Source organism: Haloarcula sp. CGMCC 1.6347 (assembly GCF_037078395.1).
Classification (GTDB): Archaea; Halobacteriota; Halobacteria; order Halobacteriales; family Haloarculaceae; genus Haloarcula; species Haloarcula amylolytica.
This window is the reverse complement of sequence record NZ_JAYMGX010000005.1, coordinates 1-42,090: the sequence shown is the minus strand read 5'-3', so window position 1 is coordinate 42,090 and position 42,090 is coordinate 1. Positions and strand designations below refer to the sequence as shown.

63 protein-coding genes and 2 pseudogenes are annotated in these 42,090 nt (G+C 63.3%); 49 read left to right on the top strand and 16 right to left on the bottom strand.

The genetic code is table 11. The features are described 5' to 3' along the window. Positions 1-129 precede the first annotated feature (129 nt). From VI340_RS19455 to VI340_RS19405, 11 genes are all read right to left on the bottom strand, one after another. Positions 130-693 (bottom strand): hypothetical protein, encoded by a 564-nt coding sequence (locus tag VI340_RS19455; protein ID WP_336359039.1) that lies wholly within the window; start codon positions 691-693, stop codon positions 130-132. A gap of 68 nt (positions 694-761) precedes the next feature. Next, complete coding sequence (locus VI340_RS19450; RefSeq protein ID WP_336359038.1) at positions 762-1,142, bottom strand: hypothetical protein; 381 nt, start codon at positions 1,140-1,142, stop codon at positions 762-764. Next, complete coding sequence (locus tag VI340_RS19445) at positions 1,139-2,008, bottom strand: ParA family protein (protein WP_336359037.1); 870 nt, start codon at positions 2,006-2,008, stop codon at positions 1,139-1,141. Before VI340_RS19445 ends, VI340_RS19450 begins: the two co-directional genes overlap by 4 nt. 147 nt (positions 2,009-2,155) lie before the next feature. After that, positions 2,156-2,296, bottom strand: a complete 141-nt coding sequence (locus VI340_RS19440; RefSeq protein WP_336359036.1) for a hypothetical protein — start codon at positions 2,294-2,296, stop codon at positions 2,156-2,158. Next, entirely contained in the window at positions 2,293-2,955 is a 663-nt protein-coding gene (locus VI340_RS19435; protein ID WP_336359035.1) for a hypothetical protein, read from the bottom strand. Before VI340_RS19435 ends, VI340_RS19440 begins: the two co-directional genes overlap by 4 nt. After that, positions 2,942-3,277, bottom strand: coding sequence for a hypothetical protein (locus tag VI340_RS19430; protein ID WP_336359034.1), 336 nt, complete (start codon positions 3,275-3,277; stop codon positions 2,942-2,944). Before VI340_RS19430 ends, VI340_RS19435 begins: the two co-directional genes overlap by 14 nt. Then, on the bottom strand, positions 3,274-3,810 hold the full coding sequence (locus VI340_RS19425; RefSeq protein WP_336359033.1) for a hypothetical protein: 537 nt from the start codon (positions 3,808-3,810) through the stop codon (positions 3,274-3,276). The genes VI340_RS19430 and VI340_RS19425 overlap by 4 nt, the downstream gene beginning before the upstream one ends. Further along, on the bottom strand, positions 3,803-4,045 hold the full coding sequence (locus tag VI340_RS19420; protein WP_336359032.1) for a hypothetical protein: 243 nt from the start codon (positions 4,043-4,045) through the stop codon (positions 3,803-3,805). The genes VI340_RS19425 and VI340_RS19420 overlap by 8 nt, the downstream gene beginning before the upstream one ends. Continuing rightward, entirely contained in the window at positions 4,038-4,439 is a 402-nt protein-coding gene (locus VI340_RS19415) for a hypothetical protein (protein ID WP_336359031.1), read from the bottom strand. The genes VI340_RS19420 and VI340_RS19415 overlap by 8 nt, the downstream gene beginning before the upstream one ends. Further along, a complete protein-coding gene (locus VI340_RS19410; RefSeq protein WP_336359030.1) occupies positions 4,432-5,058 on the bottom strand; it encodes a DnaJ domain-containing protein in 627 nt (208 codons plus the stop codon). Before VI340_RS19410 ends, VI340_RS19415 begins: the two co-directional genes overlap by 8 nt. Continuing rightward, positions 5,042-5,284, bottom strand: coding sequence for a hypothetical protein (locus tag VI340_RS19405; RefSeq protein WP_336359029.1), 243 nt, complete (start codon positions 5,282-5,284; stop codon positions 5,042-5,044). The genes VI340_RS19410 and VI340_RS19405 overlap by 17 nt, the downstream gene beginning before the upstream one ends. A gap of 91 nt (positions 5,285-5,375) precedes the next feature. Here VI340_RS19405 and VI340_RS19400 point away from each other — a divergent pair, with 91 nt between their 5' ends. The 9 genes from VI340_RS19400 to VI340_RS19360 all read left to right on the top strand — a co-directional run bounded on the left by VI340_RS19400 (position 5,376) and on the right by VI340_RS19360 (position 9,661). After that, positions 5,376-5,933, top strand: coding sequence for a hypothetical protein (locus tag VI340_RS19400; protein ID WP_336359028.1), 558 nt, complete (start codon positions 5,376-5,378; stop codon positions 5,931-5,933). Next, entirely contained in the window at positions 5,933-6,211 is a 279-nt protein-coding gene (locus VI340_RS19395; protein WP_336359027.1) for a hypothetical protein, read from the top strand. The genes VI340_RS19400 and VI340_RS19395 overlap by 1 nt, the downstream gene beginning before the upstream one ends. Then, positions 6,208-6,678 carry a hypothetical protein gene (locus VI340_RS19390; RefSeq protein ID WP_336359026.1) on the top strand — a complete coding sequence of 157 codons (471 nt, stop codon included), beginning with the start codon at positions 6,208-6,210 and terminating at the stop codon, positions 6,676-6,678. Before VI340_RS19395 ends, VI340_RS19390 begins: the two co-directional genes overlap by 4 nt. Then, complete coding sequence (locus VI340_RS19385; protein WP_336359025.1) at positions 6,678-7,001, top strand: hypothetical protein; 324 nt, start codon at positions 6,678-6,680, stop codon at positions 6,999-7,001. The genes VI340_RS19390 and VI340_RS19385 overlap by 1 nt, the downstream gene beginning before the upstream one ends. Then, positions 6,998-7,189, top strand: a complete 192-nt coding sequence (locus VI340_RS19380) for a hypothetical protein (RefSeq protein ID WP_336359024.1) — start codon at positions 6,998-7,000, stop codon at positions 7,187-7,189. The genes VI340_RS19385 and VI340_RS19380 overlap by 4 nt, the downstream gene beginning before the upstream one ends. Further along, positions 7,189-7,368: a hypothetical protein gene (locus VI340_RS19375; protein ID WP_336359023.1), complete on the top strand. Its 180-nt coding sequence runs from the start codon at positions 7,189-7,191 to the stop codon at positions 7,366-7,368. The genes VI340_RS19380 and VI340_RS19375 overlap by 1 nt, the downstream gene beginning before the upstream one ends. Beyond that, the gene (locus VI340_RS19370) at positions 7,368-7,610 is read left to right on the top strand and encodes a hypothetical protein (protein WP_336359022.1); all 243 of its coding nucleotides are present in this window, start codon (positions 7,368-7,370) and stop codon (positions 7,608-7,610) included. The genes VI340_RS19375 and VI340_RS19370 overlap by 1 nt, the downstream gene beginning before the upstream one ends. A gap of 355 nt (positions 7,611-7,965) precedes the next feature. Next, positions 7,966-8,532, top strand: coding sequence for a hypothetical protein (locus VI340_RS19365; protein WP_336359021.1), 567 nt, complete (start codon positions 7,966-7,968; stop codon positions 8,530-8,532). Positions 8,533-8,653: 121 nt separating this feature from the next. After that, a complete protein-coding gene (locus VI340_RS19360; protein WP_336359020.1) occupies positions 8,654-9,661 on the top strand; it encodes a Cdc6/Cdc18 family protein in 1,008 nt (335 codons plus the stop codon). 123 nt (positions 9,662-9,784) lie between these two features. On the opposite strand, the gene VI340_RS19355 is transcribed toward VI340_RS19360, so the two are convergent. Then, a complete protein-coding gene (locus tag VI340_RS19355) occupies positions 9,785-9,982 on the bottom strand; it encodes a CopG family ribbon-helix-helix protein (protein ID WP_336359019.1) in 198 nt (65 codons plus the stop codon). A 125-nt stretch (positions 9,983-10,107) separates the two neighbouring features. On the opposite strand from VI340_RS19355, the gene VI340_RS19350 reads away from it, so the two are divergent. The 40 genes and pseudogenes from VI340_RS19350 to VI340_RS19155 all read left to right on the top strand — a co-directional run bounded on the left by VI340_RS19350 (position 10,108) and on the right by VI340_RS19155 (position 38,462). Continuing rightward, positions 10,108-10,293, top strand: a complete 186-nt coding sequence (locus tag VI340_RS19350; protein WP_336359018.1) for a ribbon-helix-helix domain-containing protein — start codon at positions 10,108-10,110, stop codon at positions 10,291-10,293. Positions 10,294-11,071: 778 nt separating this feature from the next. Next, positions 11,072-11,413, top strand: a pseudogene (locus VI340_RS19345) (helix-turn-helix transcriptional regulator); the annotation flags it as partial. 230 nt (positions 11,414-11,643) lie between these two features. Beyond that, positions 11,644-11,877 carry a hypothetical protein gene (locus tag VI340_RS19340; protein ID WP_336359017.1) on the top strand — a complete coding sequence of 78 codons (234 nt, stop codon included), beginning with the start codon at positions 11,644-11,646 and terminating at the stop codon, positions 11,875-11,877. After that, complete coding sequence (locus VI340_RS19335) at positions 11,874-12,299, top strand: hypothetical protein (protein WP_336359016.1); 426 nt, start codon at positions 11,874-11,876, stop codon at positions 12,297-12,299. The genes VI340_RS19340 and VI340_RS19335 overlap by 4 nt, the downstream gene beginning before the upstream one ends. A 154-nt stretch (positions 12,300-12,453) precedes the next feature. Next, a complete protein-coding gene (locus tag VI340_RS19330; protein WP_336359015.1) occupies positions 12,454-12,582 on the top strand; it encodes a hypothetical protein in 129 nt (42 codons plus the stop codon). Continuing rightward, the gene (locus tag VI340_RS19325) at positions 12,579-13,334 is read left to right on the top strand and encodes a DNA polymerase sliding clamp (protein ID WP_336359014.1); all 756 of its coding nucleotides are present in this window, start codon (positions 12,579-12,581) and stop codon (positions 13,332-13,334) included. Before VI340_RS19330 ends, VI340_RS19325 begins: the two co-directional genes overlap by 4 nt. Positions 13,335-13,336: 2 nt before the next feature. Next, the gene (locus VI340_RS19320; RefSeq protein WP_336359013.1) at positions 13,337-13,879 is read left to right on the top strand and encodes a hypothetical protein; all 543 of its coding nucleotides are present in this window, start codon (positions 13,337-13,339) and stop codon (positions 13,877-13,879) included. Then, positions 13,869-14,099, top strand: a complete 231-nt coding sequence (locus VI340_RS19315; RefSeq protein WP_311241403.1) for a hypothetical protein — start codon at positions 13,869-13,871, stop codon at positions 14,097-14,099. The genes VI340_RS19320 and VI340_RS19315 overlap by 11 nt, the downstream gene beginning before the upstream one ends. Next, positions 14,096-14,485 carry a hypothetical protein gene (locus VI340_RS19310; RefSeq protein WP_336359012.1) on the top strand — a complete coding sequence of 130 codons (390 nt, stop codon included), beginning with the start codon at positions 14,096-14,098 and terminating at the stop codon, positions 14,483-14,485. Before VI340_RS19315 ends, VI340_RS19310 begins: the two co-directional genes overlap by 4 nt. Beyond that, a complete protein-coding gene (locus VI340_RS19305; RefSeq protein WP_336359011.1) occupies positions 14,478-15,167 on the top strand; it encodes a hypothetical protein in 690 nt (229 codons plus the stop codon). Before VI340_RS19310 ends, VI340_RS19305 begins: the two co-directional genes overlap by 8 nt. Further along, positions 15,167-15,481 (top strand): hypothetical protein, encoded by a 315-nt coding sequence (locus VI340_RS19300; protein WP_336359010.1) that lies wholly within the window; start codon positions 15,167-15,169, stop codon positions 15,479-15,481. Before VI340_RS19305 ends, VI340_RS19300 begins: the two co-directional genes overlap by 1 nt. Before the next feature lie 254 nt (positions 15,482-15,735). Continuing rightward, positions 15,736-15,927, top strand: a complete 192-nt coding sequence (locus tag VI340_RS19295) for a hypothetical protein (protein ID WP_336359009.1) — start codon at positions 15,736-15,738, stop codon at positions 15,925-15,927. Then, entirely contained in the window at positions 15,920-17,029 is a 1,110-nt protein-coding gene (locus VI340_RS19290) for a hypothetical protein (RefSeq protein ID WP_336359008.1), read from the top strand. Before VI340_RS19295 ends, VI340_RS19290 begins: the two co-directional genes overlap by 8 nt. Before the next feature lie 202 nt (positions 17,030-17,231). Further along, positions 17,232-17,570, top strand: a complete 339-nt coding sequence (locus VI340_RS19285) for a hypothetical protein (RefSeq protein ID WP_336359007.1) — start codon at positions 17,232-17,234, stop codon at positions 17,568-17,570. Next, a complete protein-coding gene (locus tag VI340_RS19280) occupies positions 17,567-17,863 on the top strand; it encodes a hypothetical protein (protein ID WP_336359006.1) in 297 nt (98 codons plus the stop codon). The genes VI340_RS19285 and VI340_RS19280 overlap by 4 nt, the downstream gene beginning before the upstream one ends. 318 nt (positions 17,864-18,181) lie before the next feature. After that, positions 18,182-18,604 carry a hypothetical protein gene (locus VI340_RS19275; RefSeq protein WP_336359005.1) on the top strand — a complete coding sequence of 141 codons (423 nt, stop codon included), beginning with the start codon at positions 18,182-18,184 and terminating at the stop codon, positions 18,602-18,604. Next, positions 18,601-18,810 carry a hypothetical protein gene (locus VI340_RS19270; protein WP_336359004.1) on the top strand — a complete coding sequence of 70 codons (210 nt, stop codon included), beginning with the start codon at positions 18,601-18,603 and terminating at the stop codon, positions 18,808-18,810. Before VI340_RS19275 ends, VI340_RS19270 begins: the two co-directional genes overlap by 4 nt. Positions 18,811-19,006: 196 nt before the next feature. Continuing rightward, positions 19,007-19,327, top strand: a complete 321-nt coding sequence (locus VI340_RS19265; RefSeq protein WP_336359003.1) for a hypothetical protein — start codon at positions 19,007-19,009, stop codon at positions 19,325-19,327. A gap of 2 nt (positions 19,328-19,329) precedes the next feature. Next, positions 19,330-19,566: a hypothetical protein gene (locus VI340_RS19260; RefSeq protein ID WP_336359002.1), complete on the top strand. Its 237-nt coding sequence runs from the start codon at positions 19,330-19,332 to the stop codon at positions 19,564-19,566. Positions 19,567-19,621: 55 nt separating this feature from the next. Next, positions 19,622-20,350, top strand: coding sequence for a hypothetical protein (locus VI340_RS19255; RefSeq protein ID WP_336359001.1), 729 nt, complete (start codon positions 19,622-19,624; stop codon positions 20,348-20,350). After that, positions 20,343-21,953, top strand: a complete 1,611-nt coding sequence (locus VI340_RS19250) for a phage terminase large subunit family protein (protein ID WP_336359000.1) — start codon at positions 20,343-20,345, stop codon at positions 21,951-21,953. The genes VI340_RS19255 and VI340_RS19250 overlap by 8 nt, the downstream gene beginning before the upstream one ends. Further along, entirely contained in the window at positions 21,950-23,890 is a 1,941-nt protein-coding gene (locus VI340_RS19245) for a phage portal protein (RefSeq protein WP_336358999.1), read from the top strand. The genes VI340_RS19250 and VI340_RS19245 overlap by 4 nt, the downstream gene beginning before the upstream one ends. 77 nt (positions 23,891-23,967) lie before the next feature. Continuing rightward, the gene (locus VI340_RS19240) at positions 23,968-24,093 is read left to right on the top strand and encodes a hypothetical protein (RefSeq protein WP_336358998.1); all 126 of its coding nucleotides are present in this window, start codon (positions 23,968-23,970) and stop codon (positions 24,091-24,093) included. A gap of 3 nt (positions 24,094-24,096) precedes the next feature. Then, positions 24,097-25,608 carry an XkdF-like putative serine protease domain-containing protein gene (locus tag VI340_RS19235; protein WP_336358997.1) on the top strand — a complete coding sequence of 504 codons (1,512 nt, stop codon included), beginning with the start codon at positions 24,097-24,099 and terminating at the stop codon, positions 25,606-25,608. 11 nt (positions 25,609-25,619) lie between these two features. Next, positions 25,620-26,651 carry a hypothetical protein gene (locus VI340_RS19230; protein WP_336358996.1) on the top strand — a complete coding sequence of 344 codons (1,032 nt, stop codon included), beginning with the start codon at positions 25,620-25,622 and terminating at the stop codon, positions 26,649-26,651. 8 nt (positions 26,652-26,659) lie between these two features. Next, complete coding sequence (locus VI340_RS19225) at positions 26,660-27,010, top strand: hypothetical protein (protein WP_336358995.1); 351 nt, start codon at positions 26,660-26,662, stop codon at positions 27,008-27,010. A 2-nt stretch (positions 27,011-27,012) separates the two neighbouring features. Continuing rightward, on the top strand, positions 27,013-27,420 hold the full coding sequence (locus VI340_RS19220; RefSeq protein ID WP_336358994.1) for a hypothetical protein: 408 nt from the start codon (positions 27,013-27,015) through the stop codon (positions 27,418-27,420). Between the two features lie 3 nt (positions 27,421-27,423). Next, the gene (locus VI340_RS19215) at positions 27,424-27,732 is read left to right on the top strand and encodes a hypothetical protein (protein WP_336358993.1); all 309 of its coding nucleotides are present in this window, start codon (positions 27,424-27,426) and stop codon (positions 27,730-27,732) included. 3 nt (positions 27,733-27,735) lie between these two features. Next, positions 27,736-28,593 (top strand): hypothetical protein, encoded by an 858-nt coding sequence (locus tag VI340_RS19210; RefSeq protein ID WP_336358992.1) that lies wholly within the window; start codon positions 27,736-27,738, stop codon positions 28,591-28,593. Between the two features lies 1 nt (position 28,594). Continuing rightward, positions 28,595-29,134, top strand: a complete 540-nt coding sequence (locus VI340_RS19205; protein WP_336358991.1) for a hypothetical protein — start codon at positions 28,595-28,597, stop codon at positions 29,132-29,134. Continuing rightward, a complete protein-coding gene (locus VI340_RS19200; protein WP_336358990.1) occupies positions 29,131-29,682 on the top strand; it encodes a hypothetical protein in 552 nt (183 codons plus the stop codon). The genes VI340_RS19205 and VI340_RS19200 overlap by 4 nt, the downstream gene beginning before the upstream one ends. An 80-nt stretch (positions 29,683-29,762) precedes the next feature. After that, complete coding sequence (locus VI340_RS19195; protein ID WP_336358989.1) at positions 29,763-30,692, top strand: hypothetical protein; 930 nt, start codon at positions 29,763-29,765, stop codon at positions 30,690-30,692. Next, positions 30,689-31,186, top strand: a complete 498-nt coding sequence (locus VI340_RS19190) for a hypothetical protein (protein ID WP_336358988.1) — start codon at positions 30,689-30,691, stop codon at positions 31,184-31,186. Before VI340_RS19195 ends, VI340_RS19190 begins: the two co-directional genes overlap by 4 nt. Positions 31,187-31,362: 176 nt before the next feature. Further along, positions 31,363-32,442, top strand: coding sequence for a hypothetical protein (locus VI340_RS19185; RefSeq protein WP_336358987.1), 1,080 nt, complete (start codon positions 31,363-31,365; stop codon positions 32,440-32,442). A gap of 3 nt (positions 32,443-32,445) precedes the next feature. Further along, positions 32,446-33,018, top strand: a complete 573-nt coding sequence (locus tag VI340_RS19180; protein WP_336358986.1) for a hypothetical protein — start codon at positions 32,446-32,448, stop codon at positions 33,016-33,018. Between the two features lie 4 nt (positions 33,019-33,022). Continuing rightward, positions 33,023-34,204: a hypothetical protein gene (locus VI340_RS19175; protein ID WP_336358985.1), complete on the top strand. Its 1,182-nt coding sequence runs from the start codon at positions 33,023-33,025 to the stop codon at positions 34,202-34,204. Beyond that, the gene (locus VI340_RS19170) at positions 34,201-36,297 is read left to right on the top strand and encodes a hypothetical protein (RefSeq protein ID WP_336358984.1); all 2,097 of its coding nucleotides are present in this window, start codon (positions 34,201-34,203) and stop codon (positions 36,295-36,297) included. The genes VI340_RS19175 and VI340_RS19170 overlap by 4 nt, the downstream gene beginning before the upstream one ends. Positions 36,298-36,348: 51 nt before the next feature. Next, entirely contained in the window at positions 36,349-36,558 is a 210-nt protein-coding gene (locus VI340_RS19165) for a hypothetical protein (RefSeq protein WP_336358983.1), read from the top strand. 75 nt (positions 36,559-36,633) lie between these two features. Continuing rightward, a complete protein-coding gene (locus tag VI340_RS19160; protein ID WP_336358982.1) occupies positions 36,634-37,626 on the top strand; it encodes a hypothetical protein in 993 nt (330 codons plus the stop codon). A 353-nt stretch (positions 37,627-37,979) separates the two neighbouring features. Then, entirely contained in the window at positions 37,980-38,462 is a 483-nt protein-coding gene (locus VI340_RS19155; RefSeq protein ID WP_336358981.1) for a hypothetical protein, read from the top strand. Positions 38,463-38,550: 88 nt separating this feature from the next. On the opposite strand, the gene VI340_RS19150 is transcribed toward VI340_RS19155, so the two are convergent. The 4 genes and pseudogenes from VI340_RS19150 to VI340_RS19135 all read right to left on the bottom strand — a co-directional run. After that, positions 38,551-39,465, bottom strand: coding sequence for a tyrosine-type recombinase/integrase (locus tag VI340_RS19150; RefSeq protein ID WP_336358980.1), 915 nt, complete (start codon positions 39,463-39,465; stop codon positions 38,551-38,553). After that, positions 39,455-40,180, bottom strand: a complete 726-nt coding sequence (locus tag VI340_RS19145) for a DUF7344 domain-containing protein (protein WP_336358979.1) — start codon at positions 40,178-40,180, stop codon at positions 39,455-39,457. Before VI340_RS19145 ends, VI340_RS19150 begins: the two co-directional genes overlap by 11 nt. Before the next feature lie 107 nt (positions 40,181-40,287). Continuing rightward, positions 40,288-41,292 (bottom strand): site-specific integrase, encoded by a 1,005-nt coding sequence (locus VI340_RS19140; protein ID WP_336358978.1) that lies wholly within the window; start codon positions 41,290-41,292, stop codon positions 40,288-40,290. A 434-nt stretch (positions 41,293-41,726) separates the two neighbouring features. After that, positions 41,727-42,090 (bottom strand): annotated as a pseudogene (locus tag VI340_RS19135) (hypothetical protein); the annotation flags it as partial.

Below are 42,090 nucleotides of genomic sequence, written 5' to 3'. Positions count from 1 at the left end.
TCGACGGCGAGATGTCCATCGCCTCGGCGGCCTCTTTCCGACTCTCGCCATTCTGTCGCCGATACAGCGCTTCAGCCTGCCGCTCGCTGAGTGACGTGCGGCTGGCCTGCTGGATCCATTCTTCGCGGTTCATTGTTCAAGGGAGATCGTCGCCATGCCCTTGCGGCCGTCGGTGTCGGACAGCACTAGCGTAGTGCCGTCCATCGTGACCTCGTCAACGTAGTCGAAGTGGCCTTTCGACATATCGCCCAGCACGACGTCGGCCCAGCCCTCGATGTATTCGGCGTCGTCTTCTGCAGGATCGTCGTTGCTGGACAGCGTCAGTTCGTGAACGGTCTCGACGCTGACCTTCGTGCCGATCTCTCGAACTTTCCAGTCGGCTTCTTTCTGATTCATCGCTGAGTTGCTGTCGTGTCGGGACGCGCGGACCAGGAGGCCGGACTCGCCGTCGACGAGGATTGCTGAGTGGACATCGTCCATCGTATCCAGCACGGATGCGGCCACGAGCTGCGTCTTGGGCGGCTGCTCTTGCTCGGGGTGGGCTGGCTTGATAGACTGCCCGAGTTCGCCAGGGACGCGAGCGACAAGCATCGGGTCGATGCGGTCGCCCTCGATGAGCTCCGTTGCGTCGACATCGTCGGTGAATCGTTTCGTTTCGGCTCGGCCGCCGTCGGCAGACATCATTTGGCTCATTGCATTTCATTCTATGCAAGGTAGCCACTTAATACTTTGCATAGATATTTGTGCAAACTGGGGTTAAGTTACTCTGCGTCGTACCCCCACTCCCGCAGCTGGTCAGCGACGGCGTCCAGATTAGCGAGGCCGACGAGATACGCGGCTTCACGGAGGTCGGCTTTGTTGACCGACTCATCAATATCGACATCTCGCAACGCGGCCTGCTCTTCATCGAGGGTCGACTGCTGCAAATGGAGCTGGACAGTGCGGGCCCGGCCGTCGGTAATGCCGTTCCGGGCGTAGATCCACGGCAGGCTCGACGTCGTCGGCGTCCCACCAACATCCTCACCGCCCTGGGCGGACACCTCCGAATCACTCATCGCCGGCGTGTCGTTGCTGTCTCCGTCGTCCTCAGTGTTACTCCCGAGTGGATCGTCGTCACTTGCACCGCTCTTGAAGCCCGTCATGCTGGCTCCTCCATTGCGCCGGGCTCGGGCGGACTCGGTGCCTCGATACCGGCTTCGGCCTCGAGGAACCGGGCAAGTCGGTCAAACTGAGCGAGCGTCTCGACCTCGTAATCGCGGCGGGGGCTGCGATGCTCTTGGACGTAGCGGAACGCCGAGCACTGTTGCTTCCAGCAGCCCTCCATGAGCGACGTCCGGTCGCCGATGATCTCCGGCGTGGCGAACTCGATGTCCCCGAGCATCTCGCGCTGGTCGCTCGTGTTCTTGACCCCGTTCGGGACGGCGCCGAGGACGCCGACGTCAATGTTGAGCTGGTCAGCAAAGTTCGTCGCGAGCTCCGCGAGGCCCTCGACGCTGGCCTGCCCCTTCCAGCTGGGCTCGACCGGGATGACGAGGTTGCGCGTGGCGTAGATCGCGTTGTACAGGTGGTCCGACTCGGTCGCCGGTGGGTCACAGATGAGCACATCGTAGTCGTCGCCGACACCGGCGTCGCGAAGGACACGCTGTAGCTGCGCGTAGATGTTGTACGCGTCACCGAGGTCCTCGGCTTTTGCTTGCTCGCGAGAGAGGTGGTCCGAGAGGTCCGAGAGCATGTTGTGTTCTGGGACGACGTCGACGCCTTCCGTGGCCCGGACGAGGTCCTCGAACGGGCCCCGAGGGCTGTTGACCATGTGCCGGACGAGGTTGTCTGCGCTGCTGTCAGCGCGGTCGTCGTCGACGCCCAGGAGCCTGGAGAGGTCGCCATCCTGGGGGTCGAGCGGGACGGTCAAGACATCGAGGCCCGCCCGAGCGTGCGCAACGGCGAGGTTCGCCGTCAGCGACGTCTTGCCGACGCCGCCGGCTTCGGAGTACACGGTGTAACTCAGCATGGATGCGTCTGTGTCTTTCTGAGATAAGTAACTACGTCAGACAACTAATCTAAGACACTTGTCTAAGACAGTTGCCTAAGACACTAATCTAAGATTCTTAGATAAGATGCTAACCAACAGTGGGCGGAGAAAGGCGCGGCGTGTTGGTTAGCAGAAATCTTCGAGAGTTGTGTTCGGCGAGTTATCGCAGTAGGGCCGCGGGCAGTCGCCTTCATCATACATCGCCGCGTCGAACTGCTCGAAGCACTCGTCACACATCCAGTATTCGTCCGCATCAGCGACGTTCATGCCGACCCTCCTGCGAACTCCGCGAGGTCGGCCTGGTGGTCGGCCTCACCGACGACCTCGAACACCGGCGGGCCCAGGAACTCTTCACCGTAGCGGCAGAACACTTCGCCATCGCGAGCGACGAGTTCGTTCTGGAACTTCGACTGCCAGTCGTCCCGCGTGAGGTCCGTCCCTGGATCGGCGTAGGCCACCGACCAGGTTGCGATCCCACAGGACCGCGTCTCTGTCACTCTCGCGACCTTGCCCTCGCGGTCGCCCGGCAGTTTGATTCGGTCGCCACGCTGGACGAGCTCGTCGACGGCGTCGGTCGAGCGTGGATACCACGGCCGCCAGGACTCGCTGTCAAACGAGAGTGGTTCCTGGGGACCGACGCTGCCCATGTAGACGTGATGGGTTGACCGCTGGTCGCGGGCCCGATCGGCCCTGAGTTCCGTGCAGTGTGCGCCACAGGATCCGACATGGTAGGTGTCCTGCTCGCGACGCCGGCGATGCAGGTGTGTGTTGGCGGCGTCTTCGGCGACCCGCAGCGTCGGGAACAGGCCAGCCCACTCGCAGCGACTCGAGTTACAGCTGACGTGGTGGGCCCAGTCGGTGTCGCGGAGCGTCCCGCGCGGGAGTGGATCGTCGACGATGATGTCGGAGTGGTCAGTGATCTCCACGGTTGCCCTCCTGGCCAGTGGCCGTGTGTACTGAGCAGTTGTCAGCAAGCGAATCGGGGTCAAAGTAATCAAACTCAACCCCATCGAAAACGCCGTCGTCATCGCGGACCAGACTGCACGGAATATTCTCGGAATGGACCAGTTCTTGAGCCATTGATTCCGCAAGCTGACGGGGGTTATCGTTGAAGAACGCCACCTCCACAGTACCGCCTTCAACGACGTAGCACTCGTCAGGCCAGTGGTAGGTGAGAAACCCAGCGACTGACTGGCTTAGATGGGACCGCGGGTCAAGCACCGAGCTACCTCGGTCAGTTCCGCTCATTGCTCCGACTTACCTCCCGTTTCGGCGGTGGCGTTTTCGTGTTGCCAGCTCCCGTCGACGTACTCGATGGGATTACATTCCGGACAGAACTGGGGCCGCTCGTTCGGCGGGCAGTAGACCGAATGGCCGCAGTTGAACTGGTGGTTGTGACAGACCTTGTTTGACCCGTCGTCTTCCCATTCCCAAGCGTAGCCCTCCGGCGGCTCGCCTTCCTCGTGGCAAATCCGGTGTCGGAAGGTCTCGTCGTCGTTGCTCTTGAAGTAGCCGGCATCGAACGTGTCGATGACACAGCCACAAATGTCGCACTCCTCGTACTGGTCACTCGTTTCGGCATCACTCACCGGCAGGTAGCGGTTGACCCAGTCCCGGAGATCTTCGGCGAGGGCGTCGTTGTCCGTTTCGGCAGCGTAGGTGCGGAGCGCCTCACGAGCAGCTGGGTCGTCGGCGGGCTCGAGCACGAACGCGCCGAGAACTGGTTCGCCGTCCTCGTCCTGGACGTCGTACTTCTCGTAGAGGCCTTTGCTGTCACCCATCGGCGAACCTCCCGAGACCGTGCTGCCCGAGGTCACGACTCTCCTGTTGCTCTCGGCGCTGGTTCTGACAGGACTTGCACAGCCACTCGCCGGCCAGCGTCAGCTCCGATGTGTCGGCCCCGCAGCGGGAGCAGTCACCCGGCGCGGCGCAGTCGACACACAGCGTTTCACCGTCGAACTCGCGGACGACGGCGCCGCGGGACGTGACGCCGCACTGCTCGCACTCACTAGGCATCGTTGTCCTCCAGGTGTTCTTCGAGTCGCTTTTTCGCGGGGATCACCGGCGCAATCATGTCGCCGGGGACGACCGTGATGTCGACACCGTAGACAGCTTCGACCGGGTCTCCAAACGCACAGCGTGTGTAGATACCGGCCTTGAGGTGGGTCTCGACACCGACCACGATCTCGTCGATCACCCAGTACTGCGAGCGCTCGTCGATAGCAGCGCGAATATCCTGGTACGCCTGCTGCGCCGCGTCACGTTCGACTTCGATTTCATGTGCGTCGATGGGCTTGTAGTCGCGCAGTTCGTGCCCGGACTCTACAGCTGCAGTCGTTTCTTCGTCAAACCGTTTGTAGGAGAACGTCAGCACAGGGGGCAAGTCCTCGGCCGGGAAGTCCTTAGCCACTCAGCATCGCCTCCTTCGCTTCCTGGATCCGCTGGAACTCCTCGCGATCGCCGTCGTCGTTGTCGGGGTGGACGTTCGCCGACAATCGGCGGGCGACGGCCTCGACAACGTCGTCGGAGGCATCCTCTGCGACGCCTAAGACCTCGTGCGGTGGTTGCGTCGACGCGACCCCCGTGCCGTCGCCGGCGACGATGACGTCCTCGTTCCCGCTGGGCAGCTGCGCTGTCGCGAACTCGTCCTGGCCAGTGTGGACAGGCCGGTTGTTCATCTTCCGCTTCTCGGCGATGTAGAGCCCGATGGCCCGCACGTTGTCCCGGAGGTCGTCGTACTGGTCGGCGGCGACGGCGTACTGCTCGCCATCCATCGTCCAGCGAACGACAGCGCCGGGATCGTTTGGGCTCACGTCGGCGTAGGGCCGGCCGTCCTTCTTTCGGTGTTGGGCGGCCGTCGAGAGCCGCCAGTCGTCGACGCCGAGTCTGTCCTCGAGTTCGGTCTCGATATCGTTGATCGCCTGCGCGAGCGTGACCGAGAACTTCGACGTGCGTTCGCGGCGCTGCGTTCGCTCAGCCCAGTGGGGCCAGTCTATCTCCCCGCCGGTGCGGTCAGTCTTGCTGGGCATCACTGTCCTCCCGTGGATCTTCCACGAGCCGATGCAGGCCCGTACTCTCGTGCACGTACTCGATAGCTTCGGCTGTCCGAAGTTTGTCCAGCCGCTTCGTTACGGTCGCTCGTGATTTGCCGGTCATGTCCACGAGCGCACCGGTCGTGAGATTCCCCTCCTCGACGAAGAGGTCCAGCATCTCGTCCATCAAGGGATCGACCCGTAGTGCCATTTCCTGGTTCATTCATACGCCTCGTTCATAGTTCTCGCGCACACAACTTGTATCTACTGGTCGTATATGCTGGTAGATTAAACGGGTCGTTAACTATAAGTATATGGCAGTAGTAACACTATACGTGAAGCGGGACACCGGCGATTCGTCGCAGAACACGATGGCCGGGACGTGCGGGAACACGTCCGACCGCTTCCGCACTGGAAGCATGAGTCAATCAATTCGCACCGGCAATCAAACTGCCGGCACGGACCGAGTTTGGAAGTGGATCGACCAGTCAGACAATCCGCAGATCATCCCAGAGACGTGGGCCGACAACGCCGCCCGCGAAGATGCCGCCGCTGACGAAGAGCGGTACTTCGCTGTCGAGGCACGCGCCGGCCTCCAGCTGGAGTTCGACACCAACGACCGCGGCCAAGCAACCGGCGTCGCCAACCGCGAGCGGCCAGCCATCCGGACGCTGTTCGTCACCGCCGACGGCGGTCGCGCTGTTGTTGTCGAGTCCCAGGCCGCCGGCGACGGTGACAGTGTGACGCCGCTCTCGGACTGGGCGGCCGTCATCTCGCGGCCGGAAGGTCACGGAGACATCATCGACGCCGAAGCTCGCGATGCGTACCGCGCCGTCGTTCGCGATCTCTACCCCGAGGAGGTCGAGGCCTGATGAGCGAGCTTGTTGACGCGCTGGCCGAACGCGGCTTCGAAGAGGTCCAAGACGCTGGGCTACCGGGCGGCTGGGCGACCGACGGTGAGTGGACGGTCGCCATCCGCAGCCGGATGACGGGCGTCGGTGGCATCGACCACGAGGTCCGCATCTACGACTGCGAAGCGGGCCTGATCTCGATCGGGACTTCGCCGGTTGGTCGTGGCTATGGGTCGAGCCACGACCTCGCGGTGAGAGAGGCGCTTGAAGATGCGGGCTACATGGAGGGTGGCGAATGACGGACGCCCGCATTCGCACGGGCGACGTCGTCATCGACCTCGTCGAGCGCGGGAAGATGGTCGTCGTCGGAAAGGCCGCACACTCCGTCGACGCCCACCGACAGACCGAGAGCTACGACATCAGCGAGTACAAGAGCCACCCGCTGCTGGACGTCAGCGACACGGAAGCCGTGTGGACGTGTGTCTACCTGCCGGACAAGCCGTCGACGGAGTTCTCCGGGACCTACGACTTCCCCGAGAGCCGGCTCGCTCGCGTCCCGGTCGAGGAAGCGAACCAGGACCTTCGGCGCACCCAGGAGCGTCAGGCCGTCTCGATGCTGGAGACGCTGTTCGCGCAGGCACTTGATGACCACGTCTGGGAAGAGGTGACGACCATCGCCGAGCGAGCGCTCCCCGAGGAAATCGTCGACGAAGCGCGGGAACTCGCTGATGTAGAGCGGACTGTCGCGTCGGAGGGCGGTGACTGATGGCCGCCGCAGCGAGTGTCGACATCGAAGCGCTGGCCCAGCTGGACGATCGCGATGTCGCAGCGCTGACCGAGCACATGGACATCTACGCCGACGACCCGGCGACACGGGACGAGCAGGTGGCTGTCTACAACAAGGGCACGCGGTACATCGCCGACCCCGGCACGGGCGTGTGTGACTGCCCGGATATGCTGCATCGCCGACCCGGCGGTGGGTGCAAGCATCTGCGAGCCATCTGGTTTGCTCGCGGAGACAAGCAGGTTCCTGCCGGCGTCGACCGGACCGCGTTGGCAGAACACATCGATAACGGGGTGTCCAGATGACGGACCCATCGGAGGCGATCATCGTTCGCCGGACGCCCGCCGGCGGGAACCCGCGTCGGGATCGCTACGAACCCCGCAGCGACGGCCGCTATGATCACGTCGAGGAAGAGTGGACTGGGTGTGCCTGGCGGCCCGTCGGCCGGCAGATCGTCGACAGCGTTGTCGTCGTCCAGGAGGTCGACGCCTGATGAGCGTTCAGTACGGTGAGGGCCTGGTCGACCACGCCCACGTCGAGATCACGCCGCTGTCGACCGCGGCAGTCGGGGTCTACGTTCCTGTCCCGAAGACCGAGCGGCTGTGTCTCGTCCAGTGGTCCCGCGCCGGCGGCGTCGACATCGACCTGCGGCATGTCGGCGGTGATGACTAATGGCGGGCGAAGCGATCCGGAGTTTCGCCGCGCCCGACACTGAATTCGAGCTGGTCCAGAGCGACACACCAGTCGACGTCGACGGCCACAAGCTCGGAGAGCCGACCGGCGAGGTTCGGTGTGCTGAGTGTGGGCGGACGGCTGGCTGTGTCGACTACATCCCGCATACCCCGAACTGCTCACAGTCGAATGTCCACTCGCGCTGGTGGGTTGAGAGCCACGGCTGCGGACATCAGCGCTAACATACACTCGTTTTCTCCCCGGAATCTGGGTAGCAACCAAGGGTTTAATCCCCATCCCAACAACAATACGTCACAGGACCCACACGTCCTGCCGCGTCGCCGCGTCGGCGTCGCGATCGGGCTCTGCCCGTCACTGCAAGCGGACTGAAACGTCCGTATTCGTCAAACGACATCGGCCGTCTGATTAGGGCCAGTGGGCCGATGTCGTTTTTACCGATACAATTAACCATGAGATGCATCACACCCCGCAGAATGTCTTAACCAACAGCAAGCCACGATAGGGCCGGTCGTTGGTTAAGCTATGAATACCCCCAGTTTTATTTCGATATAGTGACCAGATAGCCACATCGCCGCCATGTCTGAGACACCCGACGGGCCGCTGTGGATCTGCGCGAGCTGCGGGGCCCGCCACGACAGTAATGACCCTCCCTGTCGAGAGTGCGCTAGTGAGCAGTTCGCCAAGCTCGAGCCCTCCGAGACAGAGCGACTCGACTCGACGAACCGAGTGACGTGGATCTGCCAGGACTGCGGGACCAGCTCGCCGCGGAACAACTCGGCCTGCCGTGAATGTGGTGGGTTCAACTACGTTAAAATCGACACCGACAGCGCGACCGCCGGCTACGACGGCAGCGATGTCCCGGATGAACCTGCCGGCGACTCCAACCGAAAGCGCGACTACTACATCGGCGTCGTGCTGGGTGTTGTCGGGGTCCTCGTGTTCCCGTACTTTTTCTTCCTGCTCGCACTGCCAGAGGCACTGATCCATCTGACCGGGCGGTCCTTACAGGACGTGCTCGGCGGCGACGCTCGCGACAATCCATTTCTGTCTGGCTCGATGCTCATCATGCGCTGGTTCGGCAACTTCCTTATCCTCACGTTCATCCTAGGGTTCCTTCTAGGGCTGCTGTTCATCTTCAGCTGAGGAGACTAACCAACACTCGGCGGCTTCTGCGTGTGATTGTTGGTTAGCGTATGCCTCCACGAAACGCACGAAACCACCCCCTGTTGCTTATATAGCACATCCGAGTACTATCCAATTACTAATGCTCTCCTCCAGACATGTGTTGGACGAGGAGCGGGTCCCCGACGAAGACCTCGTCGTTCATCGCCGTGACGAGCTTGATCGGTTGATGTCGGCGCTGCGGCCAGTCCCGTGGCCGACGGATCTGATGTATCTCATCGGCCCGACGGGCACGGGCAAGACGATGCTTTCGAAGCTGGCCTTCGACCTCCTCGAGCAGGACGGCGAGATGCCAGAGTTCGAGAGTGCGTACGTGAACTGCTGGCGGCACGACGAGCGGCGGGATATCCTGCTGCAGACGGTCGACCAACTCTGCCGAGCCCCAGTCCACGAGTCATCTACCGGCCGCTCGGAGCTGATATCGCACCTGGAGAACGACCCAGGCCATCCGCAGTATCTTGTCCTCGACGAGGTCGACCAGCTGCACGACAAAGACGTCCTCTATGATTTGCACAGCGTCCCAGTCAATCTAATCTTGGTCGCAAACCGGGAGGAAGACCTGTTTAGGGGGATGGCCGACCGACTCAAGAGCCGGCTGAGTGTCGGCCGGCGAATCGAATGCGGAGCCTATGCCGATCGGGAGGTCGCATCGATCCTCAGCAAGCGCGCCGAATACGTCCTCGGTCGGTCGGGCTCGCGGTGGGACGAGAAAGACATGATGCACATCGCCGAGCACTGTGACGGTGACGCTCGGGTGGGTATCCGGACGCTGCGAATCGCCGTCGAAGAGGATGGGGAGGTCCCCGACGACGTTGTCGAACGGATCCTCCCCCAGGCCCGGGACCGACTACGCCAGAAGAGCCGCGACCAGCTCACCGACCACCAGGAGGCTGTCCTCTGTGCCGTCGAGGAGTCCGGCCCGATCACGACCAACGACGTGATGGATCACTACCGCGACCGCGTCGACGACGCTCGGACGAAACGAACCGTCCAGACCTATTTATCGAAGCTAGAGCAGTACAACCACGTCGAGCGGAGCGGGCCAGAGAACAAGCCCGAGTGGGCTGCCGTCGAGTACGAAACGGTCTAATCGCCAGACGGCGCGGCGCGAAGTTCGCGAAACACCTCCCCTTTCGTTTTGAAGAGTGGTCTCGTCAGTAGTGCTGTATGGAAGAGTACCGCATCAGGGCGGGGAGGGTCGCGTAAAATGTCGTCAGTCAGCCGTCGCCGGAGGCTTCGAATCCTTCGACGTCAAGTTCAAGTTTCCCTCAAGCCACTCGCGCATCAGTTCTTGAACGACCTCGGACCTGGTCGTATCAAGGTCCATCTCTCCGGAGCGGCGCTTTTCGTCTATCTTGGCATCAAACTCATCGAGCAACTCGTCAGGGATACTGACACTCGGTTTCGCCATCTTAGTAGCACAATCGCACTGTGCCACATTAAGCGGAGCCCCATGCGCACTACCGCACCGTGGCACTGTGCGAAAGACCTAATAGACGACAGGCCGCACTGTAGCACAGTGGCACAGATCACCCTATGAAACGACCAAGCATCTCACTTCCCGACTGGATGGTCGAGCAGATCGAAGAGCGTCGGGAAAAGGGGACGAACCGGTCTGAGTACATCCGGGAATCTCTCGAAGCCCGTTTCGACATGGAGGACAACGGGAGTTGGGAGTCTGATCCAGCGGATGTCGATGAAGCAGAGCAAGTCGCGGACTGACGAGACGTAGAGGCACAGCTCGCCAATCAACGAACCCGGCCTGCCCCACCAGGCCGAGAAATCGAGACCACATGCACACCCACGCGCCACACCCACATAGTAAAACGGTATTTTACGGCAGTAAGGGCTGCCTACTGGCTGGGTATCGTAGCTTACTGGCGTGTGTCCTGCAGTGGTCTCAGCCCGCGAGCCTGTCTACGCACACGGACTCCAACCTACCAAAGCCGAGTCCGTGCACGCAGGGCAGTCTCGATTGTGGCTTTAGCTCCGAATCGAGACCACGATGTCAAACACACACGATACTCAAAACGATACCGACACGCAGAGTACCGACCAGCGAACCACGACGACCGTCATCTACGACGCCATCGAGACGCTCGGCGGCGACCGCGAAGAGGCTCCGGTCGGGATGGTCGTCACGCGCGCAGTCACGACCAGCCCCTACACGCTGCCGGACGTCCTCGACGAGATCAACCGACTCATCGTCAACGGTGAGCTCTACTCGCCGCAGGACGTGACGATCCGGCCGACGGAGCCCGCGGTCATGGCCGACGGGGGACAACTAACTGCCGACGGCACGCTCCAACTCACCGACGACGGGATTGAACTGCCCGAGTGGCTCCGCGGTCACACCGGTTCGTTCACGATTCAGACGGGCAACATCGACGGCGAGTACGAAACCACAGACACCGGCCTGCCGGACGAGCAGTTTTACGATGGGCCAATCGCGGCGATGCCCGAGGGTGGCGACTACAACCCACACATCCCCGACGGCCACATGGTCATCACCGCTCCTGGGGAGCCGGAGTGGTGTTACGAGATCGTCGAGGAACGCTCAGACGAGCCAGAAGCAGTCGCCGACGGCGGCGCCGTCCCGGCCCACGACGGTGGCGACCTGACGCGCTTCCAGTTCGAGATTCTCTTTCAGCTGGCCGAGGCGCGTGACTGTGCCGACTACGGGCTCGGCATCAAGGAACGGCTCGAAGCGTACTACGAGGAGGAAGTCAACCACGGCCGCCTGTACCCGAACCTCGACACGCTCGTCGAGATGGATCTTGTCGAAAAGAGCGAACTCGACAAGCGAACCAACGAGTACGCGCTGACCGAGGCGGGGAAGGACCTGCTGTGGAAACGGTCCCGGCGACACTCCGAGGCCGTCAGCGCGACCCGCGAGACGGTCGACGGGCTCACCGATCACGGCGCGGCGGCAGTCATCGAGGGGCTACTGACCGAGGTTGAGCCGGCGCTCGATGAGGCCGAGCGAGACGAGCTCGGCCAGGTCATCGACCATCTTCGCAGCGGCGACGGGAGCGACGACATCCCGGTCATCGCCGAGGAGGGTGATGCCTGATGGCGACCACGGCACAGCAGTCGTTCGTTCTCAACGCGCTAGAGCTGGACGGCGTCGATGTCAGCCAGACCGACGACGGCGAGATCACCGCTGCGCGCGACCTCGCGAACGACCGCGTCGAACTGGATGACGTGCTGGACCTCGCCGACGAGCACGACCTGCAGGTCCGCAACGTCATCACGGACATGCAGAGCGCCGAAACTCGTGTCGTTCTGGACGGGGGGCCGGCATGAGCGCCGCCACCGATCCCGAGGCAGCCCGCGGAGAGCTCGAGCCCGACGACGTTGTCGGGAACGCTCTCTGTGATTTGCTGCTGGAAGCTCCCGACCCGGCAGTCATCCGGACGCTGAACTATCACGGCGACTGGGCCGAGGCCGTCCCGCAGTGGACGGACTTTCGCCAGACGCTGGACTCTTGCCAGGACGTCGTCGCCCGGTTCCCCGCGCCGGACGACCACGGCAACACCGTGCTGGTCCGGGCCAGCAACGAGGTCGGTCGCTACGAACGCATCGCCGTCGACGGTGACACGACGCTGGGCCACGTCGCCGAAGCCTCAGCGGACCTCATCGAGTCACTGGTCGAGTCCCGCGGAGGGCCGGAGTTGGTTCCGTTCGACGACGTGCAGTCGCACTTTCTCAACGGTGATCTTCCATGACGGGCTGGGGCGGGGGCAACCCCAACGCAGCCGAGAATGGGCCTGAAGACGGCTACGAGAAGCCCAAACGGACCTGTCCGAAGTGTGGCGATGACTTTGGGAACCTGCCACCGCATATGCGCGCCTGTTCGGGCGATGATGGAGGGGAGTCGCGATGAGCGACAACATCTGCCCGGTCTGTGATGCACGCAGTACCGAGTGTTTCCGCTGCTCGGAGTGCGGGAAGCTGTTCGACGATGATGACAGTGGACGGACGGACTCGATGCTCGGAGGGAACCGATGACGTTCAACGCCATCGTCACGGCCGACCGGCTGGTCGACTTCCTCGAGCCAGTCTCGGCGCTCGTCGATGAGTGCAAACTCCATCTCGGCGTGGACGGGCTGCGCATCGCTGCGGTCGACCCGGCGAACGTCGCGATGGTCGAAGCCACGCTGGACGCGGGTGGGTTCGAGTCCTACGAGAGCGACGGAGGAGTGATCGGCCTCAACCTCAACGCCTTCGAAGATGTGCTGGCGCTTGCGGACAGTGGCGATCTCGTTCACCTCGAACTCGATGAACAGGTCCGGAAGCTGGACATCCGATTCGGGTCGGTCGACTATACGCAGGCGCTGATCAATCCCCAGTCGGTCCGGCAAGAGCCGGACCTGCCGTCGATTGACTGGCTCGCAACGGCCGTCGCGACCGGGAAGCAACTGGACCAGGCAGTCACCGCAGCGGATCTTGTCGATGACCACATCCAGCTAGTCAGCGACGGGCCGGAGCGAGCGCTCGCGACCGACGCCGATGGCGATACTGATGACGTCCAGGTCGAGTACGACCGTGACGACCTCGTCAGCGCAAGCCCTGGCGACGGGCGCGTGTCGTCGATGTTCTCGCTAGACTACGTGAGTAGTATTGTCGGGACGATGGACGCCGACGCTGAAGTCACGGTGCGGCTGGCCAACGAGATGCCGGCGGAGCTGTCGTGGGCCCACTCCGAAGGACAGGCCTCGGCGACCGTGTTGATCAGTCCTCGGATCGCGGGAGGTGAGTGACGATGGCGAGTAGCTGGGGGAACGTCGACACGGACATCTACGTCGACGAAGCCGGTCTCCCGGACCTGCCCGAGTGTAAGGTCGCGGCGACTGCCGACCCAGCAGGTCTCATCCGGTTCGACGTGACCGAGGGCTACGCTGACTCGCTGCTGGAGCAGGTCGGTTCAACGCTGGACAATCACGACGGCGACGGCCTGGTCGACATCCGCTTTATCATGGACCAGGCAGCCTACGCATCGTTCACCAACGGCCAGCGGCAGTTGCTCGAAGCCGATGGGATCGCCTGCAAACAGATCCTGCCCGAGCACGACCAACCCGACATCTCGGTGACTGTGCTGGTCAACGAGTCACAGATGCAGACGTCGCTACAGCGCAACCAGCGCGCGCTCATGATGGGCAGCCGGCAACAGCTGTACGGGCAAGAGTTTGGCGTCTCCGAGAACGGTGCTCGGTTGCTGGTGACGCAACTGGCAGCTGCACTCGCCGGCGAGGACGATCCGCTAGAAGTAGCAACTGCGACAGTGGGTGATCGCGATGCCGAGTGACGGCGACATCATCCTTGAGGGTAGCCGCAACCACATCGAGTCCGGGCTGGGGCAGTACATCCCGCTGTGTGGGGCGAACCTCGATCCCGCCGACGTCGACCGCGTGCCGTACGAGACCAGCGACGAAGGCTGGGAGCAGTCTCACGAGTTGTTCTGCTTCGACTGTCATTCAGTCTCGAACCGCCGGGCTGTCGAGGGCAACGGAGGTGCGTTGTCGTGAGCCTTCTAGACGGTTACGTCGACCGAGCGGCTGCCCGCGTCCAAGAGTACGGCGAGGATCCACGGATGGCCGTGTCGGTCGTCGTCGACGATGCGCTCGCAGCGGATCAGCGCGAGGTCGTGCTCGAGCGTGTCCAAGAGCAGGTCACGGTCCCGGTCGCAGACGGCGGCTCGTCTGCCCTCGATACCGACATCGAAGACATCGGCGTCGCGGACGGCGAGTCCTGGGCCGAGGCCGCCGAACGTCTTCGCGATGACGAGCGGTGTCCAGCCTGCGGCGCCGAAGGAGACCTGAAAGAGACGCTCGCGCCAGGTCAGCGACGCTGTTCGACGCCAATCGAACGGTGTGCTGTCCTCACGTTCATGGAGGGTCCTCGCGATGACTGAAGTAGAACTCGCGAAAGCGACGGTCTACGGACTGGGGCTCGGTCGCCGATCACGACACGCACGCCTGACGGTTAGTTGGACTGACCGAACGCCTCAAGGGATCGTCGTCAAGCACGAGCTACAGCGTCGGACGGATCACGCCGGTCTTGAGTGGCGCGAGGAAGAGGTTGTTGTCGTCAACCCAGCCGAGACGCGCGACGATGTCATCGTCGAACCAAGCTACTCGGAGTTTCCTGACGACCGTGTCGTCTGTCGCTGGCACGACAAAGCCCAGCGGGCCTACGTCGCCCACGAATCTCGTGAGGAGCGGTCGGGCTGGGACGAGATCCGGGCCTGGGAGATCCATCCTGTTACCGGCGTCGAGCAGACTGCCGGCGATCCCGTTCCTGATGGTGGTGTCACGATGCCGACCTGCGGGACAGACGGGTGCGACATTGAGTGCCCCGGCCTCGATGATGGCTGGGAACAGCACAACGGGACGCTCCGGTGCGCGGACTGTTGGAGTTACCAAGAGCGGCACGGGCACTGGCCCGACGAAGACGTGAAGATCTGCGTCGAGTGCCGCCTCGACCAGGGCAAGGTCAAGCACGACTGCGAGGAGTCGTTCGCTGACTTCGTCATCGTCGACGAGGGTGGCGAGTGTCCGGTCTGTGACATCGCCGTCGAGGGTGGTGAGCAGTGATGTGCGCCGCTCGGCAGCTGGGCGGCGGACAGTTCCGCGACCAGGACGGCCAGATCGTCCGGAAGTCCCACCCGCGAGAGATGTGGGACCAGCGCTGCGACCCGGAGTGGGAAGGTGCAAATCTTCGTGCCATGTGGCGCGAAGCCGAGACCGTCGTCTACGCCGGCCTCGAGGAGTCGTACTACCGCTACCACGAGGCCTCCGGGATGATGCTGGTCGCTCGGTGGGGCATGATCCAGACAGCCTACCGACTCGACACGGATCCGAGATACCGACAAGAAGCTGTCAGGTCGCAACTGGAGGGCGATCACTGATGTCTGACGCGACTAGCGGTTTTAAGTCGGCGCGTACGCAATCCGGTAGACAGAGCAAGGACTACGAGAGAGCAACACACCTGAGAATGGGACGCCGTCCCAGCCTCGAACCCGTTGGCGCGGGAATCGGCTGGGACGTCCGTGACTGTAGCGTCTTATTCTCGACTGATGGTCTTAAGCGTTCCCCCAGAGCCCCCGCTCTACGCAGCGGACCGTCTGTCGTCGCCTTCGGGCGTCGGGTCTCTCCGAACACGATGGCAGCAAGCACGCACACCGCAGTTGACAGTCAGCAGCACAGCATCCAAACCAACGACGTCCGCCTGACGACGATGCAGTGTCCCGTCGACGGGACGCAACTGTCCGACAGGCATCGCGATGGCGACCACGTCGAGTGTCCGGCCTGCCGTGGTCGGTACGATATCGCGGAGGTGATCGTCCATGTCTGAGGCCGCCGACGCCGATGTCGAGAACCAGCGCGCGTTCAAGGCCTGGGCGGACAAGCTCGGTCGCTCCAGTGCGACGCTGGCTCCCGAGGTCTCTGCCGAGGTCCTGGCCCAAGAGTTCGGCCGCCTCGATGAGCACCGTCGCGATGAGATGTGTTCGTCGGCGGTGATGATCGCCTTCGATGACGGCTACGACGAGATCTCCCTGGAGCACTTCCAGGAGGCCTACGAGGAGACCGCTCCGGAAGACGATGGCGAGGACAGTTCGGAGGCCGTCCAGGAGGCCCCGCCGGAGCCCCATCCCGAGCCCACGCAGGAGACCCAGACCGACGAGGGGCCAGCGGAGCCAGAGATTTACGACGAGGACAACGACGACGTCGAGGCCACCGTCACGGAGTCCCAGAACAACGACGCCGGCGACGATGATGATCAGGACGGCGAGGAGGGCAAGCCGGTCTCCGAGATGTCTCATGCAGAGCTGGCCGAGGAGGTCGAGGACCTTCGCGAGACTGTCGACGAACTGGAGTCGATGGTCAGGGATTCGAACGGACTGGTGAAGGCCGTCCGCAAGCAGATGGCGATGCAGAGCCAGCTGTTGGTCGGCACGGAGACCGTGCAAGACGCCGGCATCGATCCAGAAGGAGTGCTGAACCACCATCAACGGCTCTCCGAAGTCGAGGAGCAACTCCAGGAGCAGGGCGACCAGATCCAGATGGTCAGGGTCGACGGCGGTGGCAGTCCGGACGATCCCGACAGCCGGGCCCAGCGCATTCGGCAGACGCTGTACAACAAGGCAAAGCAACACAGCGAGGGGAAGGCCGAGATGGACAGAGACGACGTCGACTCACGGCTCGGTGGCGGTCTACACCGTGACACTGTCCTCGGCGCGATGAAGCGAGCCGCGGATGGCTACGAGGCAGAGGACGACGAACGGTCCTACACCTCGATCAACGGCAGCAGTGACCTGCAGCCAGTGGACTCGATCACGTTCTCCGTCGGGGAAGGCCGGGGCAACGCTTCGAAGGTCGTGATGAACCTCTCCGATGCGACGGGTGCAGAGATTCGTCAAAATCTGACGACGAAAGATACCGAGGAGGCCCACTGAAGATGCCCCCTACCTCCAACTGGATCCCACCGCCGTTGCAGTAGAGTGCAAGTGCGGTTGCGTTAGGCGGTGTTAGTGTTGTATCGCTAGTCGTGAGTAAACTCGCTCAAATCTCGCTCATCTCTATAGAGCGAGTTTAGTCACAGTGCGACGGGCAATATCGTTCGTCGTCAGATTGTGACGAATAGGAAGCCACCATCCGATGCACAACCATTCCGACGAATCCGACGAGGTAGACGCTGAACGTCGATACAATCGCGTCCTCTCGACAATCTACCACCAGACCAGTCCGATGCAGCGGCCAGGTGTCACACTCGGGACGCTCTGCCTCACGCTCGTGGCGCACGGGTCGTACGAACGGGCCGGGGTCAAGGCGTCACTCCAGGCAGCCCTCGACAACGACGACGTGATTGCGTATCGCGATGATGAACAAGAGCTCCGGTTCACACGGCTCACCGAGGACAGTGTCGAACGGCTGGTTCTGGAGTATCCCGAGGTCGCCGACCACGATACCATTCGAGAGTACCGGGAGGATCCATGACGCACGTCCAGTCTGTTCCTGATGTGGCTATCCTCGAGGCAGTCCACGAGGCCCTGGACAACGGCGATCGCCTCGCACTCCAGGGCGGCCCTCGTCCTACGCACGTCGCACAGCACTGCGAGCTCCAACCGGAGTCGGCGCGAAAGCGCCTTGATGCACTCGTCGAGCAGGGCACACTCGTGCAGGTGTGGGGGGCCGACACCGACCAGCCAGGGTTTCCGGGCCGGGTCGGCTACCTGCCAGCTGGCCATCCCGACGCAACGTCACCGTTCACACTCCCGACCGACCAGTGACCTCGCACCGTGGGGTCGGCAGAACGACTCGCTCGGGGATGACCTCGATTCGAAGTCGCGTACAGCCCCACGGGAGGACATTGCTGGCCGGGCCGAGTGGAACAGAGTTGCGTTTATATCGCTGGAGAATCGTATCAAAGATAGCGTACCACACCGGCGTCGGGGCGAGTTACCGCGGTGACCCTCGGCGACGAGCCACTAGTCCTGCGACTCTTCTAATTCATGTCCCAATCAATTGACACAGCAACAGCGACGGCAGCGCCACTCCCACGCAACCCGGCCCGGTCTGGAGCCCACGCGCTGCGGTGGTTCGAGACCATGATCTGGCACGATCACGCCGTCTGCTCCGAGTGTTTCGCCCGACTCAAGCGGTCAGACATCGCCGAGCGTGACCACTGGGGCAACGAAGACGCCATGTCCTGGCGCACCGAGTCGGCTGTCCTCGGTGAGGACCTCATCGAGCCGCCGGCGTCGGTCGCGAACTGTGCGCTCATGCCCGAGTCGAAAACGACCTGTGCCGAGTGTGGCTCGGTCCGTGGCCTGTCCCAGTCAGAGACGCTGTCGACGAGCGAGGCGATCGACCGCGTGCCAGCCCTCGCCGCCCGGCTCCAGGAGGCCGGCTACCACGTCGACACGCGTCGCATCTACGCCGCCGTCGAGCATCTCAAAGGCCTCGACGACTACACGGCCGACGACAAGCAGATTTTCGCGACGGCCGCAGCGCTGGGAGTCCAGCGATGAGCGTCCGCGAGTCGACGCCGGACCGCGTCGCCGTCGAGACACTCCAGGGCGACATCCGTGCTGGGCCTGTCGTCGACGAGCTCGTCGAGGCCGATGTTCACGACATCCAGCGCGTATTCCGTGTTGATCTCGATGGCACCGTCATCCGTGTCCCGGAGGACGACGCCGGCATCCCTGATGACGCAGTGACTGCCACGCGGCAGTAGACGAGGGGATGCATCGTTCGTCAACCGGCCGGCCTCCATCTCGGGTGTCACACCGCCGGCCGCCCTGCCCGGTTCTGGAGCGCTCGTCCCCCCAACACCACTTCACGAGCGCGGGGTTCGACTCCCCGACCGGGCCTATGATCCAGTACAGTAGCCGACAACCGACCAAGCCTGGGGTTGGGGCCCACGATGCATCATGAGCCACTCAAAGCCTCGGACTCTGCCTTGGTACGTTCCAGACGGACTGGTCGACGACTACTGCGAGATTGCCCGGTCTGGTGGTGACCTCCGGATGCTGAAGACACTCAAAATACTTCGGAGCATCCTCGTCAACGCCGGCATCATCGGCATCGCGCTATCGGCGCTGTTTCTCACCAACGCCGACGCGACCATCACTACCGTCTTGGGCATCGTCACGCTCGGCCTTTACAACGGCATCGAGGTGGCCGACTACGCCGCTCTCGCAGCCGCCTTTGCTGAGGTTCGAGCACAGCAAGCGGAGGAGGGGGAGAAGTGACGATGTCTCGCACCCGTACCATCCGCACCGTCGTCGCCGGTGCTGTCATCGTCGCGTTCCAGGCCATCTGGGCCGCGATGCTCTGGACCGACCGCGAGCTTGACACGCTTATCCTGCTGCTGGGTGCTGCCATCCTCTTTGGCGCTGGATACTACCTCTGGGATGACGCGATGGGCGAGGGCGTCGACGCCGCACAGGAGCTGCAGAATGGCGGCGGTGAGGATGAGGGCGAGAACTGAGAGTGCTATTTAAAGTACAAGTACAGTCGCGCAATGCCGCGACAGTTTTAGACTTATGAGTACACGACAACGTCGGGTCACGCTGGCCCTCAAGTGGCACCACCTGGACAACCTCAGCGTCGAGGAGATCCAGGAGCGCTTCGAGCAGGAGGGCATCGGCTCGTACGTCCAGTCGACCATCCGTGACTACCTCAACGACGAGGTCGCTGAGGAGGTCATCGAGCAGATCGAGAAGGAGCATGCGAACGTCCGCCTCCAAATCGCCGAGCGTGAGGAGCGGATGTTCCAGCGGGCTCGGGATGCCGAGGCCGACGCCACCGAAGACGAACCCATCGTCCGCGTCGTTCCGAAGACCGACGCTGTCGATACGGACCGGGAGCAGCCGATGTCCTGGCCCGAGTGGGAGATCGTCGACGCCGGCGACGAGGACTACCCCGACTGGGCGACCGAGCGCGACATCATCATTCGATTCACCGACGCGACCACACAGGTCCGCCCCGGCGAAGAGTACCCGCTGCGTGCCGTCGACGGTTCGCCAAGATACACCAAAGAGTTCGACGGCCTCCGACGGGATCAGGACGACCTCAAGGGACAGGCCATGGCCCGCAGCGAACAGTCGAAGCACCTCGAGGCCAAGGGCGAAGCGCTGGGCGTCTTCAAGGACCGCGTCGAACTGGAGGGCTCACTAGAGACGGACTCGACCGTCGCCGTCGACGACGAGACCAAGGCGGCGTTGCGGGAGGCCCTGCGTGCCCGGTACGACCAGGAGGACACTGATGAGTAGCACGTCCGACCAGCACGACCTCGACCCGGAGCGCCAGGCCGAGCAGATATGGCGGGAGTTCGAAGACCCAGCTGTCCAACGCGATGTCCTGAACCCCTTCGACGGCTGCCCGTGGGACGTCTACTTCAACCGGCTGACCGAGGGATACATGGCCGCCGAACGGGACGGCCACGTGCCGATCGGCGACGTCCACGTCCACTGGGCCAAGCAGTTCGCCAGCGACAACAACATCGGGATGCTGGCCCACCGCGACTCACTGAAGACGACGGCGTCGCTGGGCTACATCATCGCCTGCCTGGAATACCAGCCCGGCTTCCTGGCCCACTGGATCACCAACACCCAGGGGCAGGCGCACAAGAAGGCCGACACGGAGTTCTGGAAGATCGTCGAGCGGAACCCGTGGCTGGTCAACCTCAACAAGCCACCCGAACAGGACACCAAGGAGGTGAAGATCTGGCCCAACGGCTCCGGGTTGTTCGCCGGCTGGCTGTTCGGGGCGATCGAGGGTGACCGCTCCCACCAGCTGGTCCTCGACGACGTCATCAAAGAGCGCGGCGATGGCGACACTGAAGAGATCCTCCAGTGGATCGAGGGCGTCACTGTTCCGATGGTCAAGGACTCTGGGACGACCGCCGTCATCGGGACCCGGAAGCGGCCCGACGATATCTACTCGCACCTCATCGACCGCGACGCCTACGACTTCACCGAGTACCCAGCAGTCCTCGAGGAATGGGACAGGGAGTTCCGCGAAGACGACACGTGGCGAGCCCGCCGGCCGCCCGAGGACCTCTACACTGAAGTCGATGGGCGACCGCTCGTCGACGACGAGGTCCATGTCTTGTGGCCAGAGGCTCGGGGCCCCGAGTACCTGGCCGACAAGTACGACCAGATGAGCCCGCACCTGTTCTGGCGGGAGTTCTGCATGGTCATTCGCGGGGCGTCGGGGAACCTCATCGACCAAGAGGACGTCAACCGCCTCGTCGACGACGGCGGCTGTTCCATCCGAGGGCAGGAGCCGCCACATCGCCTCACGCCCGGCGCCGGCGAGGCGACCATCGTCGCCCACGACCCGGCCCAGTCTCCGTCTGGTGACAACGCGGCGTTCGTCGCCTTCCGTGTCGGTCGCGATGGACGACGTCGTCTTCTCGACGCCCATGCTGACACGGGGATGCAGCCCTCGGAGGTGAAGGCACAGCTCGCCGACTTGGACGACCGCTACGACCCGGCGGTGATCGTCATCGAGTCCAACGGGATGCAGCAGTACGTCGCCAACGACGCCCTCGAGTTCTCGGCATCGCTGCGGAGTAAGGTCACGGGCATCCCGACGACGGGCAACAAACACAGCTGGGAAAATGGTATCCCGCGACTCCGTCGGCTCGTCGAGAACGGCGGGATCCAGTTCTACCGTGGCCACTCGGGGACCGAGGACTTCATCCAGGCCGCGATGTCCCTGTCACTCTCCGACGGGAAGCTGCAGGGTCACACGCCAGACCTGATCGCTGGATGGTACATGGCCGAGCAGGGCATCCGCCGCCTCGAAGGAATGGGTGCGCTCGAGGATGACGCCGGTGACGATGACGACTCTGGAGTGAGCTACCTATGACATCAGACGACACCACCAAGGTCAACGTCGAGGGGATCGGCGGCGACACGACGCTGTCGAAAGCCGCGAACAGCCAGCAACTCTCGGACAGCCGGATCCACTCGGTCGGCCACGGCGTCAAGCCGCCGTACAACCCCGATCGGCTGGCCTCGTTCCTCGAACTCAACGAGACCCACGCCACGGCGGTCCGCAAAAAGTCTCGGTACGAGGTCGGCTTCGGGTTCGAGCTCGCCACGCACGCGGACGTCGACATCGACGACGCCGACGACCAGGAGCGCGAGGTCGCTCGGTCGTTCTGGCGAGGCCCCGATTCGCGCTGGGAGACCGGTCCCCACCAGTCCGCTGAACCCACGACGCCGGAGGAGGTGAAGGAACTCGCTCGGCAGGACTACCACTCCGTCGGGTGGTGCGCTCTGGAGATCCTGACCGACAGAGAGGGACGACCGGTCGGGTTGGCCCACGTGCCAGCGAACACGATCCGGGTCCGGAAGCCACAGTCGCGTTTCGACCAGCCGCGCCACCCCGAGACGGGCAACTTCGTCGACACCGACATCGGACACTACGCCTCTCGAGGCTACGTCCAGGAGCGCGATGGCCGCCGGCGCTACTTCGGCGAGGCGGGCGACCGCCACAGAGGCCAGGAGGTAACCATCCTCGGTGGTGAAGAGGCCCGAGTCACCTACACCGACGACGACACCGACAAGGAGCCCATCTTCGTCGACCGGGAGACGGGCGAGGTCGCCATCGGCGACGCCGGCGCGCTCGACAACGAGCCTGCAAACGAGCTCATCTTCATCCGGAACCCGTCGCCGATCGAGCAGGACTACGGCGTGCCGGACTGGGTGAGTGCGATCCGGACCATCGGCGCTGACGAGGCGGCGAAAGACTACAACCGGGCGTTCTTCGACAACGACACGATTCCCCGGTTCGTCATCAAGGTGACCGGCGGGGAGCTGTCCGAGGAGAGCAAGAACGACCTCCGGCAGATGCTCCACGGGCTACGAGAGGAGAGCCACCGGGCGGTCATCCTCGAGGTCGAGAAGTTCTTCGACGGCATGGACGACGACGTCGAAATCGAACTGGAGCCGCTGGGCCAGGGCATCAGCGAGGAGATGGACTTCCGGCTGTTCCGGGAGAAGAACGAACACGAGATCGCCAAGGTGCATGAAGTGCCGCCTATCCTCATCGGCGTCACCGAGACATCGAACCGGGCCAACTCCCAGGAACAGGTCGCGGACTTCGCGAACAACGTCGTCGCGCCGGAGCAGCACAAGTTCGCACAGCGCCTGTATCGCCTCATCCATCAAGAGTACCTCGGCGTCACCGACTGGACCATCGAGTACGAGCTGCGCGGGGCCGACCGGCCGGGTGAGGATGCAAAGGTCGCCCGGCGAAAGATCCAGGCCGTCCGGGGGGCCATCCCGGTCAACCGGGCCCTGGAGATGATCGGCGAGGAGCCGCTACCCGACGACCACCCCGTCGACGGTCGGACGCTGCTCGCGAACGTCGGCCAGGATGAACCAGCGCAGCCAGTCGGCGACGCCGTCGAACAGACCAGAGCCAAGGACGCCCCTCCGCCAGGTAACAAGCTCTACGAGCGCGACTGGAGCGAGGTTGAGGCCGACCTCGTCACAAAGGATCCCATCGAGCAGACGCAGTTCGACAGCTCGAACCTGGATGAGGGGCTGTACGACTTCGGCGAGCAGGAGCTCTTCATTTCGTTCGAGCGCGAGGACGGGACGGACTCGCTGTACGCCTACGTCGACGTACCGGCGTCGGAGTGGGCAGGGCTCGTCAACGCATCGAGTCACGGCTCGTACCACTACGACAACATCCGGCTGGAGTACCCGTACGTGGAGATCACCAACTTCCACGACCGGCTGCCCGAGGGGCCCGAGCCGGATCCCGAGGATGTCCCCGACGACGTCCCGGCCTAGGCGACACACGACCGATGACCCAGGGAGCGCCCGACTCCCCTGTGCGAGGTTCGACCGGGTGACAACGGATTCTCGACATGACTGACAAGAACGCAGAGCGCGGCGAGAAGCGCGGCGTCCTCTCGACCGGTCGAGCCAAAAGCCTCGACAAGACAAAGGACGCCGACGCTGACGCCGCCGATGACGATGATGATGAGGGCTGACCCGTGCCGCCTGTAACAAAGGCCGGCGGGGACGCCTTCCGCAAAGAGGTAGAGTTCGTCACGAAGGACGACGACGAACAGGTCGCCGCCGGCATCGTGATGGTGCCGGACAAGGCGGACCTGCAGCACGACTTCGCCCGCGAGGAGACCATCCAGGCGTTTGCCGACGAGTTCGGCGCGCTCATGGAGTCGGGCAGCGCCGACGGCGGCATCATGCACGCTGCATGGCCGTCGGAGTGGATGGCCCTCGAACGCAACGAGGTCCTCGACGAGGCCGAAGACATCGGCGGCCAGACCGTCGAGGCCGGCGCGTGGGTGCAAGAGTGGCGCATCGAGGATGCCGGCACTTGGGGACTCGTCGAAGACGGTGTCTACGGGGGCTACTCCATCGGCGCGAAGGGCGTCGAATGGGCTGGTCCATACGTCGCCGGCGAAGACGACGCCGTCGACGACGTCGCCGTCCCTGACCAGCTCCCCGATGACGCGATGGTCTGGGAGCTCACCGACGGCATCATCCGCGAGGTGTCGGCGGTGGACATCCCGGCCGTCCCCGATGCGGAGATCCTCGAGACGAAGGCCGATGCCGAGAAGCGGCTCGCCGAGCACCTCGGGGACCGCGACGCCTTCATCGACGAGGCGATGGAACGCGGCCACTCGGAGGACGACGCCGAGCGGATGTGGGACAACCTGACCCGTGCGCTCGAAGAGGAGGGCGCCGGCGATCCCGGCAAGCAGTCGATGTTCGCGAAGGCTGGCAGGGCGTTCCTCTCGGCGCTCACTGGAGACGAGTCGAAGTCGGCGACCGATGCAAGCGACGCCGACGGCGACCAGACCAGCAAAGAGGGTCGGACCCTCTCGAAGGGCAACCGCGACTCCATCATGGCGTCCATCGACGCCGGGCTCGATGTCCTCGAAGACGCCGGCGTCGACCACGAGATGACGCGGTTCACAGACCAGGACGACGTCAACTTCGACCTCTCGGAGCACGACGCGCGTGCCTGGTCGTTCGACGAAGACGGCGAAGACGACGAAGGCGACGGCGATGACCAGGACGACAAGCACGCCGCCGGCGGCGACACGCCGGCCGATGATGGCAGCACGACCGCTGCCGACGACATGTCTGACGACACTGACACTGACAACAGCGACAAGTCTCTCGCCGAGCAGAACGCCGAACAGATCAACGAACTGACCGACGCCGTCAAGGGCCTTACCGAGGCCGTCGACGGCGACGGCGGAAGCGACCCGGATGCCGACAAGACCGCCGAAGTCGAACTCCCCAGTGGGGAAGTCGTCGAGGTCTCGAAGAGCGAAGTCGACGGCTGGTTCGAAGACGACGCCGGCACTGAGAAGAACGCCGGCAGCGAGGAGGTCACGAAGGCCGACATCGAAGCGCTCCACGCTCGGCTCGACGCGATCTCCCGCGAGGCCCCTGGCAGCCAGCAGCTCGACCGCGGCTCCAGCGAGGGCGACGACGGCGACCGACTGAGCGACCTGGGCAAGGCCCTTTCCTGAGGTGACTATAGATGAGTACTAACACCATCGACGCAGTTCGCACGCAGAACCAAGTCGCCGGCGGCGTCAACAAGGACGTTGACCTCGCCTCGCTGGACAACTTTCAGCTTCCGCGCGACGTCACTGAAGAGTTCCTCGAACGGGCCCAGAAGGAGGTCACCATCCTCGACATGGCTGACACGATGGCCCTCGAGCGCCTGGAGATGGACGTCCCGATGTTCGGCGTCCCGCAGCTGTCCGGATCCACGCGGGCCGAGGAAGGGTCCCGAACCAGCAACTCCGGTAACGAGGACGGAGACGTCGCCTTCAACGCGACCGACAAGAGCTACTACATCCTCGTCGAGCCCAAGCGCGACGCGCTCAAGAACACTCACTACGGGCCCGACCAGTTCGGCGACTACATCGTCGACCAGTTCATCGAGCGCTGGTTCAACGACGTCGGCTTGATCGGCATGCGGGCCAACGCCGACAGCGGCAACCTCGACTCGTTCGCCGGCTTCACGGCTGGGGACAACACCTGGAACGGCTGGATCGCCATCGCTGAAGGCGAGGACACCGCATCCGACCGGATGGGGCTGGAGGACACTGCCGCCGGCGAGGTCGACACCATGCCGGTGTACGACCAGGCCAACGCCACGCCGGACACGCAGATGTTCAACGAATCGCTGCTCAACCTGGACAGTCGGTACCGCGACCCCGACAACAGCGTGTTCGTCATGAACCCGGACAAGGTCCAGGAGTACGTCTTCTCGCTCACTGAGCGCGAGGATCCGCTGGGCTCGGCAGTCATCTTCGGCGACTCCGACATCACGCCGTTCGAGTACGACGTTGTCGGCGTCAACGGCTGGCCCGAGTCGTACGGGATGCTCACCGACCCCGACAACCTGGCGTTCGGTGTGTACGAAGAGATGGAGCTCGACCAGACCACGGACACGGACAAGGTCCACGAGAACCGGCTCCACTCGCGCAACTGGCTGGAAGGGCAGTTCGACTTCCAGATCAAGCAGCTCCAGGGTGGCGTCCTCATCGAGAACATCGCCTGAGGTAACCCATGACGACAACCAACAACCGCGTGCGAGAGCACTTCGAGGGTGACGACCCGTACGTCGAGACTGCCAGTCCGGGGAACGGCGCAGCGACGGCTGTCAGCGAGGACGCCCGCCAGCACGTTGTCAACCCCGACGGAACGAACACGGTCGACCTCGACGCCGCGGCTCGCGAAGGGCACGTCGTGACGGTCGTCCACAACGGCGGAGCCAACACGCCGACGGTGTCGTTCGACGACGCCGACTTCGTGGGGACCGGGCCGGCGAACATGACGGCTGCGGGCGCGACCGCGACGGTTCGTAACGTCGACGGAACAACCACTGGCTGGGTCGTCGAAGCGACCGGGAGTGCCTGATCATGCCGACGGTTGAGAAAACCGAGGGCGGCCGGGTCACTGTCCGGGGCATCGGCGAGTTCGGACCCGGCGACCAGGCCGAGGTCAGCAAGGACGACGCTGCCTACCTCTGCAACGAGCGCGGTGACTTCGAGCGCATCGACAACGTCGCAGCGGAAGACGAGACAGACGGTGACGATGTCCACCAGGAGGACGGACCGCCCGATCCGGACGATGTCGACGACGATGCCGAGAGCGGGACGCTCCCGTTCAACCCCGCGGACCACACCAACGACGAGATCGCCGACCGCGTTGCCGACATCGACGACCCCGCCACGCTGCGAGCGCTACTGAACCTCGAAGAGGAACAGAAGGACCGATCTGGCGCAACGGACGCCATCGAGGAGCGTCTCGACGAACTGGAGGGCTGATAGATGCCGAAGTGGTACGACAGCGCTACCATCGCTGACTCGACAGCGTTCGGGGCCGGCGAGACGAAGACAGCCAACGTCTCAAAGTACCACACTCCGGCGGTCTGTGTGTCGCTGGAGTCGCTTGACGGCAGCGCCGATGACACGATCACCGTCGCGATCACTGGCTCGGTCGGCACGTACGAGATCGACGAACGGACGCTGTCGGCGGCAGGCAGCTACGTCGTCGACGTGCCGCAGGCCGACAGCGTTGAGTTGACCAGCGCGAACGGGACCACGATCAGCGCCGAAGCGCGGAACAACCCGAGGTAACACATGGCCGACGTAGGGTACTGCACGACCGAGGATCTTCGGCGAGCGCTGCGCAAAGCCAACCTTCCCGGTGACGTAGACCAGGATCCACAGATCGCCGTCGACGCCATCCTGTCACGGACCGAATGGCTGGAGAAGACGTACAGCCGGCACTGGTACGAACCCGACGGCATCACTGAGGCATCCGATGTCGACATCCCGATGTCGGCGAACACTCGGGATGACGAAGAGGACATCGCCACGCAGGCCGGGATGGTCCATGGCGCCAGTGAGAACGAGCGCCACCGGACGCGCAAAAACAGCGATGCGCTCCTCGAGGCTGGCCCGCGCTACGAGCGCCGGCGGAAGCACTACCAGGACCCGAAGGAAGAGATTCGCATCACCTTCGGCCGGCCCGAGTCACTGGAGCCGCCCGTCGACGACACCGTCCCGGCGTACACGCGGATCACGCTCGCCCGGAAGGATGTTAAGGCGATCAACACGCTGTCAGTCGTCAACGAGCAGGGCGGCTATGACGACTGGGCAACCAGCAATGACTACTCCGGCGGCGTGGGGAACCAGCACCGCGGCGAAGACTACTGGGCCCGCGTCAACAACGGCGGCGTCTCGGAGCTCTACCTGGACGTCCACGCGATGGACGACGACATCCCGTCGTTCTCCAACGCCGTCTACCTCGACTTTGACTACGGCCACGAAGGCATCCCGCGCAACGTGCGCCGTGCCGTCGCGAACTGGGCGGCGGCCGACCTCGTCGAGGAGGCTGCCGTCGAGATCCCGCAGAACGCGACTATCTACGGCGTCGAGACGAAGGCCGAAGAGCTGGAAGCCAAAGCCGAGGAGTTGATGGAGGTCTACGAGTGACGTGGCCTCCGAGACTGCGGTCTCGATCAGCATCGAGTTCGACCTGGAGTTCGAGACTGACCCCGTCGGGGCGACGCTCGATATCTCCGTCCCGAGTGCGCCATCCGACGCGGCCCGGAAGGCCTTGCTCGACAACGTCGAACAGACGATGGTCGGCGCTCGCGATAACCTCGTGTTCCAGAGCGTCCAGCGCGTCCACGGGCGGCTGGAGCGGTACGCCGGCCGAGTCGGCGACTACAAAGTTGAGTCGCTCATCGAGAGCTTCGCCGGCGTCGACTACCAGCGGGATCGGACGTCCATCCACGTCGAGTGGTCGTGGGCCCACGAGGCGTTTCGGTTCATGGAGTTCGGAACGTCGGACCACACCGTCGAGGGCGACCCGCTGCTGGTCTTCGAGTTCGACGCCGGCGAGTATCCCTACCTCGAGGACATGTTCGGCGACGGGCCGGCGTTCCTCCCCGAGGTCGAGGTCTCGGGCCTGCCGGAGGCCCGTGCCGTGCGTGACTCGCTCAACTGGCTCCGCCGGGAGGTCGGACAGTGAGCACTGACGTTGACTGGGTCCTGGACCAGCTGGCCAGCGTCGTCGACAGCGTCGCGACGGACTACTCCATCACCAACCAGGACGGCACGACCTCCGACGTGGTCATCAAGCGCGTCGACCGCGATGACGCCCAGACGTACGAGGGCTCGCAGTCGGTCGACATGACGACGCCGATCACCGAGCGCACCGGAGAGTTGCGCACGGGCTGTTTCATCGGCGCGACGCAGGCAGCCGGGGCCGAGGAACCCATCGGCACGGAGTACGACCTCGATATCGAGCACGTTGTCGGCCTGCGCGTCGAAGGCCTGCATGAGAGCCAGTTCGGTCACGTCGATCCTGCCGGCGAGGACGGCGTTCCGTTCGACGAGCTCAAGCATCGCATCCGGATGGCGCTGTACGACGGGCGCGAGTACCCCAGCGCCGGCCGGTCGAACGTGTCGTTTACTCATCTCCAGCTGACGAACCCGGCCCCGCAGTCCGACGACTGGCAGCACTACTTTCGGTGGGATGTCGACGTCGTCTTTGACGGCTTCGAGGACCTCTCCTAACCCCCTTCTTTTTGAGTAACGAAAATGACATACGATACCCATAGTGACGGGGCCGAACCCGTCCGACGCGGAGGTACAGCATGACGGGCGCGGGCTCTGGGAGCCTGGCGTTCGGGAAAGAGCAGTCGTTCAAAGGCGCGCTAGAGACTGACGCCAACGACGACCCGCAGTACTGGCAGTTCGGTCGCAACGATACAATAACGGATCTCTCGCTGGATAACCAGCTTCAGCGCCTCGACGAAGCCGGCGCTGTCGAGAGCGTCGAGAGCGTGAAGCAAAACTTTGAGGGCGCAGTCGGCGTCGAGGCGGCCATCTCGTCGGACACGTTCAACGACGTTGAGGACCTCGTGTTCAACGACGGCGGCACGCAGTTCACGAACGGCCGCCCCAACTCGGCGAAGATCTACGCCGGCGTCGACTACCTGGACGGCGTCGCTGAGCGCGAACTGGTTGGCTGCATCCCAGTGGACTTCACACCCGTCAGCTACGAGCAGGGTGGGATGACGACGTTCTCGATTTCGTTCTTGTACGCGACCGAAAACCTCGACACGACAATCACGCCGTCGAACGTGACGGCGGTCACGGGCGGGACATCCGCGGCGTCGCATGCGATCCGTGTTGACATCGATGGCACGACGATCACGAAGCTCCAGTCGGCCGAGATCTCCATCAGCAACATCTCTCGCTTCCAGTACGGGAGCCAGAGCCCGGCACCCATCGACGCAGTCATCGAGCGGCCGGAGACAGAGGTGACGACGGAGGGTATCTTCACCGGCCCCTCGCGGCTGGAGTACGCGCTCGGAGCTGCCGACGCAACCTCGCCACAGGACCGGCTCGTCTCCGTGCCCGGGACCATCGACGTCACCATCGACGGGACGCAAGTCTCGACGTACAACTTCTCGACGCTCAAGGTGGCGACCGAGGCCTGGAACAACGTCATCTCTGAGGACGACACCACTGAATCGCTGACGTGGAACGCGGACGGCGAGCCGGCGGTGAGCATCGCATGACGTTCAACGAGACGTTCATCAGCTTCGATGACTCTATCGAAGCGCTCGAAGAGCAGATCGAAGAGATCGCCGAGCAACTGGACGACCTGGACGACGACAACCCGGTCGTGCCCGGCCTGCAGAGGCAGCGGTCACAGCTCGCGACGCAGCGAAAGGGCGCGATTTGGGCCCGAGACCGGGCTCACGAAAGCGACGACTTCCCGATGTGGGATGAAGACGTCGACGGCGTCACTCTCAGCGGTGTCCGGGCCGGCGCGTTCGCAGGCATCGAGAAGGAGTCTGCCCAACGTGATGGCGAGGGGACGGACCTCCTGCTCATCGCCGATGGCACGGTCGACGCACCGTACGTCGACGAGGATGGCGACGACATGACCGCTGCGGCCGTCGGCCAACTGCACCCGTACTACCGCGACTGGGCCAGTTCCCGGATAGATGAGTTGATGGATCCCGAGGGAAACGTGATCGGCTCCAGCGACTCGCCCGAGGAGACCTGACCGACGATGAGCTGGACCAGCAGACTGTCTATCGGTACGCTCGTGCGGTCTACATCGATAGGGGCGGGGACCCATCGACGTTTGATGAGATGGACTGGACTGCGGTGCTGGACTGGCTTGCGATCCACGATATCCTCGACGTCCGCGGGACGCTGGGGTGGACGGGAGACTAACTTATGACCGGGTTCGACGCGACAGGCACGCTCGTCATCGACAGCATCGAAGGCGCACAGTCCGAAATCGAGGATGCGTTCGAGGTCAGTGCGTCCTCAGCGGCGAACGGCTCTAGTCGTGCTGGTGGCCGGGCTGTCCAGCAGGCTGTGGATCACCTGGACCGCAATATCGACCTCAACGAGACACGTAACGACCTCCTGCGCGAGCTCCTGGAGTCATCCGAGTCACAACGATTCTCGCGGGCCAAGGGAAGCGGTCGGACACTGGGGCTACTCGGGGCCGGGTTCGGCGCTGTCGGCGGGGCGATTGCTGGCCTCTCCGGCGCGCTAACCGGCCTGCTTGACAGCCTGCCTGGTAGCGGGCAAGAAGACGGAGGATCACCTCCGCAAAGTCCTGGCGCAGCGCCATCGCCGTCTCCCGCCCCGTCGCCATCGCCCACACCACAGCCAGCGCCGGATCCAGCAACGGTCACGTCGTCGGACGTCGTCGAGCAGCCGGCGACTGTCTCGGCGACCGATCTCATCACGGACCCCGCATCAATCCTGTCCGAGGACGTTGTCAACTCGCCGGCAGATGTCTCTGCTTCGACGGTCGTCGCTCAAGCAGCCACGCTGAGCCCGGCAGCTGTGGTCGGGACGAAGGCCGCCATCGCTGCGGGCGATGTGATCAGCTCGCCGGCGTCGCCAAGCATCGGCGATATCATCGATCCGGTGACAGGCATCTCTGCCTCTGATGTGCTCAAAGCACTCGGACTCGGCGGAGCTGCTGCCGGAGGTGCAGCCGCCGCTAAGTCGATAGGACTCGGCGGAGGTGGCGGGCTATCGGCCGGCACGCCAGGCGGCATCGTTCCGACGAATATCATCCCGAAGCTGCTGCAGACGGCGAACGACTTCACCAGTAACGACCTGCCCGGGTTCGGCGCGGGACAGCAAAATCAGGGCACGGTCCAACGTGAGACGAACATCAACAGTGAGACCTCTGTCACGGTCCAGCAGGATGCCAGCCTCGACCGTCGGGAAAAGCAGGACATCATCGATCAGACCGTCGATGAGGTCCGCAACAACCTCGAAAGGACCATCTAACCCATGCCGGCCCAGCCATATCCGATTCTTGAGATTGATGCGACGATCGAGGGAACCCAGCGCACCGGCCGGTTCGAGATGCGCAAGGCGTCCGTCGACGAAGCCATCCGGACGGGACCGCTCGTCGACAACGGCTTCAGTCAGGTGCTATCTGCTATCTCCCAAGTCGTCGACGACGTCCAACTCGATGGTATCACCGTAAATAACGGAGCTGGCGAGCGCATCTGGGACATCGAGTTAGAGATTAACACCGGGCCCGACGGCCAGTGGGGATACACGGATGATGACTCGGTTTTGAACGCTGCCAGTGCAACCGGTGGTGATCGACAGCAGAAGACAGAAGTCCTCCTCAACTATCTCGAAAAGGGGCAACCGGACTCGATGACGCCGGCGCGTCTCATCTACGGCGGCTACGCCCCGGGCGGCATCTTCAAAGCAGATCACGCCAACGTCTACATCGAGGACCCGGGCGGGGAAGTGCGCCGAGACGAGAGTACTATCGTCCCTGGCAGTCTGACGTGTGTGCGGACGCAAGACCTGAGTCAACCAGTGAGTGCAACGGAGCGGACGGGATAAGCTCATGACTAGGACACTCTACGCACTGAAAGTCCCGGATGCAGCGCTCGAACAGCCCAGTTCGACGCAGTCGCTGCAGGTTGCGACCAACTCACCACTCAACAGTGACTCGCCGGCGGTCGACTCGCTCGCTGCCGAGCCGGGGTCGCGCCCTCTGGTCGGAGTTGTAGCTGGCCAGTACGCCGATATCATCGCCCGCGAATTCGAGGAACTGTTCTCGGCGACGGGCATCGAGGTCGTGCCGTGGTTCGGCGACACCAACAACCAGCGAGACGCCTACGTCGCCCTCGAGGATGTCACCATCGACCAGGCCACCGCCCGCGAACAGAGACTCCAGCGCTTCGATGGGCAACTCTCGCAGGCTGGGACGGCAGACTCGCACTACCGGGCGCTGTACTGCAACCCGCAGTCCGTCGACAACCCGTGGGGCTCGTCGTCGACGGCGGAGGTCGGGCTCTCGATACGGGCCGACAACGTCGAATGGTGGGACCATGTCACGGGTGCGAAAACGTCGGCGACAGTCCAGCGCACGGTCTCGGGCGAGCACGACGATATCGAGATCTACGACTCGACCGAGCCCGGCATGGACAACCCGGTCCTCCTGCACGACATCGCCTACGACGCTGAGTGGCCGACGGACGTCCGGGTATGGGACGACTACGGCCGTGAGAAGGTCGACCGGACGGGCTACAGCGGCCCTACTGTCGGCGACGCCCAGGTCGGCGACGCCCAGGTCGGCGAGGAGCGCGTCGTCCCGGTCACGTGGCAGCGGTGCTACGTCACTAGCCACCAGTTCCGCGGGGCAGCCATCCTGGAGACCGACCGGCTCCGACTCCGGTCCGATCCCGATCGGGACCGACTGGAAGCATCGCGATGGACGGGCGCGCAGTACGAGCGCGTCCAGCTGGGCAGCAGTCCGTGGCGGCTCCGGGGAGTGGACCTGGCCCGCATCGGCATCGAGCGCATCGAAGCCCAGACCGAGTGGGTCGACACCAGCAGCGGCGACAGGCATCGGCTGGACCTGACGCTCAAGCGCGGCCACGACGACCTGCTCTGGACGGTCCCCGACAACGGATCATCCCCGCCACAGGGCCTGGTCGACCGCCTTGATCCCGTCGCTAGCGACGCCGGCCAGGACGCCGCAGCGACGCTGGACATCGTCGCCAAATCGGAGGTGCGAGAGTGACGACGACAGTGCCCGGCCGCGGCTGGTACGTCGAGGTCGACCACCCCAACGGCAACGTCTGGCGGCCGGACATCGTCGGTGAACCCACGCCGCAGCCGACGGTCAACGGCCTGCCGCGGCTGTCAGTGCCCGTCCGGTCGAGCGACCGGTACGCCCGGGGAGACTTTGATGGCCAGCCGATGCGAGCCTGGTACAACGGCGTCCGCTTGCCCGTCGACCAGGTGGACACGCCGCGTGCAACCGAGCGGGGCTGGGTCCTGGAGGGCCGCGGCGCCGTGGAACTGGACGAGCGGGTCCGCCTCGAGGTTGATACTAAAGAGGCTCATCTCGTTGCCGAGGATGTCATCGCACAGACGGCGTATACGGCTGATGTCGACGCGCCGGCGAACACGACTAGCGAGGAGTTGGTTCAGGAGGCCGACACGCAGAGTGGGTGGGATGACGTCCTTCAGTCAATATCGAGTTCGACGCCACTGACCACGTCGAACGGCTTCCTGACAGTCCAGCAGACGTCGTGGCTGCGCGAGGCTGAGGAAGAGGAGTTCTGGGGTGGCACGACGGCTGACGCTGACGCCAGCGCCGGCGAGATGGTCCAGATGAGCAGCACGTCGCACGAATTTTCGTACTCGTGGACGCCGCAGTACGACGTCCCAGCGGAGGCACTCGCGGCGTCGATCCGACTCCGAGCGCCGAGTGGGGCCGGGCCCGGCTTCGAGGTCGGCATCGGCGGCAACACCGTCTACTCAATCTCTGCAGGCGGCTTCGGCAACGACTCGTTCACCTTCCTCCAGCAGTCCGGCGCCAGCAACGCACCGGCGGTGTCGGCCGGCGACTCGGTGACTGTCACGCTCACCATCACCGAGGACAACGGCAATCTCCTCGAGGTGGACACGCTCGGGCTGACCGACGACCGCTTTACGTACTCCTGGCCCAGCTCCGTCAACAGCGATGGCTACCTGATCGGCCCGCAGCCCCACCCACAGCAGTTACTGCAGGAGACGGTCGACGTCGTCACGGCGCTTGCCGTCGAGGGCGCACGGCTGGAGGCCGCGTTCAACGACGTGAGTAACGGCCAGCAGATCCAGGTCTCGAACGACCAGGGCGGGACGTACGTCCCATCCGACGGGAGCGAGACGAACACGGAGTCGATTGACGTCTCGTTCGCCGATGCGTCCGGGACCCTTCGGGCTCGCTTTGGCCTAGGCCGGTACGGAAGCGGTCGGCAGCAGTCGCCGTCGTCGGGCTACAACGCTCAGTCGGTCGACCTGTACGAGCTGTACGCGGACCTCAACGACACGCCGCTGATCATCAACCAGACGTTCGACGACGATATCTCAGCGGTCCTGAACCGGGTCGCGCCCCCAGGGACCGTCTGGCAGGCCGTCCGCGACGGCGACTCCTACCGCGTCATCTGGACCGAAGCCGGCCAGCGGACGACCGACGCCGAGGATGACGTCTCCAGCTGGGAGTACGAGCGCCGCGTCGAGCAGGCCGTCGACAAGGTCGTCATCAAGGGCTCAGTCCTGCGGCGTCGCGACGAACGCTTGACCGTCCAGCACGATACTGCTGTCGCGCTGGACGAGAACGAACTCGTGCACGGTCGTGAGACCGTCTACGATCCCAGCACATCGACCGAGTACGCCGCCGGCCAGGACTACCGACTCAACGCCCAAGCTGGTGAACTGGTTTCGCTGTCCTCGGGCGACATCGGCGACGGCCAGGAGGTCGCCATCGACTACGGGTATCGGCCTGTCGGCGAGTCCACGACCGATATGTCGGACCCGCACACCATCGTCCGCTCGATCACCGGCCTGACCAGCGACCGAGAGTGCACGCTCGTCGCGAGGCAACTCGCCAGCGAGCTCGACACGCCCGTGACCGAGGGGACGGTGACGCTGTCGGCGAACCGGACAGACTGGTCGCTCGTCGAGTCGCGTGCGTTCGACGCACTGCCGACGCCGGACCAGGTCGAAATTCACGACGCCCAGCCGTCGGCCTTCGGGACAAAGGCCCGGATCGGGTCCCGCCAGCCCCTTGAGGAGATCATCGAGGACATCCGCGACCGTGTCTCGCAGAACGCCGAACGGACGTGAAACCTGTCAGCATGGGGTTTTACTTACAACTACTCACCACAAAGTTACCATATGGCCGATCCACTGACTGTGGCGATGCTGACCCTCATCTTCGCGATGGGCTGTGTGACGATTCTGGTGTTCAACCGCCAACTGAATCAGAACAAGCGAGAAATCGCCCGGATCAAAGCGCGCGAGCGGTCGGTCGAGGCCGCGTTCGAAGATGATGAGTCAGTCGACCTGCCCGACCGCCAGGAACAGCGCGAGAAACAGTTCGAATAACGGCTTTTGTCGGCGATGACCCGCGGCGACGGCCCGGCGAGCATCCTGCAGTACACTCCGGAGTGAGTTTTTCACATGGCAAGCAACGAGACCACAGTCTCTGGTGACGTCCTCTATCAATCTGGGGACGACCTCTCGGAGGCGAACCTCACGAGATCCGCAGCGAGGAGCAACGCAACTGACTACGTCGAGCGTGGGCTGGCTGTCATCGTCGACGCAGCAGCTGGGACCATCGATATCGACTCGGGACACTGCATCGTCCAGGACGGCGTCCACGCCTACGACGTCTTCCCCAATCAGATCACGGACATCTCCCTCCCCGCGCCGAACGGAGTGAACCACGTCTACCTCGTCATCGACGAGACCGTCGACGACGATATCGCGTACCACGTCGACGATGACGACACGCCGCCGGCGAACCCGTCGTTGAAGATCGCGACGGCCGACGGCGATGCGGGGACGTCGACGCCGCTAAACCCACGGCCGGATGTCCAGCTCGGGGACACGGATATCCAGCGCCTGGTCGCAGCGCTGGACGCGAACGGACAGGACATCACAGGGGTGGGTGCGTTCGACAGCGATTCGGTCAGTACAAAGCAGATAGCAAGCAACCGATATAACGCTGGAGCATTTGCTGGCTCCGACCCAGATGCTCGTCTTGACAATGCCCTGTCTGCAATAGGCTCAAATAGTAGGCTCTATCTTGAGAGTGCCACATACACCAAAGACCGGTCCATCGGCTCGACGTCCAAGCTCATCGGGCCAACCTACGGCGGGGCGTCAGTGATTGATGCCAACTGGACCTTAAATGGGTTCGGGACGTTCCTGTCTCACTTTAGAGTGTCAGGGACCGGCCAAATCACATTGGCAGAGAACATATCATCCGTCTCACACTCCAATTCTGGCGGCGGGTCGATTGAAGCCCAAGCCAGCGGCAATCAAATTCGATTTTGCGACAATGTGTCTGTCACGCTCACATCCAATACCTCTGGTTGTATAGTGGATGGGTTAACCCGGTCCTCGGTCACTGATAATGGGACCAATAACATAGTCGGGGATGTTTCTTAATCCTGAGTGAGACCGAACCGGTCGTTCACTGATTCTCTGCTGAAAACAATCTGACAGAAGCTGCTTCAAAACGACGCTAGTCCCGTCGTCGGTCCGAGGCACTGCACCCTCTAACAGACTCTCGTCATCTTCGTCGACGTCGAGAATCCCAGTTCGGACCACGCGAGGACCGTCTTCACGTTCGCCGGTCAGTGTCAGACACAGTTGGCCGTCGACCTGCCCGCCGACAGCGGCGATCGCCTCAACCTCCTCGGGGAACTCGACGGTCGTCCAGCCGTCCGGCTTCCGCACCCGCAATTCCATATCCAGCACTCGGCTGTGCTGGGTGATGATTCCTTCGCAGTAGTAGACTCATGATTTGGCCAGACCTCATCACGACCAGACGCATCGTTCTCCCACCACTGGAGCGCAACGAGCGCCGCCTGTTCGGTCGAGATATCATGTTCTCGAAGGCGCTGCAGACTCGGGGCTGGGCCGGCGTCGTCCAGGGCGCGGATCCCGACGACGTTCGCGAGCAGTTGCTCGATATCGACAACGTGTATCCAGTCAACACGGCGACGATGAAGTACCACGAGGGCAACCACGGCCGTGCGTACGAGTGTGGCAGCTACGCGCTGCGGCCCGACGGCTTCCTCGACGAGTATCAGTTCCACTTCAGACTCTGGGGCCACGTCGACGGCGTCGGGATCAGTGCGCACTACGAGCTCAACCCGTGGCGGCGTCCGCGTGATCACTACGCCGGCGTCGACTGGCAGCCCCAGCCCGGCGTCGCGAAGGCCCGGGATCTCCTCGATATCGATCCCGCGGCGAGCGTCGACGACATCCGACCGCAGTAGCCCCGCTGTTTCTCAGTCTTAACCTACACTCCAGGGCTACTGCCGGTTCGCGTTGGTTAAAAAATTGAAGCAGCGACCAGCGGCAGCGCTACTGCGAGAAGATCTGGTGAAGCTCTCGTTGTGCGTTTTCAGAACTGGTCGCGACGTAGTTTCTGGCGGTTGATATATCGCTCCATCCAAACATGGCTTGGAGAGCTAAAGTGCCAAGTCCATGAGATGAAGCGAACGTGGCCGCCGTTGCCCGGAGTCCATGTGGAGTTGTTTTGTCGACGTCGAACTCGTCGACGCGCTCCAGGACGGTGTCGACGCGGCGGTTGATAGTCGTCTGCGACTCAGGCCATTTTTCGAAGCGATCGAAGAACTCCTCGACCACGATCTCGGCGCGTGGGTCGAAGTCGAACGGGACCTCGCGAGAGGCGTTCGGGTTCTTGGGACTCCACTCCATCGCGGCCGCTTCCTCCGTCGTGATCGTCGCCTCTTCCATGTGCTCCCTCGCGGCGCTGTCGAGCGCGTCGACGATCGCCTCGTGGTTGCCGACGGCTTCGGCATCGTCGAGGATCAACTCCAGCTGACGTTCGACGTCCTCGTGGTCGAGGTCGCCCTCGACGGCCGCGAAATGGAGCCCCTGGATCTGCGACCGGACGTGGCGCGGCAACTTCTCCCCGATCGCGTCCTGGAGGACCTCCATCCGCGCTTCCTCCAGCGACAGCTCGGCGTACTCTACTTTCTGGCGGACAGCCTGCTTGCACGACCCGCAGAGGCCGCCGTCCTTGCCCTTGGTGCAGGGGTCGTGCTGAGGAATCTCGATCATCCGGCGGCGCCAGTTGATCCAGTCTTCGTGGATGTGACAGAGCTCTCCCGGTCGGAGTCCCAGACGTCCAAGGACGAACGCGATAAACTCTGTCTCCTGGCTCCGCAGGTCGCACTTGATCGACTGGGCACCGCGGACGAAGAGCTCGAACTCGCGGTCGGTCAGCGCGAGCTCCTTGCTCTCAGTCGTCATTGCCCGACGGAGTCTCCGGTGCGATCGTGCAGAGGTAATCAAGCGCCGTAGCGACGTCATCAAGTTCAGGCTGTGGCCGGACAGTCGCCGGCCGCCCGTGGGAGCGGACCTCGACGAGCCCAGCGGCGGCAAGACAGGGGACGTGCTGGCTCTGGAAGCTGACGTACAGCGCTTTCCGGTTGGTGCTGTAGGCTGCGCTGTCGACAGACGTGTCTACCTGTAATCCGTCTTGGTCCAGCTGCCCCGTTATGACAGCGTCGGCCAGCTCTGGCACTGTTACGTACCCTCGGAGTGCGTCGTCAGTGCGGACCGTTCTGAGGACGCGGATGGCGTCGCGTCGCCGGCGAGCCTTCAGGATAGTCAGCAACTCACCGAGCGTCATCCCAACGGCGAGCGTGTTCTCTGGTTCCTGTGGCGGTCCGCCGCCGTCGGCGATCGCGTCTGTCTCGCTGGTGGCCGCCTCGACGAGGACGTAATCGAAGCCAGGCACAATGGAGACGGCATTGCGCTCTACAAGCGGCTCGAGCAGCGCGCGCAACCGGTCGCGTGTGATCTGCAGCCGCGTCGCTAGCCGGTCGATGCTTATCGGTTGGTCGTACCACTCGAGGTACTGCAGGAGATGCTGTTCAGTCAGGTCGTGGCTGTCGGGAGCCGATCCCGGCGTCCACGGGCCGCCAGCGATACCACTCTCTGGTGGTGTGTCGTTTCGATCCATAGTAGCTGAGAGGTCCTGAGACAGACACGCGACACTGCGTCGCTGCCTTCTCTAGATCAACCTCTCACTCCAATCGAGAGCTATAAACTACCCTGCGGAGCCCCTCTTTACAGAGTATTTGCGGACTCGCTGCGATGCCAGCCCCGAGCAAGCGGAGCAAGAAGCGCCAGCGTTGCGACCGGCAGCATCGTGCTGGTCCCGATCGCGGGAACGGATCCGGCGATGCCGGCGGCTGCGAGGCCGACTACGGAGCCGTACTTGCCGGCCCGAAGCGCGACCTCGGTCTCGGCTGGGCTGAATCGGCCAAGTGTCCACCCATCCTGCTGAGTGCGATGCGCGAGGTGTTCGACGCGAGTTGCCATCTGGTCGGCCCCGAGCGCTGACAGTTGCGCAGCTGCACCCATCGGCGTCGCCGCGGTGAGGTTCGAGTACACACTATCGTCATCGGGGATGGAGTCGGCGTACTCACACCAGCCGGTCCCTTCGAGCAGGCCAGCAGCGCGGAAGTCTTCGATGATCGTTTCGTCAGAGGTGAGCGAGAGGTAGCGTTTCATCGTATCGTAGTCTTGCCAGCCACCGACCGTCATCACAGTCTCCATCGACATACCGTGGCGGACAAGACAGTTCGTCGCGAAGTAGGCGCGCAAGTCGTGGACTGTGAAGTAGTCGAAGTCGGCTTTCCCAGTGGCCTTCACAGCGAGCTCGCTCAGTGCTTCGGCCCAGTCATCGAGGGCAGAGCGGCCGACACTGATGAACGGCTCGTCATCAGCAAGATCGCGCTTTCGCTGGATTGCGTCCATGCAAGCGGCGGTTGCCTTCGTTGTGATTGATTTTCGGTATTTCCCGTTCTCTGATTTTCCGGAAGTGTCCTTGCCCCAAACCTCAACGAAGGTGACATCTGAGTCCGGGTCCGATGATTCCACGACATTTTTTGGAGAGACTGTGTGAGTCTCATCGCCACGCAGCCCGCTCTCGGCGCCAAGCCGGAGGAACAGTTCGACCTCCTCCGGGATAGAGTACGTCCCGACTTCAGGGACTAAGTCAAGCAGCGTTTCGTACTCGGCTGGTGCAAGGTACAGCCGATACCCATCAGAAAGCTGTCTCTTTTTCATACTTGTATTCAGTTTAGCTTCGCTTATAAAGGTGAGGACAAATTGCGAAGAAGTCCGCGAACTTCGTATCTAGAAGGGCCATATTACTTATAAACGGCAGAATAGCAGATAGGGCATATATCAGAATACTAGAACAAATATAGTGCCGTTTCTGGACGGGAGGATTGCCGAGAGTTGTTCCCGTTGCTCGCGTTCTCGGATCGAAGGTTACCTCTGGCCAGCAGCGGCAGTATTCAGTCTCACAAATAACAATCAGTATTTGTGAATCTAGCACCATCCTGCGAGTGTTTCCCGGCGCAGTCTGGCGGTTTTCTCCGGAAACGGTGGTGTGCCTATCCCGGGAGAACACTCGAAACGTGGGGTGTTCTGGGTTCGATATAGCATATAGCGCTATACAAATCAAGAGGACGACCATCAACAGCAGAACCAGTCAGCTATTCGTCGGTTTCGGATCCCCGGAGGTCCTCGCCGCAGCTGGAACAGACTAGTCGGCGCTCTTCGAGCGGGCCGTCGTCGTCTGGATGAGGCGTCATGGACGAAGTCGGCGTGTCGCAGACGGCGCAGGTCCCGATAGCAGCGCCGTATTCTTCCGGGTCCGCATCGATGCCCGATGCCAGCGCAAGCAGGTTGTGGGCGCGGACGATGTTGCTTCGGGCCTCCCGTTCTGCGTTGTCGAGATTCGACGGCGAGATGTCCATCGCCTCGGCGGCCTCTTTCCGACTCTCGCCATTCTGTCGCCGATACAGCGCTTCAGCCTGCCGCTCGCTGAGTGACGTGCGGCTGGCCTGCTGGATCCAT

Excerpts from the sequence above, each read along its gene's own strand:
- VI340_RS19365 (WP_336359021.1), top strand. The coding sequence starts at position 7,966 with ATGTCTGAGACACCCGACGGGCCGCTGTGGATCTGCGCGAGCTGCGGG.
- VI340_RS19335 (WP_336359016.1), top strand. The coding sequence starts at position 11,874 with ATGAGCGCCGCCACCGATCCCGAGGCAGCCCGCGGAGAGCTCGAGCCC.
- VI340_RS19355 (WP_336359019.1), bottom strand. The coding sequence starts at position 9,982 with ATGGCGAAACCGAGTGTCAGTATCCCTGACGAGTTGCTCGATGAGTTT.
- VI340_RS19160 (WP_336358982.1), top strand. The coding sequence starts at position 36,634 with ATGGCAAGCAACGAGACCACAGTCTCTGGTGACGTCCTCTATCAATCT.
- VI340_RS19285 (WP_336359007.1), top strand. The coding sequence starts at position 17,232 with ATGCACAACCATTCCGACGAATCCGACGAGGTAGACGCTGAACGTCGA.
- VI340_RS19350 (WP_336359018.1), top strand. The coding sequence starts at position 10,108 with ATGAAACGACCAAGCATCTCACTTCCCGACTGGATGGTCGAGCAGATC.
- VI340_RS19315 (WP_311241403.1), top strand. The coding sequence starts at position 13,869 with ATGCCGAGTGACGGCGACATCATCCTTGAGGGTAGCCGCAACCACATC.
- VI340_RS19165 (WP_336358983.1), top strand. The coding sequence starts at position 36,349 with ATGGCCGATCCACTGACTGTGGCGATGCTGACCCTCATCTTCGCGATG.
- VI340_RS19430 (WP_336359034.1), bottom strand. The coding sequence starts at position 3,277 with ATGAGCGGAACTGACCGAGGTAGCTCGGTGCTTGACCCGCGGTCCCAT.
- VI340_RS19220 (WP_336358994.1), top strand. The coding sequence starts at position 27,013 with ATGCCGACGGTTGAGAAAACCGAGGGCGGCCGGGTCACTGTCCGGGGC.
- VI340_RS19250 (WP_336359000.1), top strand. The coding sequence starts at position 20,343 with ATGAGTAGCACGTCCGACCAGCACGACCTCGACCCGGAGCGCCAGGCC.
- VI340_RS19420 (WP_336359032.1), bottom strand. The coding sequence starts at position 4,045 with ATGCCTAGTGAGTGCGAGCAGTGCGGCGTCACGTCCCGCGGCGCCGTC.
- VI340_RS19290 (WP_336359008.1), top strand. The coding sequence starts at position 15,920 with ATGTCTGAGGCCGCCGACGCCGATGTCGAGAACCAGCGCGCGTTCAAG.
- VI340_RS19210 (WP_336358992.1), top strand. The coding sequence starts at position 27,736 with ATGGCCGACGTAGGGTACTGCACGACCGAGGATCTTCGGCGAGCGCTG.
- VI340_RS19245 (WP_336358999.1), top strand. The coding sequence starts at position 21,950 with ATGACATCAGACGACACCACCAAGGTCAACGTCGAGGGGATCGGCGGC.
- VI340_RS19385 (WP_336359025.1), top strand. The coding sequence starts at position 6,678 with ATGGCCGCCGCAGCGAGTGTCGACATCGAAGCGCTGGCCCAGCTGGAC.
- VI340_RS19440 (WP_336359036.1), bottom strand. The coding sequence starts at position 2,296 with ATGAACGTCGCTGATGCGGACGAATACTGGATGTGTGACGAGTGCTTC.
- VI340_RS19295 (WP_336359009.1), top strand. The coding sequence starts at position 15,736 with ATGGCAGCAAGCACGCACACCGCAGTTGACAGTCAGCAGCACAGCATC.
- VI340_RS19300 (WP_336359010.1), top strand. The coding sequence starts at position 15,167 with ATGTGCGCCGCTCGGCAGCTGGGCGGCGGACAGTTCCGCGACCAGGAC.
- VI340_RS19330 (WP_336359015.1), top strand. The coding sequence starts at position 12,454 with ATGAGCGACAACATCTGCCCGGTCTGTGATGCACGCAGTACCGAGTGT.
- VI340_RS19265 (WP_336359003.1), top strand. The coding sequence starts at position 19,007 with ATGAGCCACTCAAAGCCTCGGACTCTGCCTTGGTACGTTCCAGACGGA.
- VI340_RS19380 (WP_336359024.1), top strand. The coding sequence starts at position 6,998 with ATGACGGACCCATCGGAGGCGATCATCGTTCGCCGGACGCCCGCCGGC.
- VI340_RS19320 (WP_336359013.1), top strand. The coding sequence starts at position 13,337 with ATGGCGAGTAGCTGGGGGAACGTCGACACGGACATCTACGTCGACGAA.
- VI340_RS19340 (WP_336359017.1), top strand. The coding sequence starts at position 11,644 with ATGGCGACCACGGCACAGCAGTCGTTCGTTCTCAACGCGCTAGAGCTG.
- VI340_RS19450 (WP_336359038.1), bottom strand. The coding sequence starts at position 1,142 with ATGACGGGCTTCAAGAGCGGTGCAAGTGACGACGATCCACTCGGGAGT.
- VI340_RS19375 (WP_336359023.1), top strand. The coding sequence starts at position 7,189 with ATGAGCGTTCAGTACGGTGAGGGCCTGGTCGACCACGCCCACGTCGAG.
- VI340_RS19455 (WP_336359039.1), bottom strand. The coding sequence starts at position 693 with ATGAGCCAAATGATGTCTGCCGACGGCGGCCGAGCCGAAACGAAACGA.
- VI340_RS19230 (WP_336358996.1), top strand. The coding sequence starts at position 25,620 with ATGAGTACTAACACCATCGACGCAGTTCGCACGCAGAACCAAGTCGCC.
- VI340_RS19255 (WP_336359001.1), top strand. The coding sequence starts at position 19,622 with ATGAGTACACGACAACGTCGGGTCACGCTGGCCCTCAAGTGGCACCAC.
- VI340_RS19395 (WP_336359027.1), top strand. The coding sequence starts at position 5,933 with ATGAGCGAGCTTGTTGACGCGCTGGCCGAACGCGGCTTCGAAGAGGTC.
- VI340_RS19425 (WP_336359033.1), bottom strand. The coding sequence starts at position 3,810 with ATGGGTGACAGCAAAGGCCTCTACGAGAAGTACGACGTCCAGGACGAG.
- VI340_RS19275 (WP_336359005.1), top strand. The coding sequence starts at position 18,182 with ATGATCTGGCACGATCACGCCGTCTGCTCCGAGTGTTTCGCCCGACTC.
- VI340_RS19175 (WP_336358985.1), top strand. The coding sequence starts at position 33,023 with ATGACTAGGACACTCTACGCACTGAAAGTCCCGGATGCAGCGCTCGAA.
- VI340_RS19215 (WP_336358993.1), top strand. The coding sequence starts at position 27,424 with ATGCCGAAGTGGTACGACAGCGCTACCATCGCTGACTCGACAGCGTTC.
- VI340_RS19360 (WP_336359020.1), top strand. The coding sequence starts at position 8,654 with ATGCTCTCCTCCAGACATGTGTTGGACGAGGAGCGGGTCCCCGACGAA.
- VI340_RS19195 (WP_336358989.1), top strand. The coding sequence starts at position 29,763 with ATGACGGGCGCGGGCTCTGGGAGCCTGGCGTTCGGGAAAGAGCAGTCG.
- VI340_RS19185 (WP_336358987.1), top strand. The coding sequence starts at position 31,363 with ATGACCGGGTTCGACGCGACAGGCACGCTCGTCATCGACAGCATCGAA.
- VI340_RS19155 (WP_336358981.1), top strand. The coding sequence starts at position 37,980 with ATGATTTGGCCAGACCTCATCACGACCAGACGCATCGTTCTCCCACCA.
- VI340_RS19270 (WP_336359004.1), top strand. The coding sequence starts at position 18,601 with ATGAGCGTCCGCGAGTCGACGCCGGACCGCGTCGCCGTCGAGACACTC.
- VI340_RS19190 (WP_336358988.1), top strand. The coding sequence starts at position 30,689 with ATGACGTTCAACGAGACGTTCATCAGCTTCGATGACTCTATCGAAGCG.
- VI340_RS19370 (WP_336359022.1), top strand. The coding sequence starts at position 7,368 with ATGGCGGGCGAAGCGATCCGGAGTTTCGCCGCGCCCGACACTGAATTC.
- VI340_RS19445 (WP_336359037.1), bottom strand. The coding sequence starts at position 2,008 with ATGCTGAGTTACACCGTGTACTCCGAAGCCGGCGGCGTCGGCAAGACG.
- VI340_RS19145 (WP_336358979.1), bottom strand. The coding sequence starts at position 40,180 with ATGGATCGAAACGACACACCACCAGAGAGTGGTATCGCTGGCGGCCCG.
- VI340_RS19305 (WP_336359011.1), top strand. The coding sequence starts at position 14,478 with ATGACTGAAGTAGAACTCGCGAAAGCGACGGTCTACGGACTGGGGCTC.
- VI340_RS19225 (WP_336358995.1), top strand. The coding sequence starts at position 26,660 with ATGACGACAACCAACAACCGCGTGCGAGAGCACTTCGAGGGTGACGAC.
- VI340_RS19325 (WP_336359014.1), top strand. The coding sequence starts at position 12,579 with ATGACGTTCAACGCCATCGTCACGGCCGACCGGCTGGTCGACTTCCTC.
- VI340_RS19410 (WP_336359030.1), bottom strand. The coding sequence starts at position 5,058 with ATGCCCAGCAAGACTGACCGCACCGGCGGGGAGATAGACTGGCCCCAC.
- VI340_RS19405 (WP_336359029.1), bottom strand. The coding sequence starts at position 5,284 with ATGAACCAGGAAATGGCACTACGGGTCGATCCCTTGATGGACGAGATG.
- VI340_RS19260 (WP_336359002.1), top strand. The coding sequence starts at position 19,330 with ATGTCTCGCACCCGTACCATCCGCACCGTCGTCGCCGGTGCTGTCATC.
- VI340_RS19180 (WP_336358986.1), top strand. The coding sequence starts at position 32,446 with ATGCCGGCCCAGCCATATCCGATTCTTGAGATTGATGCGACGATCGAG.
- VI340_RS19390 (WP_336359026.1), top strand. The coding sequence starts at position 6,208 with ATGACGGACGCCCGCATTCGCACGGGCGACGTCGTCATCGACCTCGTC.
- VI340_RS19280 (WP_336359006.1), top strand. The coding sequence starts at position 17,567 with ATGACGCACGTCCAGTCTGTTCCTGATGTGGCTATCCTCGAGGCAGTC.
- VI340_RS19150 (WP_336358980.1), bottom strand. The coding sequence starts at position 39,465 with ATGACGACTGAGAGCAAGGAGCTCGCGCTGACCGACCGCGAGTTCGAG.
- VI340_RS19400 (WP_336359028.1), top strand. The coding sequence starts at position 5,376 with ATGGCAGTAGTAACACTATACGTGAAGCGGGACACCGGCGATTCGTCG.
- VI340_RS19240 (WP_336358998.1), top strand. The coding sequence starts at position 23,968 with ATGACTGACAAGAACGCAGAGCGCGGCGAGAAGCGCGGCGTCCTCTCG.
- VI340_RS19140 (WP_336358978.1), bottom strand. The coding sequence starts at position 41,292 with ATGAAAAAGAGACAGCTTTCTGATGGGTATCGGCTGTACCTTGCACCA.